This window comes from Aliiruegeria lutimaris (genome assembly GCF_900099935.1).
GTDB classification, from domain to species: domain Bacteria; phylum Pseudomonadota; class Alphaproteobacteria; order Rhodobacterales; family Rhodobacteraceae; genus Tropicimonas; species Tropicimonas lutimaris.
Map to the genome: position 1 here is coordinate 1 of NZ_FNEK01000032.1, position 53,275 is coordinate 53,275.

Annotated in this window: 53 protein-coding genes, 1 tRNA gene and 1 pseudogene; 31 read left to right on the plus strand and 24 right to left on the minus strand. The window is 62.9% G+C overall.

The features are described 5' to 3' along the window. Positions 1 to 329: transposase (locus BLR85_RS15345; RefSeq protein WP_139188418.1), on the plus strand; the 329-nt coding region annotated here is incomplete at its 5' end. A gap of 107 nt (positions 330 to 436) precedes the next feature. On the opposite strand, the gene BLR85_RS15350 is transcribed toward BLR85_RS15345, so the two are convergent. The 4 genes from BLR85_RS15350 to pdxH all read right to left on the minus strand — a co-directional run bounded on the left by BLR85_RS15350 (position 437) and on the right by pdxH (position 2,517). Continuing rightward, a tRNA-Pro gene (locus tag BLR85_RS15350) sits at positions 437 to 513 on the minus strand. Between the two features lie 167 nt (positions 514 to 680). Next, positions 681 to 1,187, minus strand: coding sequence for a DUF192 domain-containing protein (locus tag BLR85_RS15355; RefSeq protein WP_244520748.1), 507 nt, complete (start codon positions 1,185 to 1,187; stop codon positions 681 to 683). Further along, on the minus strand, positions 1,157 to 1,672 hold the full coding sequence (locus tag BLR85_RS15360; RefSeq protein WP_093157786.1) for a cold-shock protein: 516 nt from the start codon (positions 1,670 to 1,672) through the stop codon (positions 1,157 to 1,159). Before BLR85_RS15360 ends, BLR85_RS15355 begins: the two co-directional genes overlap by 31 nt. A gap of 242 nt (positions 1,673 to 1,914) precedes the next feature. Then, a complete protein-coding gene (pdxH, locus tag BLR85_RS15365) occupies positions 1,915 to 2,517 on the minus strand; it encodes a pyridoxamine 5'-phosphate oxidase (protein ID WP_093157789.1) in 603 nt (200 codons plus the stop codon). A 147-nt stretch (positions 2,518 to 2,664) separates the two neighbouring features. Between pdxH and fabI the strand changes: the two genes are divergently transcribed. The 7 genes from fabI to BLR85_RS15400 all read left to right on the plus strand — a co-directional run bounded on the left by fabI (position 2,665) and on the right by BLR85_RS15400 (position 12,287). Then, a complete protein-coding gene (fabI, locus tag BLR85_RS15370) occupies positions 2,665 to 3,483 on the plus strand; it encodes an enoyl-ACP reductase FabI (protein WP_093157792.1) in 819 nt (272 codons plus the stop codon). Between the two features lie 7 nt (positions 3,484 to 3,490). After that, positions 3,491 to 4,009: a xanthine phosphoribosyltransferase gene (gene gpt, locus BLR85_RS15375; RefSeq protein ID WP_093157795.1), complete on the plus strand. Its 519-nt coding sequence runs from the start codon at positions 3,491 to 3,493 to the stop codon at positions 4,007 to 4,009. Positions 4,010 to 4,771: 762 nt separating this feature from the next. Continuing rightward, the gene (locus BLR85_RS15380; protein ID WP_170844591.1) at positions 4,772 to 6,097 is read left to right on the plus strand and encodes a surface lipoprotein assembly modifier; all 1,326 of its coding nucleotides are present in this window, start codon (positions 4,772 to 4,774) and stop codon (positions 6,095 to 6,097) included. A 137-nt stretch (positions 6,098 to 6,234) separates the two neighbouring features. Continuing rightward, a complete protein-coding gene (locus BLR85_RS15385) occupies positions 6,235 to 7,425 on the plus strand; it encodes an aminotransferase (RefSeq protein WP_093157801.1) in 1,191 nt (396 codons plus the stop codon). Positions 7,426 to 7,493: 68 nt separating this feature from the next. Next, complete coding sequence (locus tag BLR85_RS15390) at positions 7,494 to 9,347, plus strand: peptidylprolyl isomerase (protein ID WP_093157804.1); 1,854 nt, start codon at positions 7,494 to 7,496, stop codon at positions 9,345 to 9,347. Positions 9,348 to 9,351: 4 nt separating this feature from the next. Further along, positions 9,352 to 10,866: an anthranilate synthase component I gene (gene trpE, locus BLR85_RS15395; protein ID WP_093157807.1), complete on the plus strand. Its 1,515-nt coding sequence runs from the start codon at positions 9,352 to 9,354 to the stop codon at positions 10,864 to 10,866. A gap of 341 nt (positions 10,867 to 11,207) precedes the next feature. Further along, positions 11,208 to 12,287 carry an AI-2E family transporter gene (locus tag BLR85_RS15400; RefSeq protein WP_093157907.1) on the plus strand — a complete coding sequence of 360 codons (1,080 nt, stop codon included), beginning with the start codon at positions 11,208 to 11,210 and terminating at the stop codon, positions 12,285 to 12,287. 9 nt (positions 12,288 to 12,296) lie between these two features. Here BLR85_RS15400 and BLR85_RS15405 read toward each other — a convergent pair whose 3' ends face one another. The 3 genes from BLR85_RS15405 to BLR85_RS15415 form a co-directional block, all read right to left on the minus strand. After that, positions 12,297 to 13,088, minus strand: a complete 792-nt coding sequence (locus BLR85_RS15405) for an endonuclease/exonuclease/phosphatase family protein (RefSeq protein WP_093157810.1) — start codon at positions 13,086 to 13,088, stop codon at positions 12,297 to 12,299. Between the two features lie 42 nt (positions 13,089 to 13,130). Beyond that, positions 13,131 to 14,543, minus strand: coding sequence for a cardiolipin synthase (gene cls / locus BLR85_RS15410; protein WP_093157813.1), 1,413 nt, complete (start codon positions 14,541 to 14,543; stop codon positions 13,131 to 13,133). 106 nt (positions 14,544 to 14,649) lie between these two features. Continuing rightward, complete coding sequence (locus BLR85_RS15415) at positions 14,650 to 16,755, minus strand: divergent polysaccharide deacteylase family protein (RefSeq protein ID WP_093157816.1); 2,106 nt, start codon at positions 16,753 to 16,755, stop codon at positions 14,650 to 14,652. A gap of 139 nt (positions 16,756 to 16,894) precedes the next feature. Here BLR85_RS15415 and BLR85_RS15420 point away from each other — a divergent pair, with 139 nt between their 5' ends. The 7 genes from BLR85_RS15420 to lexA all read left to right on the plus strand — a co-directional run bounded on the left by BLR85_RS15420 (position 16,895) and on the right by lexA (position 22,414). Then, positions 16,895 to 17,476 (plus strand): anthranilate synthase component II, encoded by a 582-nt coding sequence (locus tag BLR85_RS15420; RefSeq protein WP_093157819.1) that lies wholly within the window; start codon positions 16,895 to 16,897, stop codon positions 17,474 to 17,476. Beyond that, positions 17,473 to 18,492 (plus strand): anthranilate phosphoribosyltransferase, encoded by a 1,020-nt coding sequence (gene trpD / locus BLR85_RS15425; protein WP_093157822.1) that lies wholly within the window; start codon positions 17,473 to 17,475, stop codon positions 18,490 to 18,492. The genes BLR85_RS15420 and trpD overlap by 4 nt, the downstream gene beginning before the upstream one ends. Beyond that, positions 18,489 to 19,157, plus strand: coding sequence for a uracil-DNA glycosylase (locus tag BLR85_RS15430; protein ID WP_093157825.1), 669 nt, complete (start codon positions 18,489 to 18,491; stop codon positions 19,155 to 19,157). The genes trpD and BLR85_RS15430 overlap by 4 nt, the downstream gene beginning before the upstream one ends. Then, positions 19,154 to 19,978 (plus strand): indole-3-glycerol phosphate synthase TrpC, encoded by an 825-nt coding sequence (gene trpC / locus BLR85_RS15435; RefSeq protein ID WP_093157828.1) that lies wholly within the window; start codon positions 19,154 to 19,156, stop codon positions 19,976 to 19,978. The genes BLR85_RS15430 and trpC overlap by 4 nt, the downstream gene beginning before the upstream one ends. Continuing rightward, complete coding sequence (gene moaC, locus BLR85_RS15440; protein WP_093157831.1) at positions 19,978 to 20,454, plus strand: cyclic pyranopterin monophosphate synthase MoaC; 477 nt, start codon at positions 19,978 to 19,980, stop codon at positions 20,452 to 20,454. Before trpC ends, moaC begins: the two co-directional genes overlap by 1 nt. Continuing rightward, positions 20,451 to 21,623, plus strand: a complete 1,173-nt coding sequence (locus BLR85_RS15445; protein ID WP_093157834.1) for a molybdopterin molybdotransferase MoeA — start codon at positions 20,451 to 20,453, stop codon at positions 21,621 to 21,623. The genes moaC and BLR85_RS15445 overlap by 4 nt, the downstream gene beginning before the upstream one ends. Positions 21,624 to 21,715: 92 nt before the next feature. Further along, a complete protein-coding gene (lexA, locus tag BLR85_RS15450) occupies positions 21,716 to 22,414 on the plus strand; it encodes a transcriptional repressor LexA (RefSeq protein ID WP_093157837.1) in 699 nt (232 codons plus the stop codon). Positions 22,415 to 22,425: 11 nt separating this feature from the next. Here the strand turns inward: lexA and BLR85_RS15455 are convergent. After that, positions 22,426 to 24,516, minus strand: a pseudogene (locus BLR85_RS15455) (ComEC/Rec2 family competence protein). Positions 24,517 to 24,758: 242 nt separating this feature from the next. Here BLR85_RS15455 and gltX point away from each other — a divergent pair. Both gltX and gltA read left to right on the plus strand, forming a co-directional pair. Beyond that, positions 24,759 to 26,177: a glutamate--tRNA ligase gene (gene gltX, locus BLR85_RS15460; RefSeq protein ID WP_093157840.1), complete on the plus strand. Its 1,419-nt coding sequence runs from the start codon at positions 24,759 to 24,761 to the stop codon at positions 26,175 to 26,177. A 76-nt stretch (positions 26,178 to 26,253) separates the two neighbouring features. Then, entirely contained in the window at positions 26,254 to 27,546 is a 1,293-nt protein-coding gene (gene gltA / locus BLR85_RS15465; RefSeq protein ID WP_425284486.1) for a citrate synthase, read from the plus strand. 72 nt (positions 27,547 to 27,618) lie between these two features. On the opposite strand, the gene BLR85_RS29175 is transcribed toward gltA, so the two are convergent. Genes BLR85_RS29175 through BLR85_RS15485 form a run of 5 tightly spaced genes read right to left on the minus strand, consistent with a single transcriptional unit; the run spans position 27,619 to position 29,611 of the window. Continuing rightward, entirely contained in the window at positions 27,619 to 27,789 is a 171-nt protein-coding gene (locus BLR85_RS29175; protein ID WP_170844592.1) for a hypothetical protein, read from the minus strand. Between the two features lie 28 nt (positions 27,790 to 27,817). Continuing rightward, positions 27,818 to 28,243: a hypothetical protein gene (locus BLR85_RS15470; RefSeq protein ID WP_093157846.1), complete on the minus strand. Its 426-nt coding sequence runs from the start codon at positions 28,241 to 28,243 to the stop codon at positions 27,818 to 27,820. Between the two features lie 15 nt (positions 28,244 to 28,258). Beyond that, entirely contained in the window at positions 28,259 to 28,453 is a 195-nt protein-coding gene (locus tag BLR85_RS15475; RefSeq protein ID WP_093157849.1) for a hypothetical protein, read from the minus strand. Continuing rightward, complete coding sequence (locus BLR85_RS15480) at positions 28,440 to 29,009, minus strand: holin family protein (RefSeq protein WP_170844593.1); 570 nt, start codon at positions 29,007 to 29,009, stop codon at positions 28,440 to 28,442. Before BLR85_RS15480 ends, BLR85_RS15475 begins: the two co-directional genes overlap by 14 nt. Then, on the minus strand, positions 29,000 to 29,611 hold the full coding sequence (locus tag BLR85_RS15485; RefSeq protein ID WP_093157852.1) for a holin-associated N-acetylmuramidase: 612 nt from the start codon (positions 29,609 to 29,611) through the stop codon (positions 29,000 to 29,002). Before BLR85_RS15485 ends, BLR85_RS15480 begins: the two co-directional genes overlap by 10 nt. Before the next feature lie 128 nt (positions 29,612 to 29,739). On the opposite strand from BLR85_RS15485, the gene BLR85_RS15490 reads away from it, so the two are divergent. Further along, complete coding sequence (locus BLR85_RS15490) at positions 29,740 to 30,084, plus strand: CidA/LrgA family protein (RefSeq protein ID WP_093157855.1); 345 nt, start codon at positions 29,740 to 29,742, stop codon at positions 30,082 to 30,084. After that, complete coding sequence (locus BLR85_RS15495) at positions 30,081 to 30,797, plus strand: LrgB family protein (protein WP_093157858.1); 717 nt, start codon at positions 30,081 to 30,083, stop codon at positions 30,795 to 30,797. Before BLR85_RS15490 ends, BLR85_RS15495 begins: the two co-directional genes overlap by 4 nt. A 58-nt stretch (positions 30,798 to 30,855) precedes the next feature. On the opposite strand, the gene ccmE is transcribed toward BLR85_RS15495, so the two are convergent. Genes ccmE through BLR85_RS15515 form a run of 4 tightly spaced genes read right to left on the minus strand, consistent with a single transcriptional unit; the run spans position 30,856 to position 34,156 of the window. Continuing rightward, positions 30,856 to 31,308 (minus strand): cytochrome c maturation protein CcmE, encoded by a 453-nt coding sequence (gene ccmE / locus BLR85_RS15500; protein WP_093157912.1) that lies wholly within the window; start codon positions 31,306 to 31,308, stop codon positions 30,856 to 30,858. A gap of 42 nt (positions 31,309 to 31,350) precedes the next feature. Then, positions 31,351 to 32,379, minus strand: coding sequence for an N-acetyl-gamma-glutamyl-phosphate reductase (argC, locus tag BLR85_RS15505; protein WP_093157860.1), 1,029 nt, complete (start codon positions 32,377 to 32,379; stop codon positions 31,351 to 31,353). Between the two features lie 59 nt (positions 32,380 to 32,438). Beyond that, positions 32,439 to 33,251 carry a glutamate racemase gene (locus tag BLR85_RS15510; RefSeq protein WP_093157862.1) on the minus strand — a complete coding sequence of 271 codons (813 nt, stop codon included), beginning with the start codon at positions 33,249 to 33,251 and terminating at the stop codon, positions 32,439 to 32,441. Further along, positions 33,251 to 34,156 (minus strand): lysophospholipid acyltransferase family protein, encoded by a 906-nt coding sequence (locus BLR85_RS15515; protein WP_093157865.1) that lies wholly within the window; start codon positions 34,154 to 34,156, stop codon positions 33,251 to 33,253. Before BLR85_RS15515 ends, BLR85_RS15510 begins: the two co-directional genes overlap by 1 nt. A gap of 256 nt (positions 34,157 to 34,412) precedes the next feature. Between BLR85_RS15515 and BLR85_RS15520 the strand changes: the two genes are divergently transcribed. Both BLR85_RS15520 and BLR85_RS15525 read left to right on the plus strand, forming a co-directional pair. Beyond that, on the plus strand, positions 34,413 to 35,315 hold the full coding sequence (locus tag BLR85_RS15520; RefSeq protein ID WP_093157867.1) for a LysR family transcriptional regulator: 903 nt from the start codon (positions 34,413 to 34,415) through the stop codon (positions 35,313 to 35,315). Between the two features lie 328 nt (positions 35,316 to 35,643). Beyond that, the gene (locus BLR85_RS15525) at positions 35,644 to 36,438 is read left to right on the plus strand and encodes a lytic murein transglycosylase (protein ID WP_093157870.1); all 795 of its coding nucleotides are present in this window, start codon (positions 35,644 to 35,646) and stop codon (positions 36,436 to 36,438) included. Between the two features lie 22 nt (positions 36,439 to 36,460). Here BLR85_RS15525 and BLR85_RS15530 read toward each other — a convergent pair whose 3' ends face one another. Then, positions 36,461 to 37,285, minus strand: coding sequence for an SAM-dependent methyltransferase (locus BLR85_RS15530; RefSeq protein WP_093157873.1), 825 nt, complete (start codon positions 37,283 to 37,285; stop codon positions 36,461 to 36,463). A gap of 239 nt (positions 37,286 to 37,524) precedes the next feature. On the opposite strand from BLR85_RS15530, the gene purL reads away from it, so the two are divergent. The 7 genes from purL (at position 37,525) to BLR85_RS15565 (ending at position 44,973) form a co-directional block, all read left to right on the plus strand. Beyond that, entirely contained in the window at positions 37,525 to 39,684 is a 2,160-nt protein-coding gene (gene purL, locus BLR85_RS15535; RefSeq protein WP_093157915.1) for a phosphoribosylformylglycinamidine synthase subunit PurL, read from the plus strand. A gap of 181 nt (positions 39,685 to 39,865) precedes the next feature. After that, entirely contained in the window at positions 39,866 to 40,699 is an 834-nt protein-coding gene (locus tag BLR85_RS15540; protein ID WP_093157876.1) for a thymidylate synthase, read from the plus strand. Between the two features lie 2 nt (positions 40,700 to 40,701). Beyond that, entirely contained in the window at positions 40,702 to 41,196 is a 495-nt protein-coding gene (locus BLR85_RS15545; RefSeq protein WP_093157879.1) for a dihydrofolate reductase, read from the plus strand. Between the two features lie 115 nt (positions 41,197 to 41,311). Next, positions 41,312 to 42,295: a hypothetical protein gene (locus BLR85_RS15550; protein ID WP_093157882.1), complete on the plus strand. Its 984-nt coding sequence runs from the start codon at positions 41,312 to 41,314 to the stop codon at positions 42,293 to 42,295. Between the two features lie 67 nt (positions 42,296 to 42,362). Further along, entirely contained in the window at positions 42,363 to 43,712 is a 1,350-nt protein-coding gene (locus BLR85_RS15555; RefSeq protein WP_139188419.1) for a surface lipoprotein assembly modifier, read from the plus strand. 84 nt (positions 43,713 to 43,796) lie between these two features. Then, positions 43,797 to 44,225: a VOC family protein gene (locus BLR85_RS15560; protein ID WP_093157888.1), complete on the plus strand. Its 429-nt coding sequence runs from the start codon at positions 43,797 to 43,799 to the stop codon at positions 44,223 to 44,225. A 43-nt stretch (positions 44,226 to 44,268) separates the two neighbouring features. Next, positions 44,269 to 44,973 carry a DUF1194 domain-containing protein gene (locus BLR85_RS15565; RefSeq protein WP_342028792.1) on the plus strand — a complete coding sequence of 235 codons (705 nt, stop codon included), beginning with the start codon at positions 44,269 to 44,271 and terminating at the stop codon, positions 44,971 to 44,973. A 194-nt stretch (positions 44,974 to 45,167) separates the two neighbouring features. Here BLR85_RS15565 and BLR85_RS15570 read toward each other — a convergent pair whose 3' ends face one another. From BLR85_RS15570 to BLR85_RS15580, 3 genes are all read right to left on the minus strand, one after another. After that, positions 45,168 to 45,665: a MarR family winged helix-turn-helix transcriptional regulator gene (locus BLR85_RS15570; RefSeq protein ID WP_093157891.1), complete on the minus strand. Its 498-nt coding sequence runs from the start codon at positions 45,663 to 45,665 to the stop codon at positions 45,168 to 45,170. A 96-nt stretch (positions 45,666 to 45,761) separates the two neighbouring features. Continuing rightward, the gene (locus BLR85_RS15575) at positions 45,762 to 46,037 is read right to left on the minus strand and encodes a succinate dehydrogenase assembly factor 2 (protein ID WP_093157893.1); all 276 of its coding nucleotides are present in this window, start codon (positions 46,035 to 46,037) and stop codon (positions 45,762 to 45,764) included. Further along, on the minus strand, positions 46,034 to 46,435 hold the full coding sequence (locus BLR85_RS15580; protein WP_093157896.1) for a helix-turn-helix domain-containing protein: 402 nt from the start codon (positions 46,433 to 46,435) through the stop codon (positions 46,034 to 46,036). Before BLR85_RS15580 ends, BLR85_RS15575 begins: the two co-directional genes overlap by 4 nt. Positions 46,436 to 46,534: 99 nt before the next feature. Here BLR85_RS15580 and BLR85_RS15585 point away from each other — a divergent pair, with 99 nt between their 5' ends. Both BLR85_RS15585 and BLR85_RS15590 read left to right on the plus strand, forming a co-directional pair. Continuing rightward, positions 46,535 to 47,737 carry a pyridoxal phosphate-dependent aminotransferase gene (locus BLR85_RS15585; RefSeq protein ID WP_093157899.1) on the plus strand — a complete coding sequence of 401 codons (1,203 nt, stop codon included), beginning with the start codon at positions 46,535 to 46,537 and terminating at the stop codon, positions 47,735 to 47,737. Positions 47,738 to 48,199: 462 nt separating this feature from the next. Continuing rightward, positions 48,200 to 48,610, plus strand: a complete 411-nt coding sequence (locus tag BLR85_RS15590) for a hypothetical protein (protein ID WP_093157901.1) — start codon at positions 48,200 to 48,202, stop codon at positions 48,608 to 48,610. Between the two features lie 13 nt (positions 48,611 to 48,623). Here BLR85_RS15590 and BLR85_RS15595 read toward each other — a convergent pair whose 3' ends face one another. Beyond that, complete coding sequence (locus tag BLR85_RS15595; protein ID WP_244520749.1) at positions 48,624 to 49,976, minus strand: MATE family efflux transporter; 1,353 nt, start codon at positions 49,974 to 49,976, stop codon at positions 48,624 to 48,626. Positions 49,977 to 50,164: 188 nt separating this feature from the next. On the opposite strand from BLR85_RS15595, the gene parE reads away from it, so the two are divergent. After that, positions 50,165 to 52,126: a DNA topoisomerase IV subunit B gene (gene parE, locus BLR85_RS15600; RefSeq protein ID WP_093157920.1), complete on the plus strand. Its 1,962-nt coding sequence runs from the start codon at positions 50,165 to 50,167 to the stop codon at positions 52,124 to 52,126. A 67-nt stretch (positions 52,127 to 52,193) separates the two neighbouring features. On the opposite strand, the gene BLR85_RS28535 is transcribed toward parE, so the two are convergent. Together BLR85_RS28535 and BLR85_RS15605 are read right to left on the minus strand one after the other, a co-directional pair. Next, positions 52,194 to 52,820, minus strand: coding sequence for a hypothetical protein (locus tag BLR85_RS28535; RefSeq protein WP_139188420.1), 627 nt, complete (start codon positions 52,818 to 52,820; stop codon positions 52,194 to 52,196). Between the two features lie 158 nt (positions 52,821 to 52,978). Further along, a partial coding sequence (locus BLR85_RS15605; RefSeq protein WP_139188421.1) for an integrase core domain-containing protein occupies positions 52,979 to 53,275 on the minus strand: 297 nt, incomplete at its 5' end.

Genomic DNA, 53,275 nt, shown 5'->3' on the forward strand with positions numbered 1-53,275 from the left:
CCGAAATGTTCGCCCTCTACATCGAAACCCAACTGGGGCCGACGCTGCGCGAAGGCGACGTTGTCATACTCGACAACCTGTCGAGCCACAAAGCCCCGGCCGCAGCGGCGTCCCTACGCGCGATTGGTGCATGGTTCCTGTTCCTGCCACCCTACAGCCCAGATCTGAATCCCATCGAGATGGCCTTCTCGAAACTCAAGACACTGATCAGGAAGGCCGCCGCGCGAACCTATGACCAACTCTGGGCCGCCGTCGGACAGGTCTGCAACCTCTTCTCGGACGAAGAATGCTACAACTACTTCAAAGCCGCAGGCTATGAGGCCGATTAAACGCGACACGCTCTAGGTGCCAAAATTGCCAAGCTCCATGGGGAAGAATGAAGAACGGTTTTGCAAACCAAGCTGCAAACCGCGCCATCTGAAATCTGGTAAGTGTTTGGTCGGGACGGCAAGATTCGAACTTGCGACCTACGGTACCCAAAACCGTCGCGCTACCAGGCTGCGCTACGCCCCGATCCGGATGCACCCTGAAAAACCGGCGCATCACATTCCGACCGGCCCAAGGGATGGTGTGATCGGATCGGCGCTGTATGACCGCAGATCGGGCAAATCACAAGCACTCGCTTTCAAGTAAGTGACAAGAATTTTTCAGCCGGCCTCGCCAGACGGATCATCGCCGGTTCAGCGGACGCAGGACCAGGCGGCCTCCGGTCCCAGGGCAGGATGGCGAAGCTCGTCCCCGGCAGAAATTCCCAAAGCCTCCGCGAGACCGCCATTGACCTCCAGCACAACAAGCACGCCGTCACCGCCGTCAATCGGAGTAAGATCTCCGGGAATTGCGCTTGAATGAACCCGGGTCACGACGCCACGCTGGTCGGCAAAGATCATGTCGAGCGGAATACGGGTGTTCTTCATCCAGAAACTGACCGGCCCGGCCTTCTCATACACGAACAACATCCCGGCAGAACGGGGCAGATGATCCCGGAACATGAGCCCCTGAGCGCGCTCCCCGGGGTCGTCGGCAAGCTCCACTGAAAAGCGCGCACTGCCCCACGGCCCACGCAGATCCAAACGATCTAGCGAACACTCTGCCAAGGCCTGCTGAGAGCAGATTGCCAGGAGCAACGGGATGATCAACAGTTTCTGCCAGTTACGCATCACTCTCGTTCCCGGATTGCCCTTTCCCATGCCGATACCTGTATCGCCATCAGTCCCCGGCGTCCATCGACGACCTTCAGCCCAACGGCTTCGCCCGGCTGAAGATCGGCCAGCCCTGACCGGCGCAGAATTTCCACATGAACGAAGATATCCTCCGAGCGGCCGAACACGTTGGCAAAGCCGAAACCCTTGCCCTTGTCGAACCACTTGACGCGTGCCGGCTCAAGCGGCAGCGCCTCCAGGTCTTCGGCCGACATCGTGGCGAGGTCCTCGAGCGGGGCCCCCTCCTCCTCCACTGGCGGCACGATGGAAAGCACCTCCACCGCCTGCATGCCACGGGTCGTATTCTGAACCAGTATCTCGATTTCAGCGCCATCCGCGACGGAAGACTGGCCGAAATTCCTCAGCACATTTGCGTGCAGAAGAATATCGGGACCACCTTCGTCAGCCACCACGAATCCAAACCCTTTCATCGGGTCGAACCATTTCACACGACCGCGCATTGCGTCGGCCATAGTCGTCTTTTCGTTCTCGGTCACCAGCGGGTCACCATTGCACCACTCCCGTATTTCGGGTGAGCCTCGTTACATACCAGTGCACCAATGAAATCGCTTGTCGAACAATTCAAAATATCGCCATCAGGCAATAAATACGAGACAGCATCCTTAGGTCAACGTCCAGAGAACATCAAGCTTCGCGGATGAAAAGGCTGGTTTCGACGGAGATTTCTTCGACTGTCAGCATCTCGGAAACAATCTTAGGGTGAAAGCCGCTCCACCTGCCATCCACCCTGCCCGTCGTCACTCCAACGGAAACGATCATGCAGCCGGAAGGCTCCGTCCGCCCAGAACTCAATCTCTACAGGGCGCAGACGGTACCCTCCCCAGAACGGGGGGCGCGGCGGATTTGTGCCATAGCGCGCGGTCACGCGGGCGACCTCCGCCATCAGGGCAGAACGCGATGCGAGCGGCTGGCTCTGATGCGATGCCCAGGCCCCCAACCGCGACTTCAGCGACCGCGAGACAAAATAGGCATCCGCCTTCGGGCCCTCCTCGCGGGTGATATGCCCGCGCACCCGCACCTGCCGGCGCAAGCTCTTCCAATGCATGACAAAAGCGGCCTTTCCGGCCTGTTCCAGTTCCGCCGCCTTGGTGGAGGTGTAATTGGTGTAGAAGACAAACGCGTCTTCTTCGATCTCCTTGAGCAGAACCATGCGGGCATTCGGCATGCCATCACTGTCCACGGTAGCGAGCGCGATGGCGTTGGGGTCATTCGGCTCGCTCGCCTCGGCCTCCGCCAGCCACTTGCGTGCCAGCTCGAAGGGATCGTCGCCCGCGAAAAGTCCGCTACGGTCGCTCATCAACATCTCCAGATATCGGTCCAAATGTGATGTGCGATGGCTACACCGCCGGACGCGCCAATGCCAGCGGCAAAGCAGGCACACTTGCGTCCGGCCCGTTGCATGGCCTAAACGGGCCGAAAGGATTTCCGAGCGGTGGAGGGACAGATGACAACAGGGTTGATGGCCGGCAAGCGCGGCCTAATCATGGGGCTGGCTAATGACAAGTCCATCGCCTGGGGCATTGCGAAGGCCTGCGCCGATGCCGGTGCCGAGCTCGCGCTGACCTACCAGGGCGATGCCTTCCGCAAGCGGGTCGTGCCGCTGGCCGAGCAACTGGGCGTGACCCAGCTGGCCGATTGCGACGTGAGCGACGATGCCTCCGTCGACGCGGTTTTCGCCCAGCTCGAGCAAGCCTGGGGCTCGCTCGACTTCATCGTCCACGCCATCGGCTTTTCCGACAAGAACGAGCTGCGCGGCCGCTATGTCGACACCAGCCGTGGAAATTTCACCATGACCATGGATATCTCGGTCTATTCCTTCACCTCGGTGATGCAGCGGGCAGAGAAGCTGATGAAGAACGGTGGCTCGGCGCTGACCTTGACCTATCTCGGTGCCGAACGGGTGATGCCGCATTACAATGTGATGGGTGTGGCCAAAGCGGCGCTGGAGGCCTCCGTGCGCTACCTCGCCGAAGATCTCGGCAAGGACGGCATTCGCGTCAACGCGATCTCGGCTGGCCCGATCAAGACCCTTGCCGCCTCGGGCATCGGCGATTTCCGCTATATCCTGAAATGGAACGAGATGAACTCGCCGCTGCGCCGCAACGTGACCATTCACGATGTCGGCAAATCAGCGCTCTACCTGCTGTCGGATCTCGGCAGCGGTGTGACGGGCGAGCTGCACCATGTGGATGCGGGCTATCACATGGTCGGCATGAAGGCCGTGGATGCGCCCGATATCGACGTCGTAACCGGAAAGAAGTGAGCACCTCATGAGCGAGCGCCCCCGTCCCGACCGCCTTCCCCACGAGAAGGGTTTCCACATCAGCTGGGATCAGATCCACCGCGACAGCCGCGCGCTGGCATGGCGGCTGGACGGACAGGGGCCCGATGACGGCGCCTGGAGAGCGATTGTCGCAATCACGCGCGGTGGCATGGCCCCGGCGATGATCATCGCCCGCGAGCTGGATATCCGGCTGGTCGACACGATCTCGGTGAAATCCTACAACCACCAGACGCAGATGGACGCGGTGGTCCTGAATGCTCCGAACGAGGAGCTTATGGGCGACGGCACGGGTATCCTTGTGATCGACGACCTCGTGGACTCGGGCAAGACGCTTGAGCTGGTGCGCAAGCTCTACCCCAAGGCGCATTTTGCCACCGTCTATGCCAAGCCGAAGGGCCGGCCCATGGTGCATACCTTCATCACCGAGGTGAGCCAGGACACATGGATCTTCTTCCCATGGGACATGGCGCTGCAATATGTGGAGCCCTATCGCGGCACAGATTGACGGCTCGGGTCGCCGCACCTTAGCGGTGCCCGTCGCGCGGGAAGCGGTCCACCGGACCGTTCCCTAGACGCGCACATTGGCGATATTCCTTTCCGACGCCAGAAACCTGCCACGGCTGCGGCTTTTTTCCCGCCGAGGCAAGGGATTTCTGTTGAAATCATCCTCCGACCCTTTAATTGTGCAAATTGAATATTTCTTTTCTGGTGCCGTTTGCGCTGCCCTCACGGTACAACGGAAATGTATTTGTGATTGTGGACCGCCGGATCGGGCTCGACTTGTCCCGATTTCATCGGCCGGCCCCGGTTGCCCGCCGCCCACGGGACGCATTCCCACGGGCGCGAGATCGAAATGTTGAGTGAAACCGCATCAATATGCCATCCGGGAGGCAATCGGATTGATGCGCGAGGGACGAAGATACGCAAACTTCGATCACGTGGTCTCCACGGACTGCGGAAGCTGCGCCTTGCAGTCACTTTTGCCTTTGGACTGCCTTCCCGGATGTGACGCAGGCACTTCGCGACCCGGACAGCCTGTTGAAATACTTTCAGATTTTTTCAGCAGGCTCCCCCCTGCATACAAGACTGCCCCTTCGCGTCCGCAATGTCGCGGAGAGCTCAGGCCGTCGCCTGCCCTACAGCCCAAGCGTTTCCGTCTCCGACCGTTTTCATTCGGCCCGCTCTGCCCGTTCGGCGCAAGAGCAACAAAGGGGATTCATCAATCGCAGGACGTCACCTGCTGGCTTTCATGAAGGTGGAGAAGATCATGCTCACACAAAGCATCTTTTCGACGATTGCCGGTCTCCGGTCATTGCGCATTTCTCGAAATCCTGCCGCGCGGGGCGGCGCGCTCGCGGCGGCGGCGCTGCTCCTGCTGACAGGCCTTCCGGCAGGCGCAACCCCCGATATGGTTGGAGATTGCACCCTGTGCCATCTCAGCGGCTCCAACCTGCCGCAAGAGCATGTGAGCGTTGACGGAATGAATCGCCCCAAATGCCTTTCCTGCCACCTGCCGACGGACGCGGCTCTTTCCACGCCGACGCAACGGCCCCAAGCGGGCAGCACAGCGCAGGGGCCGCTGGCACTCGAAGACTCCGTCGCGGACGATGCGCAGGACCAGACGGCCTTCATCCTGCCGGCCAGGCATCCTGCTGGCCTACCCTATCCGCCCGATCCCTTCACCCTGACCGCCAGCTTCGGCGTGCTGTCGAGTTCGAATATCGGCATGCATCGCTCGGGCTGGATTTTTGACGGCGCGCCCATCCAGTCGACCGGACTCTGCGGCCCGCCCTTCTGGCGGTTCGAGCGCGACGAAGAGCATGACAGCCAGATCTCCGGCAACCGGATCCATCTCGGGCTTGACGGCAAGTACACGCGCCCAACATCGGCGACCGACAGCTTGATCCTCGGCTTCGGGATCACCCGCGACCAGTTTCCGCAAGAGGATCTCGGACGGAGCAACGCCCGCCTCAGCGCCGGCTGGCAGAGACGAACCGATACAGGGACGATGAAGACGACGGCAATTCTGCACCGGGCGCATTATGACGGTGACGGGTCGGATGATTTCACCGATCACACTGCCCTCGGGTTCAGTTTCAACTACCACCGCTTCCTGCCCTCCAAACAGACACTCTCGACCTGCCTGCGCTTCCGCAAGCGGCAATATGATGATGAGGATGCGCCCCGCCAGGCGGATTGGAGCGCCTCACTCGCCTATTCCCGACTGCTGCCGAATGTCGGCCGCAACGGCCTCGGGCTGGCCTTGAGCGACCGCAACAATCCCCAAAAGGACTCCAGCCGCTATATTGGCCCGTCGGTGTTCGGTGTTTTTGACAAGACGCTCGGCGAAGGACTTTCCGGCCGGCTCTCGGCCGAAGCCGGTGTGCGGCGCTACGATGCCGAGCACGAGCATTCCGGCATCACGCGTGATGACAGGGTTTGGGATATCGGGCTGGAGCTGGTAGCGACACGTCCGGAATTCGCCCCTGCACAGGTTCGGTTCGGGTGTCATTACACGCGGACGAATTCCAATATCGATGCCGAGGACCGCAACGACAGCTATTGCGCGGCACTGATCGAGGCGCGGTTCTGATCCGCACCGGGCGGCCCCGGCAACGCGTGCGCTTTACAGGGACCGTCGCCGTGGCCTTCGTGGCAAGCCGATGAAAGGGCCTTTCGGTCATGCCACCGGCTTGCTAACTCTTGGCGCATCTTGCTCCGGAGCCGCCCATGCCCCTGCCCCTGAACCCGGCCATGATGGCCACGGATATCTCGCCCGTTCCGGAAGCCGCGCGTTGGGTGGCGGGCGTGACGTTTCCCGCCGACCAGCCGCTGATCAATGTCAGCCAGGCCGCACCTGTCGCCGCGCCTCCGGCGCCCCTGCGCGAGGCCATGGCGCAGGCGCTCCTTGAGGAGACGGCAAGCCATCTCTACGGCCCGGACCTCGGGCTTCCTGCGCTGAGGGAAGCACTGGCCGAACAGGCTTCCGCGCAATATGGCGGCCAGGTTTCTCCCGCGCAGGTCGCCATCACCTCCGGCTGCAACCAGGCCTTCGCCGCCGCCATTGCCACGCTGGCAGGCCCGGGCGACGAGGTTCTGCTGCCAACACCTTGGTATTTCAACCACAAGATGTGGCTGGACATGAGTTCCATCCGCGCCGTGCCTTTGCCCACGGATGACGCGCTGTTGCCCCGGCTGGACGTGGCCGGGAAACTGATCACGCCGCGCACGCGCGCCATCGCGCTCGTCTGCCCGAACAACCCGGCGGGCGTGGAATACTCCGCAACGCTGATCGCGGGCTTCCGGGACCTTGCGCGGAAGCATGGGCTTGCGCTGGTGATCGACGAGACATACCGCGACTTCCACTCCAGCGAGGGCGCGCCGCATGATCTGCTCACCGATCCCGACTGGGAGGATACGGTGATCCGCCTTTACAGTTTCTCAAAGGCGTACCGGCTGACTGGCCATCGCGTCGGCGCGATGATGTCGAGCCCCGCACGGCTGGCCGAGGTGGAGAAATTCATCGACTCGGTCACGATCTGCCCGAGCCAGGTCGGCCAGCGCGGCGCGCTGTGGGGCATCCGCAATCTCGGCGACTGGCTTGCCGGCGAGCGGCAGGAAATCCTCGTACGGCGCCGGGCCATCGAGGAAGGTTTTCCCCGGCTGGCGGCCAAGGGTTGGCGGCTCAAGGGCTGCGGGGCCTATTTCGCCTATGTCGAGCATCCTTTCGCGCTCCCCTCCGACGCGTTGGCCCGCGAAATGGTAGAGGCCGCCGGCGTACTCTGCCTGCCCGGCACCATGTTCGAGCCGCGCGGCGAGCCATCCGGCGCCCGTCACCTGCGCATTGCCTATGCCAATATTGACCGCGCGGGCATCGCAACGCTGTTTGATCGGCTGGAAAGCCTTGGGTTGCCGCGCTGAGTCCGCTTGCCTCCCTGCGCCGCAACGCCTAGACAAACGCGACCACTTCCGCAGGAGGCCACCGGGCGATGAAGCAAAAGAAAAAGTCGGCAAGCGACTACATGATGATGGTTCTGATGGGGATGCTTATTCTCGGCCTTGGCGGCTTTGGCATCACCAATTTCTCCGGCGGCGGAACGACCATCGCCTCCGTTGGTGATCGGGACATAACCGCGGAGGATTACTACCGCGCCATGGTCCAGGCCATCCGCACGCAGGAAGCCTCCGGCGCCACCGACCTGACGCTCGGCGCGATGGAAGCGCAGGGCATTCCGGCACAAGTGCGCGGGCAACTGATCGGAACCGAAGCGATCAATAACGAGGCGGACGGGCTTGGCCTGTCGGTCGGCGACGCCGAAGTGGTCCGCATGATCACCGAATCCCCCGCTTTCCAGGGCGTTGATGGCAAGTTCGACCGGGAGTCCTACGAGTTCATGCTCGACCAGAACGGCTGGAACGTGTCCGATTTCGAACAGGATGTGCGCGAGGAAAGCACCCGCAACATCCTGCAATCCTCCGTTGTTGTCGGCGTCGCGCCCCCCGCGCAGCTGACCGATATCCTGACCGAGTGGTTCGGCCAGCGGCGCAGCTTCCGCTGGGCGGAATTCGGGCGCGACAGCCTCACGACCGAGATCGGGGAGCCGACGGAGGAGGATCTGGTCGCCTTCCACGAGGAAAATGCGCCACTCTTCACCCTGCCCGAGACGAAGGCCATCACCTTTGCGTGGCTGACGCCCGACATGCTGCTCGACCAGGTCGAGATCGACGAGGAAGCGCTGCGCGCGCTCTATGCCGAGCGAGCCGATGAATACGTGATCCCGGAGCGGCGGCTGGTCGAACGGCTGGTTTTCGGCACGCCCGAGGAAGCAAGCGCGGCGAAGGCTGCCATCGAATCCGGCGAGAAGGATTTCGCCGCCGTGGTCGAGGAACGCGGCCTGACGCTGGAAGATGTCGACATTGGCGATGTGGCCGAAGACGACCTGGGACAGGCAGGTGCGGCCGTGTTCGGGCGCGACGAGCCGGGCCTTGTCGGCCCCTATCCGACGGATTTCGGCCCCGCCCTCTTCCGGATGAACGGCATCCTGCAGGCGCGCGAGACGAGTTTCGAGCAGGCCCTGCCCGAGCTGCGCGCCGAGCTTGGACGCGAACGTGCCCGCCGGTTGATCGAGGACATGATCACCGACATGGATGACCGCCTTGCGGGCGGCGCCACGGTCGAGGATCTGGCTACAGAGACCGCAATGGAGCTTGGCTCTATCGATTATTTCCCGGGCAGTCAGGACGGGATCGCCGCCTATGAGGGATTCCGCGAAGCCGCCACCGCGCTGACCGAGAAGGATTTCCCCGAGATCCTGTCGCTCGATGACGGCTCGATCTATGCGATGCGCCTCGACGCGGTGAAACCGCCGAGCCTGCAACCGCTGGAAGACGTGCGCGACGCCGTCATTGCCGGCTGGACTGCCGAAGCCGAGCGCGCGGCGCTGGTGGCCGAAGCCGAGGCAGCAAAGGCCGAGATGGAAGCCGGCAAGACTCTGGTCGATGTCGCGGGGCTCGGCGTGCAGAGCGCCGAGAACGTCACCCGCAGCGGCTTCATCGACGGGCTGGACCCCGCGGTGAGCGAGGCCGTCTTCGGCATGGAGTCGGAAGAGGTTGCCGTTGTGAAGACTGTCAATGGCGCCGTCCTGATCGTGCTCGACGGCATCGCCGAGGCAGATCTCGAAGATCCGCAGGTGGCGCTGTTCAACCGCGCCATGCAGCAGCAGGCCGCGCAGGGGCTCTCGTCGGATCTGTTCAACTACTATGCCCAGTACCTTACAGCCACGGCGGGCATTTCCATCAACGATGCCGGCGTGAACGCCGTGCATTCGCAAGTGTTCCGTTGACGCGATGACCCAGCTTTCCCCCTCCTATGACGACTTTGCCAAGGGCTTCGAAGCCGGGCGGAACCAGGTCGTCTACACACGCCTTGCCGCCGACCTGGATACGCCGGTGAGCCTGATGCTCAAGCTCGCGGGTGCGCGGACGGACAGTTTCATGCTCGAATCCGTCACCGGCGGCGAGGTGCGCGGGCGCTATTCCATCGTCGGGTTGAAGCCGGACCTGATATGGAAATGCGAGGGGAAACAGGCGCGGATCAACCGGCAGGCCCGCTTCGACGCGGAAACTTTCGAGGTCGAGCAGGCCGATCCGCTGAGCTCGCTGCGCGCCCTGATCGCAGAAAGCCGGATCGAACTGCCCGATGACCTGCCCTCCGCGGCGGCTGGCCTCTACGGTTATCTCGGCTACGACATGATCCGCCTTGTCGAGCATCTGCCCAACGTGAATCCCGATCCGGTCGGCCTGCCGGACGCGGTGATGATGCGCCCCTCCGTGGTGGCGGTTCTGGATGGCGTGAAGGGCGAGGTGATCCTCGTCTCCCCCGCGTTCACAGGCTCGGGGCTGACAGCCAAGGCCGCCTACGCACAGGCGGCCGAACGGGTGATGGATGCGCTGCGCGATCTCGATTTCGGTTTGCGGGGCGAGACGCGCAACCTTGCCGACGCACTTGACGTGGGCGAACCAGTGTCGAACTTCACCAAGCCAGATTACATGAAAGCCGTTGAAAAGGCTAAGGAGTACATCAAGGCCGGCGACATCTTCCAGGTCGTCCCCTCGCAGCGCTGGACGGTGCATTTCCCGCTGCCGCCCTTCGCGCTCTACCGGAGCCTGCGACGGACGAACCCCTCGCCCTTCATGTTTTTCTTCAACTTCGGCGGCTTTCAGGTGATCGGCGCCAGCCCCGAGATCCTCGTACGTCTGCGCGAGGGCGAGGTGACCATCCGGCCCATCGCCGGCACCCGCCATCGCGGCGTCAACGAGGAAGAGGACCGCGCGCTGGAAGCCGACCTGCTCGGCGACGAGAAGGAAATGGCCGAGCACCTGATGCTGCTAGACCTCGGCCGCAACGATGTCGGGCGCGTGGCAAAGATCGGCACGGTGAAACCCACCGAGGAATTCGTCATCGAGCGCTATTCCCATGTCATGCATATCGTCTCCAACGTGGTGGGCGAGTTGAAAGACGGCGAGGATGCACTCTCGGCCCTTCTCGCCGGCCTGCCCGCCGGAACGGTCTCCGGCGCGCCCAAGGTGCGGGCGATGGAGATCATCGACGAACTGGAGCCGGAGAAACGCGGCGTTTATGGCGGCGGCGTGGGCTATTTCTCCTCCGATGGCGACATGGACATGTGCATCGCTCTGCGCACTTCGGTGCTCAAGGACGAGCAGCTTTATATCCAGGCCGGCGGCGGGGTTGTCTATGACAGCAACCCGGAAGCGGAATGGCAAGAGACTGTGAACAAATCCCGCGCCATACGCGCGGCGGCACAGGATGCCGGGCGTTTCGCGCGCGGCGGAAACAGTTGAGCCTGAACGGCAACCACCGTCCTTTCGCAGACCTGCCGATGTCGTCCGCCTCCCTCGCTAACGTTTTTCACAAGAGGCGGCTAGGTGCAGGTGTGGGCGCTCCGCACGCTGGAACGATCCTTCGGATCGTGCCTCCGGCGGGGATATTTATCGGAAAGATGAAAAAGCGCGGCGCTTGAGCTTTCCTCTTTCCAGAGAATATCCTGGGGGGAGCGCTCGCAAGAGCGCGGGGGGCGGCGCGCCCCCTTCGGCCGTTGCAATCGGCTTGAACCCGACAGTTTGCTTGCCTGAAGAGGCCTCCCGTGCCCAACTTCCAGAAGCGCAAAACAACGGGTTTCTTCATGTATAGCTCCACCGACGCCAAGGTCATTGACCTCACAATTCGAATTGGGTTTCTCGGGCTCTTCATTTACGGCTCGCTGATGCTTGTCGCCCCACTCGTCGGGCTGATGCTCTGGGCGGTTATTTTGACCGTTGCCATCCACCCGCTTCATGCCGTGTTGTCGCGATTGCTCGGCGGGCGCCAGAAGCTCTCCGCGAGCGTCCTGACATTGATTGGACTGGCGATCACGCTCGGCCCGGTGGCGCTGCTCGGCATGGGTATCATGGAGGCCGGGCAGACCATCAACGACGGGATCGCAAAAGGAACGCTGCATATTCCACCGCCGTCAGACACCGTGATCGACTGGCCGCTGGTCGGGCCGAAGCTGCATGCGGCCTGGAGTTCCGCGCATTCCGATATCCTCGAGATGATCGGCCGGTTCGAACCTCAATTGCTCAAGGCCGGCGGGTTGTTGCTCGGGCAGCTCGCCGGTGTCGGGATGGGGCTCGTAACGCTGACGCTGGCGGTCCTCATCATGGGCGTTCTGTTGATCGCGGGCCCGGGCCTCGTCGTGGGAGCGCGCAAATTCGCCAACCGTGTCTTTGCCGATAGTGGCCCGCTGCTGATCGACATGGCGGGGGCGACGGTGCGCAATGTCTCACGCGGGGTGATCGGCGTGGCGGTGATCCAGGCGCTGATGGGAGGGATCGTCATGGCGGCTTTCGGCATCGGCGCTGCCGGCCCGCTATCGCTGGTGGCGCTGCTGCTGGGCGTTATCCAGGTCGGGCCGGGGCCGGTGCTGCTGCCGGTCATCATCTGGGCATGGACGGCGATGGATAGCGGAACGGCGCTGCTCTTCACGCTGTTGATGCTCCCAGTGATGGTGATCGACAACCTGCTCAAGCCGATCTTCATGTCTCGCGGGCTGGATACGCCAATGCTGGTGATCCTGATCGGTGTGCTGGGCGGCTTGATGGCCTATGGGTTGATCGGGATTTTCATCGGGCCAGTTATTTTGTCGGTCTTCTACAAGCTGTTCACGTACTGGATCGATCAAGAGACCGAGCCGGTTCCAGAACAACATACAGAAGAAGCCTGAATCCCGGCCTCACCCGCCGCGGAACGTGTTCCACCATTGCTGGGTGCCGAGCGACAGGGAGATCGAACTTTCAAAAGTGGGCAGCGCGGGCACCCCCGGTTCGGCCGGGGCAAGCTCGATATCGGCCCAGACCGGCAAGTGGTCGGAGGCGCGGCTGGCAAGTGCCCCCTCCTCCACCCCGGCATCGCGCAGTGCCACCTTGCGACCGAGCGCGAAGCGGTCGAGGCTGGCGATCGGGCGCGCGGCATGGAAGGAATTGCCGGGGCTGATCACCTGGTAATCCGCGTCGAGCGGTTCCAGCCCCCGCTCCACCGACCACTCGTTGAAATCTCCGAGAACGACGGTTCGCGACGGGGCGTCGTCCAGATGGCCGCGAATGGTTTCGAGCTGCAGCCGGCGGAAATTCCGAACCAGCCCCAGATGCGCCCCGACAACGGCAACCGGGCCCTCGGCCGTAGCGATATCCACCCGGACCGCGCCGCGCGGCTCAAGGCCCGGCAGTTCGATATGCCCGGTCGCCAGAATGTCGTGATCGCGATGTACCAGCACCGCGTTGCCATGCCAACCGAGGCTGACCTCGTTGCGCGAGAGCGGCGCGATGCGGAAATCGGTCTCGGCTTCGATCATGCGCCGGCAAAGAACGGAGGGCCGCTCGCCCAGCCGCTTGTCGACTTCCTGAAGCGCCACGAGGTCGGCCTGCAACATGTTGATCACGTCGATGATCCGACCGGGATCGCGGCGGAAATCCACCCCAACCGCTTTCTGGATATTGTAACTGGCCAGCCTCAGGCCCTTTGCCATCACGTTCCCCGATTGTCGCTTCACAGGCCTGTACGTCGCGTTTCACAGGATCGGCGCGAGCAGACGGGCAAAAGGCGCACCGATGCGCCGCCCCCATGGCTGTTCCTCCAGACCCTTGTCCAATAGATAGGCACGCGCGAAATCCGCTTCCAGCATCAGGGCCACTTCCTCGGCCACGCGGCTGTCAAAGAACACCGCCGTTGCCTCGAAATTGAGCCGACAGGAGCGATTGTCCATGTTCGTGGTGCCGACGGAGGCAATATCGTCATCCACCAGGATCACCTTCTGATGCATGAAGCCCGCATCATAGCGCCAGACGCGGACACCGGCGGCGCGGATCTCGTCGAAATAGGCAAAGGCGGCAAGCCAGGGGATCTTGTGGTCGATCACGTCCGGGACGAGGATACGCACATCGACCCCGCGCAAGGCGGCCAGCTTGAGCGCGGTCAGGATATCCACATCGGGCACGAAATAGGGCGAGGCGATCCAGACCCGCCGCGTCGCCCGCGTGATACAGGCGCAGAAATAGAGCGAGCCGGTCTCCAGCCGATCCCCCGGGCCGGTGGCGACGATAAGCGCATCCATCTCCTCGGCAGATTTCTCCGACGCCCATTTCAGTTTCGGGATGAGCAAGGACTGCGTGGCCCAGTGCCAGTCCTCGGCAAAGACGAGTTGAAGTTGCAGAACGACAGGGCCGGTCAGGCGGCAATGGGTGTCGCGCCAGGCACCGAATTTCTCGTTGCGCCCCATATACTCGTCCCCGACATTCAGCCCGCCGGTGAAACCCACCTGCCCGTCGATGACGACGGTCTTTCGGTGATTGCGGAAATTGACCTGGAAACGGTGGCGCGGGCCGCGGATGGCGTGGGCGTTGACGACCTCCACGCCCGCCTCCTGTAGGTCATCAAGATAGCTCTGCGGAAGTTTCGCGCTGCCAACGGAATCGAAGAGCAGCCGCACGCTCACCCCGCGACTGGTGGCGGCCTTCAGGCGTTCGGCAAAGGCGCGTCCAAGATTATCATCATTGATGATGTAGAACTGGACGAGAATGTATTCCTCGGCCTTTTCCAGCGCCTCGAAGATCGCGTCGAAGGTTTCCCGTCCGTCAATCAGCAGATCGAATCCGTTCCCCCCCACGACCGGCATTTCGGCGATACGTTCGAAGCTGGCGAAGCCGAAGAGGCCGCCATCGCCGCTGGCCGGATACTGCTTCCCGAAGGTGCCGACGCCGGTGATCACCTCCTGGGAATCGCGCCGCGCGATGACATATCCGCGGAACTTCGTATGCCCCAGCACGAGGAAGGCCGGCACGGAGATCCACGGCATCGAGATCAGGAAGGCGACCCAGGCAATGGAACCTTGTGGCGTGCGCGCGCGGGCGACCGCCCGATAGGCGAAATAAATCGCGAATGCCTCCAGCACGACATAGCTGGCGGCATAGATCGAAACCCACATTGCAGCACCTCCCCTCCGGCAGGATGCATCCGATGCAGGTGCCGCGGCAAGGTTTCATCCTTCGGAACCAGCGGTTTCAAGTGCGGATCAGGCCCGAAACCGTGCCCTATTGCTGGCGCAACACCGCCGAAACCGGGGCAAGCGCCACCTGGCCGGCCTTGCCGCCAAGCGCCCAGGAGAACAGCGCCGTCACGGTTTCGGGCCGACTGTGGCCCACCATGATGACCGCGCCGTCCTGCGCCGCCTTGAAGGCCGCGCGGTCAAGATACCTGCGGATCGTGGGACTGCTTTCGCCACCGGCATCCAGTACCCGGTAGACCAGCCCGACAGGGAAGTCCCCCTTGCGCGCTGCCGCTTCCAGCGGGCCGAGCCCGCGCGACCAGCCGATCAGCCCGTGCCCTTCCTGCGCCGCGATCATCAGCGCCTGTTCGACCAGTTCCCGATCACCGCCGATGCCCCCCTCTTCCGGGTCCATCAAGGCCACAGCCTGCGGCAGTTGCGCCAGATGCGCCTCCAGCGAAGTTTCGAGGTCGCGGGGGGTCGCGCCTCCAGGCACGCCGCTGGCCAGCGCCACGACTTCGAAGCCGGCCCGGGCGAACTCCTCGGCCGCCGCCCGTGCGTCGGGCCGGGTCGGGTCGATGGCGAATGTCACCGGGAAGGAGAAGGTGCTCAGCACGGAGCGGTCGAGCCCGGCGTCGCCCTCGTCGATCAGGATCACGGAAAAGAGCGGCTTGCCCTCCGGGTTCTCGAAGGGGCGGGCATTGCGGGCAAGCGCACCAAGCGTCAAGGCCCGCTCCGCCGTTGGATCCTGGCTTTCCGTTGTCTCGGCAAGGGCCAGTTCCTCCTCGCCCTCGTCCTCGGAGACGCCGATCTGGGGCAGCCGCGAAGAGACACCGACGCGTTCGGTGAGCGGACGGACATGCGTGGCGATCCCCGTCGCTTCGGTCGCGGGCGCTTGCGATCCGGTCACGGTTTGCGGTGCGACCGGGTCGGCCTGTTCAGCCGTGGCAGTGGTCGCGGAACCATCGCCAAAGGTGCCGCCGGCAAGCGGGCTGTCGCTGGCCACGACTGGGGCGGCGGTCTCCGCGTCTTCCGTTGCGGTTGCGGCCGCACCCTGCGTCGCGGCAGGTGCGGCCGCAACCGGTTCTGGCGTCTGTTGCACGGCGGAGACGAAGGCGCCTCCCGTCGCGGGCGCAAGTGTGCTGACCTCCGGGGCCTGCGCGGCTGCGGCGACGGTTTCTTCCGCTTCGGTGGCGGGCTGCCGGGCGTCCGGTTCCACCGCCCCGGCGAGGGTCTCGGCAGCGCCCGGCTCGGCGGCCATGGTTTCGGCGTCGCTGGCGGCCTGTACGCTCTGCGGCGCTTCGGGAGCGAGGGACGAGACTTCCGGCGCCGAGCCGGCTGTTTCCGCCGTCTCGGCTGCCTGCGTTTCCGGTGCACCGACCGCTTTTACAGACTCGGCTTCGGTCTCTACCTCGGCAATGGTTTCGCCAGATCCCTCGCTGGGAAGCACCGCGGGGGCTTCGACCGCTTCGGCCCGGCGCGGCGGCGGGAAACCAGTAACGAGATTACCTTCCGGCGCGGCCTCTCCACTGTCCAGCTGCGGCAGGGAAGGCCCCATGGCGGCCTCGGGGGCGTCCCCCTGGGCAGGCGCGGTCGTATCCGCCGCCTCGGGTTCGGCAAGCGGCGCATTCGGTGCGGACACTTCCATGCCGGGCAGTGCCGGGCGCGGCGCGGCGTCCTGCGGCAGGCTCGCGACCACGTCTTCGCCACCGCGCGACGGGGCGGCGGGCGCCGAGACCGGGGCCGGCGCTGCGGCCCCTTCGGGCAGCTCGGCATCCGTCTCGGCGGGCGCCTTGCGGAATTCGGAGCCGGCAGGCAGTTCAACAGCCGTCACGGGACGCTTTTGCTCGCCGCTCGCGACCGCCTCCGCGGCGGGCGGTTCGGCCGCGGGCTCCGGCGTGGTTTCAGCTTCGGGGCTTTGCATCAGGGGAGCCACGCCGGGCGCGGCCTCTTCCGCTGGCGCGTCCGTCTCGGCGACGGCCTCCGCTCCTTCCGGCGTGGCTTCGCCATCTGCCGGAGTTTCAGCCGTTTCCACTTCGTTTTTCGACATTTGTCGGGATGCGTCGATTGGCGAAAGCTGTGACATGGCGCCGAGCACGACGACCGATATGATGCTGCCCCAGATCAGGCCCGACAGGATTCCGCGTCCCATCTCTTACCCCTGTTGTTATCGTTGTGCTCCGCCAAGGGCCCCCTTTCGGGCGGGATGACCTTGACCCCGGCGAATGCCTCTGAACATGTATAGCCCGACCCGTTCTCCGGTTCACCCCCTATTGCTCGGACCTGACGCTATGCTGCTACTGATCGATAATTATGACAGCTTTACCTATAATCTCGTCCATTATCTGGGCGAGCTTGGCGCCGATGTGCAGGTCTGGCGAAACGATGCTCTGGACGTGCAGCAGGCCATGGGTCTGGGCGCCGAGGCTATCATCCTCAGCCCCGGCCCCTGCGATCCGGCGCAGGCCGGCATCTGCCTGCCGCTGACCAAGACCGCCGCCGAGGCGGGTGTGCCGCTCCTGGGCGTTTGCCTCGGGCACCAGACCATCGGTGAGGCCTTCGGTGGCAGGGTAATCCGCTGCCACGAGATCGTGCATGGCAAGATGGGCCATATCCACCATGACGGGCGCGGCGTGTTCGAGGGGATCGACGGTCCTTTCCAGGCAACTCGTTATCACTCGCTGGTAGTGGAGCGCGAGAGCCTGCCCGATTGCCTTGAAGTGTCTGCCTGGCTCGAGGACGGCACCATCATGGGGCTGCGGCACAAGAGCCTGCCGATCGAGGGTGTGCAGTTCCATCCAGAGAGCATCCGGTCCGAACATGGTCACAAGATGCTTGGCAATTTCCTCAACCGCATGAAGGTGCCGGCATGAGCGACAAACTCAAACCCCTGATCGGCCTCGCCGCCGACCGCCCGCTGACCGCGACAGAGGCCGAGGCCGCCTTTGACGCGCTGTTCGAAGGCGAGGCGACGCCGAGCCAGGTTGGCGGCTTCCTGATGGCGCTGCGCACGCGTGGCGAGACGGTCGAGGAGATCGCCGCCGCCGCCCGCGTGATGCGCGCCAAGTGTAATGCTGTTACCGCCCCCGAAGGCGCGATGGATATCGTCGGTACCGGCGGCGACGGAAAGGGCACTCTGAATATCTCCACCGCGACCGCCTTTGTCGTGGCCGGCGCGGGCGTTCCGGTGGCCAAGCATGGCAACCGGAACCTCAGCTCCAAATCCGGCGCGGCCGACGCGCTCAGCCAGATGGGCATCAACGTGATGGTTGGCGTCGACGTGGTGAACAAGGCGCTGGCCGAGGTCGGCATCGCCTTCATGATGGCGCCGATGCATCACCCGGCGATGCGCCACGTCATGCCGACACGCACCGAGCTTGGCACGCGGACGATCTTCAACGTGCTCGGGCCGCTCACCAACCCCGCCGGCGTCAAGCGACAGCTGACCGGCGCTTTCTCGAAAGACCTGATCCGGCCCATGGCCGAGACGCTGGCCTCGCTCGGCTCTGAAGCCGCCTGGCTGGTGCATGGCTCCGACGGCACCGACGAGTTGTCCATCGCCGGCCCTTCCTGGGTGGCCGAACTGAAGGATGGCGTGGTGACCGACCGCGAAGTCTCGCCCGAAGATGCCGGCCTGCCCGTGCACCCGTTCGAGGCCATCCTGGGCGGCACGCCCGAGGAAAACGGCAAGGCCTTTGCCGCGCTTCTGGCGGGCGCGCCGGGCGCTTACCGCGACGCGGTCCTGCTCAACACCGCTGCCGCGCTGGTGGTGGCGGGTGTCGCAAGAGACCTTGAGGAGGGCGTCGAGATGGGACGCGCCTCCATCGACAGCGGAGCGGCCAAGGGCAAGATCACCGCGCTGGCCGCGCTTACCTCCGCTGCCGGATGACCCTCGGGACGACGCATATCGGGGCCTGGGCCGAGCTGCCTTTCTTCCGGGAGGACCTGCCGGCCATTGCCGACGCGCTGGAAGCGGAGCAGCGACAGGTGCTGCCCGCGCCCGAACGGATCTTTGCCGCGCTCGAGATGACCCAACCGGAGCAGACCCGCGTGGTTATCCTCGGGCAGGATCCCTACCCGACGCCCGGCCACGCGCATGGGTTGGCCTTTTCTGCCGAAGCGGATGTGCGCCCCCTGCCCCGGTCGCTCGGCAATATCTACAAGGAGATGCGGGCCGACCTTGGCGACGCGCCGGACAATGCGGATCTCCGTTTCTGGGCCCGGCAAGGCGTGCTGTTGCTCAACGCGGTGCTGACCGTGCCGGCGGGCGAGGCCAACGGGCACAAGGCGCTCGGCTGGCAGACGCTCACCGCGCAGGTGCTGGAGCGGCTCTCGGACACCCCGCGCGTCTTCCTGCTCTGGGGCCGCCCGGCCCAGAAGGCCGCGGCGAAATCCCTGCGGGGCGAACATCATCTCCGGATCGAGACCGCCCATCCCTCGCCCCTGTCTGCAAGCCGTGGTTTTTTCGGCTCCCGTCCCTTTTCACGCGCGAATAACTGGCTGCAGGACCGCGGCCATACCCCTATCAATTGGATGACCCCGGAGGCCGCATGAGCACGCCGACAATTCTTGAGAAGATCAAGGCCTACAAACTGGAACATATCGCTGCCTGCAAGGAGGCCCGCCCGCTCGAAGAGATCGAGGCCGCCGCCAAGTCCGCGCCGCGCGTGCGTCCCTTTGCGAATGCCCTCGCCAAGTCGATCCAGACCGGCTATGGCCTGATTGCCGAGATCAAGAAAGCAAGCCCCTCCAAGGGGTTGATCCGCGAGGATTTCAACCCGCCCGCGCTGGCCGAAGCCTATGAGAAAGGCGGGGCGACCTGCCTTTCGGTGCTGACCGACGGGCCGTCCTTCCAGGGAGACGACGCCTTCCTGATGGCGGCGCGCGAGGCGGTGTCGCTGCCGGTGCTGCGCAAGGATTTCATGTACGACACCTACCAGGTCGCCGAGGCCCGCGCGCTCGGGGCCGACTGCATCCTGATCATCCTGGCTTCGGTCTCGGACGATCAGGCCGCCGAGCTGGAAGCCGCCGCCGCCGAGTGGGGCATGGACGCGCTGATCGAGGTGCATAACCGCGCAGAACTGGACCGCGCGGTGGCGCTGAAATCCCGCCTGATCGGCATCAACAACCGCGACCTGAACACTTTCGAGACCACGCTCGACACCACGCGCAGCCTGATCAAGCATATCCCGGAAGATCGGCTGATTGTCTCTGAGAGCGGCCTGACCGGACCGAAGGAGCTGGCCGAGCTGGCCATGTATGGCGCGCGCTGCTTCCTGATCGGCGAGAGCCTGATGCGCAAGGATGACGTGGAGCAGGCCACGCGGGAGCTTCTCGCCAACCCGCTGACCGCCGCCCACGGTGGGGGTATGTAATGGCGCTCACGCATTTCGACGCGTCTGGACAGGCGCATATGGTCGATGTCTCGGACAAGGCCGTGACATCGCGGGTCGCCGTGGCCGAGGGCTGGGTAAAGATGCTTCCCGAGACTCTGGCCCATGTCGAGGCCGGCACCTCCAAGAAAGGCGACGTGCTGGGCATTGCCCGCCTCGCCGGGATCATGGGGGCCAAGAAGACCTCCGAGTTGATCCCTCTCTGCCACCCGCTGCCGATCACCAAGGTGTCGGTGGAACTTGTTCCGGATGCGGACCTGCCCGGAGTGCGAATTTCGGCAACCGTGAAGACGACCGGCCAGACCGGCGTCGAGATGGAAGCGCTGACGGCGGTCTCGACCGCCGCGCTGACCGTCTATGACATGCTGAAGGCCGTGGAGAAGAGCATGGAGATCGGCGGTGTCCGGGTGACGCTCAAGGATGGCGGCAAGTCCGGCCGCTACGAGGCCGCGCCATGATCCCGGTTCGCGAAGCGCTGGAAAAGGTTCTCGCTCTTGCCGAGGTGGTGGAGACCGAGACCGTACCGCTGCAGGCGGCCGCGGGCCGTGTCCTGGCCGAGCCGATCGTCGCGAGGCGCCTGCAACCTCCCTTCGCGGCCTCCGCAATGGATGGCTACGCGATCCGCAGGGACGATCTGGCACAGGATGCCGGTTTCGACGTGATCGGCGCTGCCCCGGCGGGATGTGCCTTTGAAGGGTCGGTCGGCCCCGGACAGGCGGTCCGGATCTTTACCGGCGGCGTCGTCCCCGAAGGCGCGGATTTCATCGTCATTCAGGAGAATGTCCGCCGAGACGGCGACCGGATCATCATCACCGATCCCGACGCCCATAGCGACAATATCCGCCCCGCCGGGGGCGATTTCCGCCCCGGAGACCGGATCGAAGCCCCCAGACGGCTTGTGCCGGGCGATGTGGCGCTTGCGGCGGCGATGAACGTGCCCGAACTGGTGGTGCGCCGCCGCCCCGTGGTGGCGCTTCTGGCAACGGGAGACGAGTTGGTCATGCCCGGCGAGGTGCCGAAACCCGATCAGATCGTTGCCTCCAATTCCTTCGGATTGAAGGCGATGTTCGAGGCCGAGGGGGCCGAGGTGCGGATGTTGCCGATCGCGCGCGACACGGAAGCGAGCCTGCGCGCGGCCTTTGCGCTGGCCGAGGGCGCGGACCTTCTGGTCACCATCGGTGGTGCCTCGGTGGGCGATCTTGACATCGTTGGCAAGGTCGCGGGCGATCTTGGCATGGAACGTGCCTTCTACAAGGTCGCCATGCGGCCCGGAAAGCCGCTCATGGCCGGTCGCTTGAACGGAGCAGCCATGATTGGCCTGCCCGGAAACCCCGTTTCCGCAATGGTTTGCGGCCATCTTTTCATTCTGCCGATGCTGTGCTCCATGCTGGGCCTCGGACGGGCGCAGGCGCCACGGCAAAAGGCGGTACTGGGAAGTGACGTCGCGGCGAACGGCCCGCGCGAACATTACATGCGCGCCAAGGTGAAGGATGGAATCGTTACTGCTTTCGAACGGCAGGACTCCGCGCTTCTGACCATTCTGGCGGACGCGAATGCGCTGCTGGTTCGCCCCGCCGAGGATGGGCCGCGACAGGCCGGCGAGGAGGTCGAAATCGTCCCGCTTTGAGCGGGACGGTTGACACAAAACGTGAACACTGGCAGAACATCCCGTAAACGCGCGTCATTTCGCGCCTGTTGGGAACCGAGCGAGGGCCTGCCATGCTGACGAAGAAACAACTCGATCTTCTGGAGTTCATCCACAAGCGCGTGCAGCGTGACGGCGTGCCGCCCTCCTTCGACGAGATGAAGGATGCGCTGGACCTGCGCTCGAAATCCGGCATTCACCGCCTGATCACCGCGCTGGAGGAACGAGGGTTCATCCGCCGCCTCGCCCACCGGGCGCGTGCCATCGAGATCGTGAAATTGCCGGACTCGATGCTGGCCAAGGGTTTCACCCCGACCGTGATCAACGGAGATTTACCCGATAGCGGACGAGTGCCGAACGGGGCGATACCTGTCGAGGTGCACGCGACGGAGCTTCCGGTGATGGGCCGGATCGCGGCCGGTGTTCCGATCGAGGCCATCAGCCAGATCAGCCATACCGTCGCCGTGCCGGGGCAGATGATCGGTTCTGGCAAGCATTACGCGCTCGAGGTGCGCGGGGATTCGATGATCGATGCCGGGATCAACGACGGCGATATCGTCGTGATCCGCGAGCAGAACACGGCCGATGACGGCGATATCGTGGTGGCGCTGGTGGTGGAGTCGAGCGAGGCGACGCTGAAGCGTTTCCGCCGCAAGGGCAAGATGATCGCGCTTGAAGCCGCCAACCCGGCCTATGAGCCGCGCATTCTGCGCGATGACCAGGTGAAGGTTCAGGGGCGACTGGTCGGGTTGATCCGCAGCTATTTGAACTGATCTTCAAAGGGTCAGCGGGTCCAGAGCCGCTGACCGGACGTTTCGGCGACCGTCTCGACGCGCAGCCCGTCCGGGTCCGTCCAGATCGCCACCGCGCCGCTTTCGCGCAGAGCTGGCGCGTCGAAGACAAGGCAGGGGCCAGAGGGACGGCCGGCCAGTGGCGTGTTGGCGACGATCACTTCGGCCTCGCAGCGCCCGCTGAAAGCCTCTGCCGCTTTCACCCCTGACAGGGCGAGGATGCGGGTTCCCGCGACCTCGGTCCGCCGCATTCCACGCGGGCCGGTGACGCCCTCCCGTGCGGCCGCCTGCTCCTGATCCGCGCCATCTCCATCGTTTTCGAGCCAGTTTCCAGCCGCGAACCCGTCGCCACGCGGCTTGGACAGAACCCGGCCGCCCTCGCCCATGACACCGACAAGCCCGCCCGTCTCGGCGATCAGGATCGGTGGCCGCTCTGCCTGAAGCCAAAGGAAAGCGGCCGCGAGGATCGGCAACAGGCCCAGCCAGCGCCCTGCCCCGCGCCAGATGATGAGCATAAGGAAACCGAAACTGAGGCCGGGCAGCACCCAGGGACCGGGTGCGACAACATAGGTTACCGCGCCCTCGATGGCGGAAATCCTATCGGCCACCAGCAGGATCCATTCCAGCCCGAAACGCATGACCTGAAGCGGCAACCATGCCAGGCCAAGCGGTCCCAACAGCGCAGCCGCGACCGCCGCCGGCATGATGAGCGCCCCCATCAACGGCACCGACAGCAGGTTCGCGATTAGCCCATAATCGGCGATCCGGTTGAAATGCGCCGCCCCGAACGGCGCGGTCGCGGCCCCCGCCACGGCAGAAGAGAGCACCACGGCCATTATAGGGGCAAGCCAGCGTGGCAGCCTCGGCAGCCGGTCACGATGATCGCGCAACAGGCCGAAAGCGGCGACAAGCGCGGTGGTGGCGGCAAAGGACATCTAGAATCCGGCGCCAAACAGCGCTTCGGGCGCGACAACGAGGATCAGGCTCGCCGCGATGGCCACGGAGCGCAGAGAGATCGCCCGCCGCTCCAGAAGCACCGCCACCAACATCACCGAAACCATGATAAAGGCCCGCTCGGTCGACACCGCGCTGCCGGAGAGCGTCAGGTAGGCCGCGCCAGCCAGAAGCGCGCCAAAGGCGGCGATCTTCTTGGTCGGGAAACGCAGGGCGAACCAGGGAAATAGCGCCATACCGCCCCGCAGGCCGGCAAAGACGACGCCGGTGAGCAGCCCCATATGAAGCCCGGATATGGCGAGCAAATGCGCCATGTTCGTTGCCCGCAGCGCCTCCACGCTTTCGCGCGGCATCGCGGATCGGTCGCCGGTGAGGATCACTGCGGCAAAGGCGCCAGCCGCCCCGGGAATGCGCGCCCGCACCCATTCGCTGATGGCGATCCGCAGGCGGAACACGGCGAGGCCCGCCCGTCCTTGCTCGGCCGGCGCAAGCGCCAGAACGGGGTTCCGCGTGTAGCCGACCGCGCCGAGTTGCTCGAACCATGCGAGGCGGCGGAAATCGAAGCCACCGGGCTCGACCGGTCCGTTGGGCGGAGACAGGTGCCCGGTCAGGATGACGGTCAGTCCGGGCTCGGGCGTCACGTGCGGGCCGTCGCCATGCAGGGACACCCGCACCCGCGCCGGCACGCGCTCCGGGCGGACATCTTCCAGAACGACCTGATCGAGCGTGAGGCGCAGCTTGTCGGAGGCAGAGCGATCGATATCAACGATCCGCCCCTGAACGGGGCCGTAATACCGGAAACCCAGCACGGGTTCGGCCACCGAATGCGCCCGTGCACCAGCCAGCAATGCCCCGATCAGGATCAATGTCGCGCCCCAGAACACCGGCGCGACATGCTCGCCGCCAAGCAGTCCGAGACCAGCCATTACCAGCCCTATTGCCGCGCAGATCCAGTAGAAACCGGTCGCAGGCTCGTTCGGGAGCGAGAACCAGGCGCCGATCCCGATGGAGAGGCAGATCGGCACCCAAAGCAGCAGGTGCCCCCGCTGCGCCAGAAGCGCCCCGGAGATCCATAGCCGCGTGGCTGCTGGGCGGTCAGACAGCGCCCCGGGGAAGGGTTCCGCATACATCGCCCCACCCTTGGGCGATCACGGTTACCAAAGGATTAACAGCTCTCCGCGGCGCCCGGCCGTCCTGTCCGGCACCCGCGGCGAGGAGCAGGAAATCTGTGACGACCGGCGCTCTTTCCTTCGACATACCAAGCGATTATAGCTTGCTCGACCAAAAGACATGGGCGCGAGGAACGAAGCCGGATTCATCCTGCAACTTCAGAAACTTGAACGCTCGAAAGATCGAAAGGCAGACAGGATTCATGGCTGAAGCCAAACAGGTAGTCACCCGCATCGCTCCCTCGCCAACGGGCTTCATGCATATCGGTACGGCGCGCACGGCGCTGTTCAACTGGCTCTACGCGCGCGGACGCGGCGGGAAATTCCTTCTGCGGATCGAAGATACCGACCGTGAACGCTCCACGCCGGAAGCCACGGATGCGATTCTTGCGGGAATGCGCTGGCTCGGGCTGGACTGGGATGGCGATGCCGTGAGCCAGTTCGAGCGCGTCGAGCGTCACGCGGAAGTGGCCCATACGTTGTTGGAAAATGGTGGTGCCTACAAGTGCTTCTCGACGCAGGAAGAAATCGCGGCCTTCCGGGACGCAGCCCGCGCCGAAGGCAAATCCACCCTGTTTCGCTCGCCCTGGCGGGATGCCGATTCGGCGACCTTCCCCGATGCGCCCTATGTCGTGCGCATCAAGGCCCCGCGCGAAGGCGAAACCGTGATCGACGATCAGGTGCAGGGCAAGGTGACCTTCAAGAACGCCGAACTGGACGACATGATCATGCTGCGATCGGATGGCACGCCGACCTACATGCTCGCCGTGGTTGTCGATGACGTGGATATGGGCGTGACCCATGTCATCCGCGGCGATGACCACCTCGCCAATGCTGCGCGCCAGTCGCTGATCTATGCCGCCATGGGCTGGGAATTGCCCGTCTATGCGCATATCCCGCTGATCCTCGGGCCAGACGGCAAGAAGCTCTCCAAGCGGCACGGAGCGACCGGTGTCGAGGAATACCAGAAGATGGGCTACCCGGCCGCCGGCATGCGCAACTACCTCGCGCGGCTGGGCTGGAGCCACGGCGATGACGAGTTCTTCACCGATGCGCAGGCGCTCGAATGGTTCGACCTCGACGGAATCAACAAGTCCGCCGCGCGGTTCGACTTCAAGAAACTCGAGAATCTGTGCGGGCAGCATATTGCAGCTGCAGAAGATTCCGATCTGGTGACCGAAATTCTCGCCTACCTGGACGCTACCGGCGCTGAAAAACTTGCTGACGAAAAGAAAGATGGCCTGTCGCGCGGAATGTACTGCCTCAAGGAGCGCGCGAAGACTTTCGGAGAACTCATTGAAAAGGCTTACTTCATCCTGGGGGATCGTCCGTTTGAGCCCGATGAGAAGGCCGCGAAGAGTCTGGATCCGGTATCCCGTGGTATACTGGGAGAATTGACGCCGCACCTGCAAAATGCTAGCTGGTCGCGCAATGGGTTGGAGGAGGCAGTTTCCGGGTTCGCGGAGGACAAGGAACTCAAGCTGGGCAAGATCGCCCAACCCTTGCGTGCCGCCCTCGCCGGGCGCACGGTGACACCGAGCGTCTTCGACATGATGCTCGTTATCGGTCGGGAGGAAACCCTTGACCGGATAGAGGATGCCGCGGGCCGAGCGGGGGAGTAATCCACCGGCCCGCATTTGGTTAAGCCGTGCCCAACAAGGAATAACCTTGGCCGGGCGAAGTCAGAGAGGGATGTCAATGACTGATAGAAAAGCGACGCTCACGTTCGACGACAAGACGCTCGAACTGCCGATTTATTCCCCCACACTGGGCCCAGACGTTTTGGACATCCGCAAACTCTACGCCGAAGGCGATGTGTTCACCCACGACCCGGGTTTCACCTCGACCTCGGCCTGCGAGTCCACCATCACATTCATCGACGGCGAAAAGGGTGAATTGCTGCACCGCGGCTACCCGATCGACCAGCTGGCCGCCGACAGCCATTACCTCGAGGTCTGCTACCTGCTTCTCTACGGGGAGCTGCCGACCCGGGCACAGATGGAAGATTTCGAGAGTCGCGTGATCCGTCACACGATGCTGCACGACCAGATGGTCTATTTCTATCGCGGTTTCCGCCGCGACGCGCACCCGATGGCGATCATCGTCGGCGTTATGGGCGCGATGTCGGCCTTCTACCACGACTCCACCGACATCACCGATCCGTGGCAGCGCGAAGTGGCCTCGATCCGCCTGATCGCCAAGATGCCGACCATCGTGGCCTGGGCCTACAAGTACTCGATCGGCCAGCCCTTCGTGTATCCGAACAACAAGCTGGATTACGCGTCCAACTTCCTCAACATGTGCTTCTCGGTCCCGGCGGAAGAGTACAAGGTGAACCCGATCCTGGCCCGCGCCATGGACCGTATCTTCACGCTGCATGCCGACCACGAGCAGAACGCGTCGACCTCGACCGTTCGCCTCGCCTCCTCGTCGGGCGCCAACCCGTTCGCCTGTATCGCTGCCGGCGCGGCCTGTCTCTGGGGTCCGGCCCATGGCGGTGCCAACCAGGCCTGCCTTGAAATGCTGCGCGAGATCGGCTCCGTCGACCGGATCCCCGAGTTCATCGCCCGCGCCAAGGACAAGAACGATCCGTTCCGCCTGATGGGCTTCGGCCACCGCGTCTACAAGAACTTCGACCCGCGTGCGAAGGTCATGAAGCAATCCGCGGACGAAGTGCTCGACCTTCTCGGCATCGAGGACAACCCGACGCTTCAGGTCGCCAAGGAACTGGAAGCCCAGGCCATCGCCGACCCGTATTTCTCCGAGAAGAAGCTGTTCCCGAACGTGGACTTCTACTCCGGGATCATCCTCGAAGCGATGGGCTTCCCGACCTCGATGTTCACGCCGATCTTCGCGCTCTCGCGGACGGTCGGCTGGATCTCGCAGTGGCACGAGCAGCTGTCCGATCCGGCACACAAGATCGGTCGCCCGCGCCAGCTCTACACCGGAGCCCCGCACCGCGACTACGTTCCGGTCGATCAGCGCGGCTAAGCCCAAGCACAGATAAAACACGAAAGGCCGGGGAATTCCCCGGCCTTTTTCCTTTTACTGTAGGGCGATGCGTCAGTGCGGCTGCTCGAAGATTTCCTTGAGCGCGGTATCGAGACGATCTGCCGCCTCCCGGTTCTGCTCCAACGAGTGAATGAAACGGCGCCCCAGAAGCAGTTTTCGGAGAAGCTTGAAGCTTGCTGCGCCAAGCCGCCGAAGCGCGCCGGCCGTGCGGCCGAAAAACATGCTTTTGCCTCCATCAGACACGACCGTCTCACCCCACCAGAGCAAGAAGCAGGCTTGAAAACAGTAGAGCCCCTGCCACCGGAAAAAGGAATGCACCGCGGCGATAGCCAAAGGAGGTTTCCAACACCTCGAAATGCAACACCGCTCCGGTCATCAGCAGCCCCATCAACAGCAGCAGCAGTTCGTTCTCGTTCATCCAGGCCGATCGCCCAAGCTGGGCCGATAGCCACCACCAGCCCATGACCATTGCCGAACCGGCCCAGGAGAAAGCCATTCCCAGCGACAACGGCGACATCCGCATCCCCCAGAGCCAGAGGAAAATGGTGGAAATCATCAGCGCCATGATCGTCATCGCTCCAAAAAGGATTTCGGCCGTGCCCACATAGCCCTGAAGCAGGAAGGCCAAATGCGTCCCCGCGAGGACAAGAACATAAATCGAAAGAGCTTGTTTCAAAATCCCGGTCTCCTCTCAGCTCACGCGGTCGCGCGGCAGGCGCTCACGTATCAAGGTGGTGATTTCCACGATGATCTCGGTATTTCGGTTCAGGATGCTCCGGGTTGCATCATCCTTCTGATGGTCCCGGAACAGCAGGTAGAAAACCAGAAGCACCCACGGCCCATGTTCCGTGGCCAAGGAGATCCAGAAATCGTCAGGAATGGGCATTCTTCCACTCCGCAAGCGCGGCATTTTCTAGGAAATTGCCCCCGATCACATTTGTCTCGGCTGGTTGGACCACTTCCGCGCCCAAGCCGGACTGCAACGCCCGAAGCACCGAGATGCCCTGCGTCACCTGCCCCGCGCGGGCGAGCGTCGTCGCGATGGAGCGTTGAAAATCCTGCCCCTTCGCCTGGTGGCGCGCGCCGAAATAGAAGCCGACGATCGCCCCCAGCAGCCACCAGAGAGGCTCCGGAACCAACGCGATCCCCTGCATGCGCGAAGCAAACCAGATCGGATCGACCATTGCCGACACGAAAAGGCCAAGCGTGCCCAGTGCCATCGCCGGGCGCGGAATCCGGTTCAGGCCGTCGATCACCTTGTCAAAGTTGGATTTCTGCTCGAAAGCGAATTCCGCCGCAAATTGGGTCAGCGCGGCCTGAACCTGTTCCGTATCCCGCTTAGCGCCGTTTTCCGCGTTTTCGCGAAACACATCCACCGTCTCCGCCACGACATTCCGCCCGCTCCCGAACAGGGTCGAGACTAGCTCGCCGATCACCCCCATTGCGCCACCCGTGTCTTGTGTTCGTTCTCGCTCAGGTGGAACCGGGGGGAGATGAACTCCTCCGACCGCCGGATCCAGCCACCCTTTCCGCCGTCGCGACGGCGGGCATATTTCCGGCTCGACGGCCGACGATCGGCCAGGGCGTAGTAGTAGTTCCGGCGGGCGATTCCGTATGCATCGGCCAGATGCTCCGGCGCCTTGCGCGCGGCGCTGTCGGCTGCGGCGAGGGTCTGCGGCCCGATGGCACCGTCCACCGCAACCTCCTCGCCAATCTGGCAAAGCAGTCGCTGCAGGATCTTCACCGCGTTGGAGCCTGCGTTGACATACATGTCGAACACACTGGCGTGCAGGCATTCGGGCAGTTCGGCAATGCGCGGGCGACGGAAATAATGCTCGATAAAGATGTTTTTTGCCGTTTTTCGATCCAACTTTCGGACATCCGCAACGGTGACCCGCCCATCCCCGTCGAGATCCAGTCCCAGTCGGCGCATGGTGCCGATCGTCACGCCATATTTCGTGGCGCCCCCCGGATCATCGGGATCGTTCACGAAGCCACCCTCGCGGGCGACGATTTCATGTGCAATTGCCTCAATGTTTTTCATGGAGCCTGTTCCCCGGCACAATTGGATAGGACGAAAGCTGCGCCAAAGTGTTTAAGAAGAGTAAACCACTGCGTGCGCCCGCCCTTGATACGGGGGGGGGGGCGGCACGCAAGCGATCAGGAGACAAAATGCCGGGATATCTGACACTTATTTTTGCCTGCCAATTGCTCGGGGAAATGGCCGTGGGCGCCTTGGCCTTGCCAATTCCCGGACCGGTCCTCGGCATGGTCCTTCTGTTTGGCTGGCTGATGCGCCGCGGCGCCGTGCCCGAAGGGCTGGGGAGCGTGGCGGGGGGATTGCAACGCGCCATGTCGCTGCTCTTTGTTCCGGCCGGCACAGGCGTAATGCTGCATTTCCAGTTGTTGGGCGACGCTCTTCTACCGCTCGGCCTCGGCCTCGTGGTCAGCACATTGCTCACCATCCTTGTCACCGGGGCGATGATGCACTGGCTGGCCAAGGGGGACGCCAAATGACGAACCTTCAGGAAACCTGGGTCTATCTCAGCGCCTCACCGCTCTTTCACCTGACCCTGACACTGGTTGCTTTCCAGGCCGCTTCCTGGCTCTTCGAACGGGGCGGGCGCAATCCGCTGCTGAACCCGGTGCTTGGCGCGGTGCTCCTCGTCGTGGCGGTCCTGGTGGCAACCGGCACCGATTACGGCACCTATTTCGAAGGCGCGCAATTCGTCCATTTCCTGCTCGGCCCGGCCACAGTCTCCCTCGCCATCCCGCTCTTCCGGCAGTGGCACCGCGTGCGCGCATCCGCGCTCGCCATCAGCGTCAGCCTGCTCTGCGGCTCGCTCACGGCCATTGTCTCGGCCGTCCTCGTCGCCCGCGCCCTGGGGGGAAGCTCCGAGATCCTCGCCTCCATCGCCCCCAAATCCGTCACCGCCCCCGTCGCCATGGCCATCGCAGAGGAGCTTGGTGGCCTTCCGTCCCTCACCGCGGTGCTTGTCATCGTCACCGGCATCCTCGGCGCCATGTTCGGGCCTCTGCTGCTCGATCTCGCCCGGATTCGCGGCTGGCCTGCGCGCGGCCTTGCCATTGGCACCGCCAGCCACGGCATCGGCACCGCCCGCGCGCTTCAGGTCAACGAGACCGCGGGCGCCTTTGCCGGCCTCGCCATGGGGCTGAACGCGCTGGCGACCGCCCTGCTGCTGCCAATCCTCTGGCGCCTCCTATTCTGAAAAAGGCCGCGTATCCAATCGAATACGCGGCCTTCCTAACTCAATTTTATCGGACAGTTCAGCTACCGCCTTCTTTCACTTCCTGGTAGACGCCCTGTTCCTTCAGCGCATCCACCACCTCTTTCGGCATGTAGGTCTCGTCATGACGAGCGAGGATCTCGCTTGCCACGAAAACACCGTCCACGAGGTTGCCCGTGCCAATCATCCCCTGACCTTCGTCAAACAGGTCCGGCAGAACGCCGGTGTAGGAAACCGGCACCGAGGCTCCGCCATCAGTCACGCTGAAGGTGATGGTCTCGCCTTCGCCGCGCACCAGCGTACCCTCCTCGACAAGCCCGCCGATCCGGAAGGTCTCGCGCGCTTCGGGCGGCGCCTCCACGACATCGGACGGCGCGCGGAAATAGTTGATCCCGTCCCGCATCGCGTAACCGATCAGGGCGGTGCTTCCCGCCAGCGCCAGAAACGCCACCAGGATGATCTGGATCCGTCTCTTCTTCTTCAGGCCTTGCATGCCAGCCATGGTCGCGTTTCCTCCCGAGAATAACGCCTGATCTTACGGATAGACCGGCGAGAGCATCAAGCCCTCGGTTTCCTCATGTCCCAACATAAGATTGGCGTTCTGCACCGCTTGTCCAGACGAACCCTTGGTCAGGTTGTCCAGAACCGTATAAATCGTCGCCCGGCCCGCCTTGCGCTCCTGCACCACGCCGATATGTACGAAATTGGTCGCGCGCACATGTTTGGTCGCCGGCACCTGCCCAAAGGGCAACACGCAGATAAAGGGCTCGTCGGCATAGGCCGCCTGCAACGCGGCATGAATCTCGACCGCGTCTCCGCGCACATAGCTCGCGGCCAGGATGCCACGGCTCGCGGGCACCAGCGTCGGCGTGAACTGCACTTCGACCGGCCGACCCGCTGCCTTGGAGAACTCCTGATCGAACTCACCCAGGTGGCGGTGCTTGCCGCCCATGCCATAGGCATACCAGTTTTCGCCCAACTCGGCCTGCAGCAGGTTCTCCTTGAGAGATCGGCCCGCGCCGCTGACGCCTACCTTCATGTCGATGATGATTTCATCGAGGTCGATCACACCGGCCTTGATAGCCGGGATCAGCGAGAATTGCCCGGCTGCGGCGTTGCAGCCCGTCCCGGCCACAAGCCGTGCGCCCCGGATTTCCTCGCGGTAGAACTCGGTGAGGCCATAGACGGCCTCTTTCTGAAGCTCCGGCGCCGAATGCGGCTTGCCATACCATTTCTCGTAGACATCGAGATTGCGCAGACGGAAATCCGCGCTCAGGTCCACGACCTTCACGCTCGCAGGCAGGGTCGAGATCACCGCCTGGCTGGTGGCATGCGGCAGCGCGCAGAAGCAGATATCGATCTCGGAGAAATCCAGTTCCTCGATCCGCTTGAGCACCGGCAGATCCATATGGCGCAGATGCGGATAGACCTCCGACATTTCCATCCCCGCCTTTCGGTCGGCGGACAGGGCTGCGATTTCCAACCCTGGATGGGTTGCAATCAGGCGGACGAGTTCGGCGCCGGTATAGCCGGACGCCCCAAGAATAGCGGTTTTATGGGTCATGTCGGGACCTGGGAGTTGAGTAAGGCTGCAGGTTTAGCGAGATTTCAGGTGCCCCGCAATCAGGCGGAGACGAACTCGATCTTTCGTCGCAGGAATTGGGTGGCACGGTTCGAGACCACGCGCGGATTTCCGGTCGTCAGGAAAACGGAGTTCTGCCCCTCCCCAAGCATCTTGGGATGCCGGCCAAGATAGTCGGCAAGGCTCTCGGCCACGAGATTGGCCTGCGAGTAGACCTTCACCTCCGGCCCGAGCGCATCGGCAAAGATATCTTCCATCAGCGGATAATGGGTGCAGCCGAGAATCGCGGCCTCCGGATGCGGCATCTTTCGTTTGAGCGCGTCCACATGGCTGCGTACCAGAGCTTCGGCAAGGATCAGGTCACCATCTTCGATCGCGTCCACAACGCCTCCGCAGGCCTGCGCCTCCACGTCGACGCCGATCGCCCGGAAGGCAAGTTCGCGCTGGAAGGCCCGGCTGGACACCGTCGCCGGCGTCGCGAACAGGGCCACGTGCTGAACGGCCACTTCGCGCGGCGGGGAGTTGTCGCCCCATTGCCGCTCCGTCATCGCCTCGATCAGGGGCACGAACACGCCGAGCACGCGCTTGTTCGTCGGCACCCAGCTTTCCTGCATCCGCCGAAGCGCCGCTGCCGAAGCCGTGTTGCAGGCCAGGATGACAAGGTCGCACCCCTCCTCCCACATCCGCGCCACCGCCGACGTGGTCAGCTGGTAGACGTCTTCGGCGTCCCGCACCCCGTAGGGCGCGTGCGCATTGTCCCCGAAATAAACGAAGGGAACCTCGGGCAGACGCTTGCTCACCGCATCCAGAACCGTCAATCCGCCCAGGCCGCTGTCGAAAATCCCAACTGCCATCAGTATACCCGAGGTCCTTTCTCGCCTTTTTCGTCGCGATATTTCTCGTCGAACTCGAAACCGTAATCGAGCGATCTCAAGGGTCGTGGGGAAAGCGCGTAGGTTTCGGCACGCAGGAAATCCATCATCGCCCGCGAATCTCCGACATTTTCTTGCAGCCGTTCTTGGTCGATCGGGTTGCCGATCACAACCCGCACCGGCTCATCCACCCGTTTCTTGAACTCCTTTATCAGGAGCGCAAGCCGCAGGGTCGAATGCAGATGACTGGCCAACTGGAACAGGCGGCTGTTATGGCCCTCGAAGAAGATCGGCACCACCGTGGCGTTCGATTTCGCGACCATCTTGGCCGTGAAGCTGCGCCAGCCGGGATCCATGGGGCGGGTGTAGACTTTCGCCGATGTCGATACCGTTCCGCCCGGAAAAACCCCGATTGCGCCGCAGCTGTCGAGATAGCTCAACGCCGTCTTCCGGGTGGCGAGGTTCTCGCGCATGGCTTCCTTGGTCTCGTCGAAAGAAATCGGCAGGATCACCTTGTTCAGGTCTTCTGCCTTTCGAAACACGTTATTGGCCAGAATCCGGAAATCGCCGCGAACGATGGACAGGATATGCCCCATCATCAGCCCGTCCAGAATGCCATAGGGGTGGTTCGCAATGACGATCAGCGGCCCCTCGGTGGGGATATTCGACAGGCTCCCGCCGATCACATCGAGGCTCAGCCCATAGCGCGCGACCATCACGCCCCAGAAATCCTTGCCCTCTGCGACTTCGTGTTCGTAGCCCTCGGCGCGCTTGATCAACGAAATCCGCCCCGTTGCGTTCTCCAGAACTCGTACCAAGGCCCGTCCGCCACGCGACCGGACGGAACTGGAATAAGTAATGTCGCGCGCGACGTGCCGGCCTGGCATTCGTGTCGTCTCCTCGTTTCGTGGCGAAATACCTCGGAATACCGAGCCTTGTCACCATATATGCTGCAGATGCGACGATTGGGAGACCTGGGCAGAGGCTTTCCGGACGGCGCGAATGCGTGCCGAATCGCGACAGGGGGAGACGCATTCTGTCGCGATATGGATTTTTCTTGCAACGGGGATATGATCTCGACGCAGAGCATGCAAAAAGGCGCGGCAAGAATACGAGTGCAAACAACATACCGGGTAACCAAAAATGGACTGGGACAAGCTTAGAATCTTCCACGCCGTGGCGTCCGCCGGCAGCCTCACCCATGCCGGAGATTCGCTGCATCTTTCCCAGTCGGCGGTCTCCCGCCAGATCCGCGCTCTCGAAGAAAGCCTCAATACCACGCTCTTCCACCGCCATGCCCGCGGCTTGATCCTGACGGAGCAAGGGGAACTGCTGTACGACGCGACCAGCGGCATGAGCAAGCGCCTAGAGGCCGCATCCGCCCGCATCCGCGATTCCGAAGAAGAGGTCTTCGGCGAATTGCGCGTGACCACGGCCCATGGTTTCGGCTCGCTCTGGCTGGCGCCGCGGCTGGAACATCTCTACGGAAAATACCCCGATCTCAACATCGACCTGATGTTGGAAGAGCGGGTCCTTGACCTGCCGATGCGGGAAGCCGATGTCGCCATCCGGATGAAAGAGCCTTCGCAGGCCGATCTCATCCGCAAGCGCCTGATGACCGTACGCATGAGGCTTTACGCCTCGCAGACCTATGTGGACAACCACGGCGTGCCCGAGACGCCCGACGAGATGGCGAACCACCGCCTGATTTGCCAGGGCGCCTCCTCGACCCAGGTCGCAGCCGGCGCGGCGATGGTGCAGTGGCTTCTGGGCCACGGAATCACGTCGCGCTTGAACGTGAACAACTATTTCGGCGTGCTGCAATGCGTGCAGAACCATCTCGGCGTCGGCGTCCTGCCGAACTACATCGTCGAGAGCGCTCCGAATCTGGTGCGCGTTCTGCCCGAGGTCGAAAGCGCCGAAGTGCCCGTTTTCCTTGCCTATCCTGAAGAGCTGCGCCAATCCAAGCGGATCGCTGCCTTCCGCGATTTCATCGTCGAGGAAATCCAGGCGTCCCGCCGCCGGAGCGAGGGCGACGAGGACTAGAGCTCGGGTAACGTTGCGCATGCAACACATACATGGCAGCTATTCGCACCCACAGCATTTTTGAGCTTGTCCAAGTCGGCCCGGCTTCCTAAATCTGGGGTATCGACGGACATTGATTGTTCGTCTTTACCTCCCTGTTGGACTTGGACCGAGACTTGTTCTCGGCCTTTTTTTTGCGCATTTCACACGTTCCGAAAGCACCTCAGGCGGCGGGCGTTCCGAGGCGGAAGAAATGGATTTTCAACTTGGATGACTGCGAAAGCAGCATTTGGAAACCACGATTCTTGAGCTAAGGTGTTCGTAATTTAATCGGAGGATTCCTATTATTATGCGTAACCTTGTTTATTCCGCCGTCGCCATGATCGGCCTTGCGGTCCCGGGTCTTGCTGCACAATGCGGCAACTCATCGGGAGGTTTCGAAGCCTGGAAGCAGGCCTTCGCCAAGGAAGCGGCCAGCGAGGGGGTCGGAAAGCGAGGGCTCTCGGCTCTGTCGCAAACGCGTTACTCACAGGGCACCATCAACGCTGACCGGAATCAGAAGAGCTTCAAATACAGCTACGAGAAATTCTGCCAAGTACGCGGGTGCAACGTGATCGCCTCGCAGGGCCGCAAGCGCAAGGCACAGAGTGCCAGCTTCTATTCCTCTCTTGAAAACGCCTATGGCGTGCCCGCCGGTGTACTGATCGCGATCCACGGCATGGAAACCGGATTTGGCCGTTTCATGGGAGATTCCAACGTGTTGAGCGCCACGGCCACCCTTGCCTATGATTGCCGCCGGCCAGATTTCTTTCGTCCGCACCTGATCGGCGCGCTCATGATGATCGACAGGGGAATGATGTCGCCCAACGCGATCGGGGCCAAGCATGGCGAGTTGGGGCACACGCAATTCCTGCCGGGCAATGCCTATCGGTATGGCCGCGACGGCAATGGAGATGGCCGCATCGACCTCAACGACCAAGCCGACGCCCTCGCCTCCACCGCGAACTACCTGCGCCAGAAGGGCTGGAAACCCGGCCAGAGCTACCAGCCGGGCAGCTACAATTACAACATTCTGAAGGAATGGAACGCCGCCTCGGTCTACCAGAAATCCCTCGCGGTCATGGGCGCCCAGATCGACGGCTGACCCGGACGCCGGCGGTCCTCCGTCAAATCACGGTGGCGACAAGCACATAGGGCCTGTCGTCCCCCGCCCATGGCCGGCCCGTCACCGCCTCACGCGGCGGCCCGGCCCGAAAACCGCATACTTCAAGCTCCGCGCTCAGCCGTTCTGGCGCGAGATATTGAAGCCAGGCAAAAACCTCCCTTTCGCGCTTCGGCTCCACGATCCGATAACGGTCGAGCGCCGCAAGCGCGCCCGGGTAGACAAAGCTGACCCGCAGCCCGACATATTCCCCTTCGGCCCAGAATCCGTCGTCCAAACGGACGCCGATTTCAAAGCCTTCCTGCCGCGCCTTGAAAGCCGCCAGCGGAAAGGCATCGAGCACGAACTTCCCGCCCGCTGGCATCCTGTCGCGCAGCCTGTGAAACAACCGGGCGCGCGCCGCCTCCGGCATGGCGCAAACATCGCCATAGATCAGCGTGGCGACCTCCGCTTCCGGCAGCGGGTCGGTCAGGTAATTGCCAAGCCGAAAAACCCCCTCCGGACAGGCCGTCTCTCGAGCATGTTGCAGGGAGTCTTCGGAGAGATCGAAGCCGGTCACCACTGCGCCAGCGGCATGGAAGCGCTTCGCATAGAGCCCGGGACCGCAGCCGAGATCGAGCAGGCGACGGCCCTTCAGGCCGATCTCCGCATCCACCCAGCTACAAAGGGAATCGATATCCGCGTGCCTGCGCGACGCGATGTCGTGATCGGCGTCCAGATGCAGTGCCAGCATCTTCCGCGCCACATGCGGATCGGCCCAGAGCGCCGCGGTATCAAACCCGGCAAAAAGCGCGGGCCGGGTGGCGAAATCCTTCAGTATGTCGAACATTTCATGAGGTCCTTCGGGAAGGCATGGCCGTTCCCGCAACAAAATCCATATTTGGCAAGGCAGCGCCTAACCTGTCGAACCGGGCAGCCCCGGGATATGTGGCCTTGATTTTGCAAGTGGACGTAGCCTGCCACTCACAGCTCCCTTCAGCAATGCGACCGCTTGGCCCGCCGCGCGCCGCCCCCCTTCCCCTTTTGCGAAACAGGGCCTAAAAGCGCAGCCGACAAAGGGGAATGTTCATGACCGATCCAGCCATCACGCCGGAAATCATCGAGGCCCACGGCCTGAAACCGGAAGAATATGCCGAGATCCTGCGGATCCTGAACCGCGATCCGAATTTCACCGAGCTGGGCATTTTCTCGGCCATGTGGAACGAGCACTGCTCCTACAAGTCTTCGAAGAAATGGCTGCGCACCCTGCCGACCACCGGCCCGCAGGTCATCTGCGGCCCCGGCGAGAATGCCGGCGTGGTCGATATCGGCGACGGGCAGGCGGTGATCTTCAAGATGGAGAGCCACAACCACCCCTCCTACATCGAGCCCTACCAAGGGGCTGCGACCGGTGTCGGGGGCATCCTGCGCGATGTCTTCACCATGGGCGCCCGCCCGATCGCGGCGATGAACTCGCTCTCCTTCGGCGTCCCGGAACACCCAAAGACCAAATCGGTCGTTTCCGGCGTCGTGGCCGGCGTCGGTGGCTATGGCAACTGCTTTGGCGTACCGACCATCGGCGGCGAGGTCCGCTTCCACCCCGCCTATAACGGCAACTGCCTGGTCAACGCCTTTGCAGCCGGTCTGGCCGACACCGACTCGATCTTCTACTCCGCCGCGTCCGGCGTCGGCATGCCGGTTGTCTATCTCGGCGCCAAGACCGGCCGTGATGGCGTCGGCGGCGCGACCATGGCTTCCGCCGAATTCGACGAAACCATCGAGGAGAAGCGTCCCACCGTTCAGGTCGGTGACCCCTTCACCGAAAAGCGCCTGATGGAAGCCACGCTGGAGTTGATGCAGACCGGCGCCGTGATCTCGATTCAGGACATGGGCGCTGCGGGCCTCACCTGTTCCGCTGTCGAGATGGGCGACAAGGGCAAGCTGGGCATCAAGCTCGATCTCGACTGCGTGCCGCAGCGCGAAGAGAACATGACGCCCTACGAGATGATGCTCTCGGAGAGCCAGGAGCGGATGCTCATGGTGCTTCGCCCGGAAAAGGAGGCCGAGGCCAAGGCCGTGTTCGAGAAATGGGAGCTCGATTTCGCCATTGTCGGTGAGACCATCCCCGAGGACCGCTTTCTCATCCAGCATCACGGTGAGATCGTCGCGGACCTTCCCCTAGCCACACTCGCCGGTTCCTCGCCCGAATATGACCGCCCGTGGATCGAAACGGACCCCGCCCCGGCGATGGCCCCGGTTCCGGAGATCGACCCCATCGACGGGCTCAAGGGGCTGATCGGCTCGCCCAACTATGCCTGCAAGTCCTGGGTCTATGAGCAATATGACCAATCGGTCATGGGTGACACGGTGCGCACGCCGGGAGCGGGCGCTGGTATTGTCCGGATCCACGGCACCAACAAGGCGGTAGCCTTCACCTCCGACGTAACGCCCCGCTACGTGCGCGCCAACCCGGCCGAAGGCGGCAAGCAGGCCGTGGCCGAGGCCTATCGCAACCTCACCGCCGTCGGCGCCAAGCCGCTGGCAACCACGGACAACCTGAACTTCGGCAACCCGGAAAAGCCCGAGATCATGGGCCAGTTGGTCGGCGCCATCAAGGGCATCGGCGCGGCCTGCGCGGCGCTCGACATGCCGATCGTGTCGGGCAACGTTTCACTCTATAACGAGACCGATGGCGAGCCGATCCTGCCGACGCCGACCATCGGCGCCATAGGCCTGATCGACGATCTCTCGCACATGATCGGCCGCGAGGCCCGCGAGGGCCACGTGCTGCTGTTGCTTGGGGAAACCGCCGGCCATCTGGGCCAATCCGCACTACTCTACGAGGTCTTCAACCGCGAGGACGGCGACGCTCCGACGGTCGATCTCGACGCCGAGCTTCGCAACGGCAATTTCATCCGAGACAACCGCGACCTGATCGACGGCTGCACGGACCTTGCCGATGGCGGCCTTGCCCTCGCGGCCTTCGAAATGGCCGAAGGCGCTGGCGTTGGCGTCATTCTCGACCCCGCCGACACGCCCACCCTCTTCGGCGAGGATCAGGGCCGCTACCTGATCACGTGCTCCTACGACAAGGCCGAGGCGCTGATGGTCGAAGCCGGCAAGGCAGGGGTGCCGCTGCAAACGGTCGGCCGCTTCGCGGGCGACACGGTCCGCTTCGGCAATTCCGAGGCCCCGCTTAACGAGCTCTCCGCGCTCTATCACAGCGCCTTCGCCGCGGCGGTCGGCTGATGCGTCGCCCGGCGACTGGAGCGGATTCCTCCTTAATCCGCTCGGTCGCTGGCAATCCCGCCTATGCCCGTTTCATCGCGGATCATGTTTTGAAACCGCCCACCGGCAGGCTATAGCGATAGAAACCGGATGGGCAGCCGGATTCGGTCTGCCACGCCCGGAGCAAAGACAGGGAGGCCCCATGCAGCAGTATCACGACGCCCTGCGTACCATCCTCGAATACGGGCACGAGTCGACCGACCGGACCGGCACCGGAACCATCTCCCATTTCGGGCTGCAGTGCCGCTACCCACTGGCCGAGGGCTTCCCGCTCGTCACGACGAAAAAGCTGCACCTGCGCTCGATCATCCACGAATTGCTGTGGTTCCTCTCGGGCGACACCAATATCCGCTATCTCAAGGAAAACGGCGTTTCGATCTGGGATGAATGGGCAGACGAGAATGGCGATCTCGGCCCCGTCTACGGCCACCAATGGCGCCATTTCCCCAAGCTGGAACCGACAGGTTCCGAGGCCGGCGGCCGCCCACTCTTTCACGCCGGCGAGGTGGACCAGATTGTCGACCTCGTCGACGCCATCCGCAGGACGCCGGACTCGCGCCGCCTGATCGTCTCGGCCTGGAACCCAGCCGACGTGCCCGACATGGCGCTGCCCCCCTGCCACACGCTCTGGCAGGTCCGCATCCTGAACGGCAAGCTGCACCTTCAACTCTACCAGCGCTCGGCGGACATGTTCCTCGGCGTGCCGTTCAACATCGCCTCCTACGCGCTGCTGCTGGTCATGCTGGCCCATGTCACAGGCTACGAGCCCGGCGATTTCGTCCATTCCATCGGCGACGCGCATATCTATTCCAACCACATGGAACAGGTGCAGACCCAACTGGCCCGCACGCCCAAGCCCCTGCCCCAACTTCGCCTCGCCCGCGACGTGCCCTCGCTCTTCGATTTCCGCTACGAGGATTTCGAGATAATCGGCTACGATCCCGACCCGGGCATCAAGGCCCCCGTGGCGGTCTGAGCATGCTGAGCCTGATCGTGGCCCGCGCCCGCAACGGCGCCATCGGCAAGGGCAACACCATTCCCTGGCACGCCCCCGAAGACCTCGCGGCGTTTCAGCGCGAAACCATGGGCGGTGCGCTGATCATGGGGCGGCGCACCTGGGAGAGCCTTCCGGTGAAGCCGCTCAAGGGGCGGCTGAACTGCGTCGTTTCCTCCAAACCGGACGCCGCAGAGCTTGTCTTTGCCACCCCCGAGGCCGCGCTCGCATTCGCGTTGCAATCGGGCTACCGGCGCATCTACGGAATCGGCGGCGAGGCGATCTATCGACATCTCCTGCCGCAAGCCGACCGGCTGCTCGTGACAGAGGTCGACCTGGAGATCACAGGCGCCGACGCATATTTCCCGCCATTCGACCCCGAGGACTGGCGCCAACTGCCGCAATCGCTCCTGCGGACGGAAAGCCCGCGCTGCGTTTTGCACGAATATCTCCGCCAAGCCGGTTTCCCCGCGGAATAAGCATATGAGTCACAACAACAGGCCTTGAGAATCCCCGTCTGCATTGTCGGTTGACAGAGAGTCCACGAACTCTGCACATTTGGTGCAAATAATAAATTCGAGGCAGAGCAGTTCAATGATCCAGAAGCTGGCGCTACTCATGGCGCTGCTTGGCATGCTATCAGCATGCGGAGGCGGCGATGGCACCAACCCGGTCAACAATCCCGGTACGGATGATGGCGATGATGGGACAGAACTCCCCGACGGCACCGATGGCGCCACGGCGGCGGACCCGATCATCCGCTACGAAGAGCAGAGTGAAAATGGAAACGGCTACGCGAGCGACATCAGCTACGATCCCGCGACCGACACTTTCTCTGTAAACAATCTCGGCTTCGACGGAGCCAACGTCTACACCCGAGACAATCAAGTTGCCTGGCTCGGCCCCTTCGCGGTCTATGAAGCGACCGAGACCTTCTATGATTCCATGACCGGCGCACCGATCAGCCAGATCGCGGACTACAAGGCGATTTATGGTGTTTCCAGCAGCGGGCAGACCAATTTCGCCATTGTCCGGACCGGTGGTTATATCGACTACGGCTTCGGCGGTTTCGTTTATGCCCGCAATGGTTCCGTCACCCTGCCGACCACCGGTCAGGCCGCGTATTCGGGTGACTATGCCGGTCTTCGGGATTTCAGCGGCCGCGATGGCATCGAGTATGTTACCGGCGACATGGAAATGTCGATCGACTTCGAGGATTTCGATAGTGGCGATGCTGTAAGCGGCTATGTTTACAACCGCCGCGTCTATGACACCGCCGGCAACGACGTCACCAACGACATTCTCGTTGCGATGGGCAACGGTGCAACATCTCTTCCGACACTCGTCTTCGACATTGGACCGGGCGTGACCCAAGACAACGGCGAAATCGCAGGCACACTCCGTTCCAATACCTTTGACGCGAATGGCGTGGCCACGAAATACGAAGAGGGCAACTACTACGCCGTGCTCTCCGGTGCCAATGCCGAGGAAGTGGTTGGCGTTATCGTGGTGGACTCCAACGATCCTCGTTATGGCGTAGACGTGCGTGAGACCGGTGGTTTCATCCTCTACCGATAAGGCCCGCAATGGGCCAATCCGTCGGAGCCGCGCATGGCTCTGGCTAGCGCTTGGCGTTTCCCTCTCCTTGGGAAACGCCACTACGGCGCTTGCGGAGAACTTTACGCTCGACCCGGATGCCATGCGAGGCGCGGCAGCGCTCTCGATAGAGGTCGGCAACCCCCAACAGGCGCTTCATCTGGCCGAGGCCCTGCTGAAACGCGACCCCGAGGATGTCGAGGCACTGGTGCTGAAATCCCGCGCCCTGCGCGATCTCGGGAAATACCGCGAGGCTCTGGACGCGGCGCGCGAGGCACACCAGCTTGCCGAGAGCGATGTCGAGGTCTATTCCACGTCGCTTGCCCGCGCGCAGGCGCTGTCCTCGCTCGGCGCCCGGACGCGCGCCCAGCTCTGGCTGCGCATGGCCGGCCAGCACGCGCCCAATGAAGAGGCCCGCGCCCGCGCCATCCAGGACTTTCGCTATGTGCGCTCCCGCAACCGTTGGAACACCAATCTGAGCTTTTCCGTCGCACCAACCTCCAACGTCAATGGCGGCAGCGTGCATGACACGATCAGCTATGGCGGGCTGCAAGGAATCGTTCTGGACGGCACGGCCCGGGCGTTGTCCGGGCTCTCCTATTCGGGTGGCCTGACCACGCGTTACCGCTTTTCCGAAAGCCGCAATCACCAGACCGAGCTTGGCCTGCACCTGTTTCACCAGAGCTACCTGCTGTCCGACGAATCGCAGGAACAGGCGCCCGATGCCGAGGGCGACGATTTCGCCTACAGCTCCGTCGCTGTGGGGCTGCGGCACAGGTGGCGCCCCGATAGCTGGAGCACACCGCTGGAGTTTTCGCTGCTGGCGGGGCGCGGTTGGTATGGGCTGGAGGATTATTCCCGTTACACCCGCTCCGCGTTCGCCCATACCTTCCCGCTCGGCAAAAGCACCGCCCTGCGGCTCGAGGCCGGCGGCGAGCAGTTCCGCCGGGTGACCGACGATGCCGAGCAGCGCTCGCTTCATGCAAGCGCCACCATGCTGCATGAATTCGACAATGGTGGCGGTATGCGGCTGAATTTCGGCGTCCGAAACAGCGATTCCGACACCGGATCGCTCGACTATCGGCGCGTTATTGGCGGCGTTGGCTACACGTTGCCCAAGCCCATCGGCTCGGCGCGCGTCACGCTGGAGGCAGATCTCGAGCGTCGCCTCTACGAGAATTTCCCGACGGTCGACACCACCGATATCTACATCATCCTGACCGAGAAGGAACGCGAAGACCTTCGCGCCTCCGTCGGCGTGCAGCTGTTCTTCGACAAGGTCGAGTATTACGGCTTCTCGCCCACCGTCACGCTGCGCCATTCCGAAACGCGTTCCACCGATGACCGCTACGATACGGTGGAGACGGGCTTGAACTTCGGCTTCCGCTCGAACTTCTGATTGCGCCGCCCGCTCGAAATCGCATTCACCTTCGGTCTCCTCGGCGGTACTGTGCCCGCAGAGTGAAATCGGGAGAAGTTCGAGATGAAGGTTACCTATCTGCACACGATGGTTCGGGTGAAGGACCTGGAGAAATCCATGGCCTTTTACAAGCTCCTGGGCCTCGAGGAGACACGCCGCATCGACAACGAAAACGGTCGATTCTCGCTGGTCTTCCTGGCGCCGCCGGGTCAGCCTGAATGCCCGGTCGAGCTTACCTATAATTGGGATGGCGATGACGCGCTGCCCTCCGACAGCCGGCATTTTGGCCATCTCGCCTACGCGGTCGAGGATATCTACGCGATGTGCCAGCATCTTCAGGATAATGGCGTGGTCATCAATCGCCCGCCACGCGACGGACGCATGGCCTTCGTGCGCTCGCCCGACAATATCTCCATCGAACTGCTGCAAGCCGGTGAAGCCAAGGCCCCGGCCGAGCCTTGGGCGAGCATGGAGAATACCGGTCACTGGTAAGGCAATCCGCCGGTTTGCCGGGTTCCTCGGCCTGGCAGCCGCACTGTCTGCGTCGCATGTCGCGGCGCAGACCCCATGTCGGCTTGCCCTGCAATTGGCGCTGGACGTGTCCGGCTCCGTCGATTCCCGCGAGTACCGGCTTCAACTCGACGGCGTGGCCACTGCCCTGCTCGACCCGGAGGTACAGGCCGCGCTTCTCGCCCTGCCCGATTTTCCGGTGGTCCTGAGCGTTTTCGAATGGAGTGGAAAGGGATCGCAACGCGTCCTCGTCGATTGGAAACCGATCCGGAACGAAGCAGATGTGACAGCGCTTGCAACCCTGCTTCGCAACACCAACCGTGCGGTAATGTCCGTCAGTACCGGATTGGGCACCGCGATGCTCTTTGCGGGCGCGCGGTCCGAAACGGCACCCGCGTGCTCGCGGCTGGTTCTGGATGTTTCGGGAGATGGCAAGAACAATGACGGGCCGCGCCCGCAGGATGTCGGCGCAGCACTCCCGCCCGGCCTCAATATCAACGCGCTCGTCATCGGCCCGCACAGGCCTGCCGCTGTCGGGGCCCAGGCAGGTGAGACCAGCGATCTGGTGGGGTATTTCCGGGCCTATGTCCTGCGAGGACCGGAGGCCTTCGTCGAAATTGCCGTCGGTTACGAAGACTATGCCGAGGCGATGAAACGCAAATTGTTGAAGGAGTTGCAGGTTCTCACCCTGAGCGACGCCCACTCCGCATTCCCGGATCAGTCTCGCTGATCTGGCACTCCGTCCTTTCCGCCACTGCTTTTAACCGCATTCCGCAAAGGCGCCCCAGCGCAGTCTCTTGCAGATAGGGCAAAGGCTTCCGACACCCAGCGAACCGTCTCGCCGGACTTAGCGATGCCGGCACACGGCTCGTCCTTGCCGGTTGCCGCCGTGTTCATGGCGTTGGCGTTGGCGGTGGCGTTGGATCAATAGATGTAACGAATCTGGTCGGTCCAGTATCGCTCCATCCGGCGAAGGGCGGTCGTGATGTCTTCCAGCCCTTCCATTGTGATGATCTCCCGTTCGATCAGACCCTCGGCATGGCGCTCGAAGAGTTCGGTCACGATCCGCCGGATCTCCCGCCCCTTTTCTGTGAGACGGACGCGAACCGCGCGCCGGTCGATCTCGCACCGCTGGTGGTGCATATAGCCCATTTCCACCAGTTTCTTGAGATTATAGGAGACGTTTGACCCCTGGTAGTAGCCGCGGGTCTTCAACTCGCCGGCCGTCACCTCGTTATCGCCGATATTGAACAGAAGAAGCGCCTGAACCGCGTTGATATCGAGGATTCCGACCCTTTCGAACTCGTCCTTGATCACGTCCAGCAATAGCCGGTGCAGGCGTTCCACCAGGGCCAGAGTGTCCAGGTATCCGGACATGAACCCGTGGCCCCGTCCGGGCAAGACGCTGCTATGAATGCTCATTCTGGCCTCCACTTGGCTCTCTCGTTGAGCGAGTCATAGGCGGTAAAGTCCGAACAAGCCGTTAAATCCGTTCAAAAACCCGAAGAATTCGCGCAATCAATGCGCGGTGCCCTGAGACTTTGCATGTTCGGAGATACGCTGGAACAGTTCGGTGTACTGCTCCGGCACCGGATCCAGAGCGGTGATCCAGCGAAGCAGATCCTGATCCATCTCGGCCAGAAGCGCCTCGTAAAGGTCAAGCTCGGCATCGTCCATGTCGTTCAGCTTGTCGTCCGAGTAGCGTCCCAGAACCAAGTCCATTTCCTTGATTCCACGCCGCCAGGAGCGCATATGCAGCCGCTTAAGGCGGTTTTCGCGGGTTTCGGTGGTCATTCTTCTGTAGCCTCCAGCAAGGCCGTCCTGAGCCTCTTCTCGACGCGCGCCAGCCGGTCGGCAGCATCATCGACCTCGGCACGGATCTGGCGCAGTTCCAGCAACAGCGAGCGCACTTCGGGAACAAGCGTCGCCTCTTCCTCGGCGGGGCCTTCGAGCCCCTCGCCTTCGCCGTTCAGCAACCACATCAGCGACACACCCAGCACGCCGGACAGCATCTGAAGCTTGTTTGCGCGCGGCTCGCTGAGATCTTCTTCCCAGCCACGGACGGTTTTCAACTTCACCCCGAGTCGTCGGGCCAGCCCGGCCTGATCCAGCCCAAGCGCTTCGCGGGCGCCGGCCACACGGTCGCCGAAGGTCGCGGTTTCCGCGCCATACCAGTCGGTTTTGTCTTCCATCGGGGTCTCCATGTCGTCGGTTAATCCTTGAATGGTGCCAAGTGCAAGCCTAAGAAGCCCGCGGACCGTTCCCTGAGACAACAAGACCGGAGGCCGTTTATGTCTTTTCTGTCCGCGACCCTCGACCGGGTGAAACCGTCGCCCACCATTGCCGTGTCGACCAAAGCCCGCGAACTCAAGGCCGCCGGCAAGGACGTGATCGGCCTTGGCGCAGGCGAACCTGACTTCGACACGCCCGACAACATCAAGGCCGCCGCAAAGGCCGCGATCGACGCCGGCGACACCAAGTATACCGCGCCCGACGGAACGCCCGCGCTGAAGGAGGCGATCTGCGCCAAGTTCAAGCGCGACAACGGTCTGGACTACACCCCGGCCCAGATCTCCGTCGGCAATGGCGGCAAGCAGATCCTGATCAACGCGCTGATGGCGACGCTGAACCCGGGCGACGAGGTGATCATTCCTGCGCCCTACTGGGTATCCTACCCCGACATGGTGCTTCTGTGTGGTGGCGAGCCGGTAATCGTGGAGGCCAAGGCCGAGACGAATTACAAGCTGACGCCGGAAGCGCTGGAAGCAGCGATCACCGACAGGACAAAGTGGTTCATCTTCAACTCGCCCTCCAACCCGACCGGTGCCGCCTATAGCTGGGACGAGCTGAAGGCGCTGACGGATGTGCTGGTCAAGTACCCGCATGTCTGGGTGATGACCGACGACATGTACGAACACCTCGTCTATGACGACTTCAAGTTCTGCACCCCCGCCGAGGTCGAGCCCGCGCTCTATGACCGCACGCTGACCTGCAACGGTGTCTCCAAGGCCTATGCCATGACCGGCTGGCGCATCGGCTATGCCGGCGGGCCGGAGAAGCTGATCAAGGCGATGGGCAAGATCCAGTCGCAATCGACCTCGAACCCCTGCTCGATCAGCCAGGCCGCCGCGGTCGAGGCGCTGAACGGGACGCAGGATTTTATCCCGACAAACAACGAGGTCTTCAAGCGGCGCCGTGACATGGTGGTGGAACTTCTCAACGCGGCCGAGGGCATCAGCTGTCCGAAGCCGGAAGGTGCGTTCTATGTCTACCCGTCGATCGAAGGCTGCATTGGCAAGACAACGCCGGCCGGTGTGAAGATCGAGAATGACGAGATCTTTGCCACCGCGCTTCTGGAGGAAAAGGGCGTCGCGGTCGTGTTCGGCGCGGCCTTCGGGCTTGAGCCCTGCTTCCGCGTCTCCTACGCGACCTCCGACGAAAACCTGAAAGAAGCCTGCAAGCGGATCCAGGAGTTCTGCGCGTCGCTGAGCTGAGCTTCACCAAGTGGACGAGAACACGGGCCGTGCTTCGCAGGAGGCGCGGCCTTTTTTGTAGCCCGAAATGTTAAATCTCCAGTCTCGGCGAAGCACCGGCCATTCAGATGCGCGCGCGAACGATCCGACGGATCGTGCCTCCGGCGGGGATATTTTTGGCCAGAAGAAATTGAGAAGCTTTGCATGTCTTCTTCTGACTGGAAATATCCTGGGGGGAGCGCTCGCATGAGCGCGGGGGGCAAAGCCCCCGTCAGCCTTCGCGAGCAACTCTCAAGGGATTGGCAAGGTCACGCCCCCCCGAGTCGATGTCTACAACGCTTCACCGCCGATCATCCGCTCCAAACAGCCCGTATTGAGTTGCCCTTTCAACCTGGTTCCGCCCTGCACTCTTCGCTTCGCGGCTTTGACAGCCCGCTCTGCCATCAATAGGTTTGCCAAGACGTCCCCAAACCGGTGTGCCAGATGACCGATCTCCCAGAGTTCTATTTCCGCGTTCGGGAGAACGGCGCGGCCGTGTTTCGCGTCGATACCGATAACCGGCAACGGCGCATCGAGATGGACCAGATCGCCGTTCTGAACATTCGAAACGGCGAAATCCGTGCCCAGGGCACGCGCGAGCTTTCCGATCAAGAGCGTGCCGCCATCGAGAGTTGGATGGAGGAACGCCGTGCGTTGCTAGAGCAACGGGACATGGACGACATTCATCGCGCGGTGGATTATCTCAACATCACCACGCAATGGGTCCAGTCCAAGGCATCGCCTGAACAGCTGGAGGAGATCACCGATCCACTCCTGATGGCGATGCATGACCTCAGGACAGTGTTGGTGCGCAAGAAGGCCGAGCAGATCGCGAAGGCACGCTCGGAAGAGTAGCGCCGCGTCATGGCTAACCTCGGGCAGCAAGGGCCGGCAAGGAGCGGGCCCAAAAACGGTACATGAGCAATATCCCGGCGACGATCAGCCCGATGACGAGGCCCGTCCAGATGCCCATTGCGCCGAACTCCGTGTGGAAGCCGAAAAAATATCCGACACCCAGCCCGATGGGCCAGTAGGACGCAGCGGATATGATCATCGGCACGCGTGCATCCTGAATCCCGCGCAGCAGGCCATGCGCCATGACCTGCGCGCCATCGGCGAGTTGAAACAGCGCCGCCATCAGCATCAGCCCGGTTCCCAGGACGAGGATTTCCGGCTTTCGGGGATCGTCGGGATCAATGAACAGGCTGAGGAGTTGTTCCGGCCAGGCGAGAAAGGCCGCGACCGTCGCGCAGGCGAAAATCATCGACAGACCGACAGCGACCAGACCGCCGCGCCGCAGATGATCGAAATCCCGGCGCCCCAAGGCCTTTCCGGCCCGGATAGTGACCGCGTTGGACAGCCCCAGATGCACGAGGAAGGTGGCCGAGGCGCACTGCATGGCAATCCCGTGCGCGGCCAGCGGGATAGTGCCCAGCCACCCGACCATCAGGGCCGAAAACACGAAGAGGCCAACCTCGGACAGGTTCGTCAGGCCGATCGGCCAGCCGAGACGGAAGACCTGCGCGAAGGCGGACCAATCCGGCCGCCAGAAGCGCTGGAACAGCGCATGTTGCGGAAAACTGCGGATGGCATAGATCACAAGACCCACGAACGAGATGACATGCACCGTCAGCGAGGCGATGGCCGCGCCGCGTATGCCCAGTTCCGGAAACCCGAAGGAGCCGAAAATCAGCAGGTAATTCACACCCGCATTGACCACCGCTGCCGCGAGCGTCACCCAAAGCACGACATGCGCCCGCTCCAGCGCCGCAAGGTAGGATTTGAGCACCATCACGCCGAGCGCCGGCAAGACGCCCCACCCCGCGATTTCGAGATATTTCCCGGCATCGGCCGCGAGCTTTGGTTCCTGACCAATGGCCAGCAGAATCGGTTCGGCCAATAGCAGCGGCGGAAGCGCCAAGAGAACGTAGAGCAGCGAAATCCAGATACCCATCCGGGTCACCCGCCGGATCTGTCTGTCCCCGTCGTCGTTCTCGCTGGCCGCCGCCACCATCGGCATCACCGCAAAGGCGAAGCCCGAACCCATGATGAAGATCGTGAAGAACAGCGAGCCGGCCAGCACAACTGCCGCCAGCGCCTCGACATCATACCAGCCCAGCATGATCGTGTCGGTCGCCTGGATCGCGAATTGCGCCAAGTGGCCGCCGATCAGCGGAACGCCGAGAGTGAGCAACGCACGCGCGTGCCCGAATGAGGTCATGACTGTGGACATTCCAGCCCCTTAGACCCGGTGGATCAAAACGGCAAGCGCCGGATCTGCACCCGACAATTTCCCGCTCATTGGCCGGACATGGCCTGATGCGGCTCCCACCCCTCTTCCCCAGACTGGCCATTCCTGTCAAAATGGCCCACAACATCTGGCAGCATACAAACAAGAAGAGCAGCAACATGCCCGACGATCTCCTCTCCGGCGGTCAGCCGAACCAAGCCTATGATGCCTCCTCCATCGAGGTGCTGGAAGGGCTGGAACCGGTGCGCAAACGCCCCGGCATGTATATCGGCGGCACCGACGAGCGGGCGCTGCACCACCTGGTCGCCGAGGTGCTCGACAACTCGATGGACGAAGCCGTTGCCGGCCACGCCAACCGCATCGAGGTGGAGCTGCATTCCGACTACGCCATCACCATCCGCGACAATGGCCGCGGCATCCCCGTCGATCCGCACCCGAAATTCCCCGGCAAATCTGCGCTGGAGGTGATCTTGTGCACGCTGCACGCGGGCGGAAAATTCTCCGGCAAGGCCTACCAGACCTCCGGCGGTCTGCACGGGGTGGGTGCCTCGGTGGTCAACGCACTCTCCGATTCCATGGTGGTGCAGGTCGCCCGCGACCGGCAACTCTACGAACAGCGTTTCTCGCGTGGCAAGCCGCTGGGCCCCATCGAAATCGTCGGGAAGGCGCCCAACCGGCGCGGCACCACCACCACCTTCCATGCCGACGAGGAGATCTTCGGCAGCCACCGTTTCAAGCCCGCACGGCTCTTCAAATCGATCCGCTCGAAAGCCTACCTCTTCTCCGGCGTCGAGATTCGCTGGAAATCCGAGATCGACGACGGCGAGACCCCGCAGGAGGCCACGTTCCACTTTCCCGGCGGGCTGGCCGATTACCTGCGCGAGACGATGAACGGCTCCACCACCTATTCCGAGCAACCCTTTGCCGGGAAGGTGGACTTCACCTCGAAATTCGGCGAGCCGGGCTCGGTGGAATGGGCGATCAACTGGACGCCCACGCGGGACGGCTTCCTGCAATCCTACTGTAACACCGTGCCCACGCCCGAGGGCGGCACCCATGTCGCCGGCTTCTGGGCGGCCATCCTCAAGGGCATCCGCGCCTACGGGGAACTCAGCAACAACAAGAAGGCAGCACAGATCACGCGGGAGGATCTCATCTCCGGCGGCTGCGCGCTGGTCTCCTGCTTCATCTCCGAGCCCGCCTTCGTGGGCCAGACCAAGGACCGCCTCTCCACCGAATCCGCCGCGCGGATGACGGAGAACGCGGTGCGGGACCATTTCGACCACTGGCTGACCAGCGACCCGAAATCCGCCGGCGCCATTCTCGATTTCCTCGTGCTGCGGGCCGAGGAACGCGCCAAACGCCGGCAGGAAAAGGAAACCGCGCGAAAATCGGCCACCAAGAAACTGCGCCTGCCGGGCAAGCTGGTCGATTGCTCGGCCACCAGCCGCGCGGGCACGGAACTGTTCATCGTCGAGGGCGACTCGGCGGGCGGTTCGGCCAAGATGGCGCGCAACCGCAAGACGCAGGCGCTGCTGCCGCTGCGCGGCAAGATCCTCAACGTGCTCGGCGCGGCCTCCTCCAAGCTGGGCAGCAATGCCGAGATCTCGGACCTGTCACAAGCGCTCGGCACCGGCCTCGGCACCCGCTTCGTGCTGGACGACCTGCGCTATGACAAGGTCATCATCATGACCGACGCCGACGTGGACGGCGCCCATATCGCCGCGCTGCTGATGACCTTCTTCTTCAGCCAGATGCGCCCGATGATCGACGCGGGCCACCTCTACCTCGCCTGCCCGCCGCTCTATCGCCTGACGCAGGGCGCCAAACGGGTCTACTGCCTCGACGAGGCGGAGCGCGATGCGTGGATGGAAAAGGGACTCGGCGGCAAGGGAAAGATCGACGTAAGCCGCTTCAAGGGCCTGGGCGAAATGGACGCCAAGGACCTCAAGGAAACCACGATGGACCCGGCCTCCCGCAAGCTCATCCGGGTGAGCATCGACGAGGACGAACCGGGCGAGACCGGGGACCTCGTGGAACGTCTGATGGGCAAGAAGCCGGAACTGCGCTTCCAGTATATCCAGGAGAATGCGCGGTTCGTGGAGGAGTTGGATGTTTAGGGGCCTAGCTTGTGTGTAAGTTAGCCTTCTGTGTCCCCTCCTTCGAAGCAATAGAGGTAAGCACCCCCTACACCGGCACCACCAATGCGCCCAAAGTCACAGGTGAAGTCGCAACAGCTATTCCTGTCGCACCAACAGTACCTAGGGTTCCTGCAATATACCCCCCCGAGCCGGTTAGAATCAGCCCGCCAGAACTGTGGAGCACCGCTGTCGTTCCCAACGAAGACGATCCGATTGCAGCGGCACCAAGCGCGCCACCTGCGAGGCCAGTGCCGGTAAGAATAACATCTTTGGCGTCATCGAACCTTTCGCAGAAAGTCTTAGGATTCTTGCACTGAAGAAACCAGCCACGTGCACCAGTTTCAAAACCGGTGTAGCCAAGATCATCATCCCAAACCAAGCATAGATCGCTCCTGCGACGAAGAGTTGGATCGGGCAACATCTCAGACAAAGCCCTCGCATTCACCTCCGTGGATCGACCATCGTATTCGGATGTCGCGAAGTCCGCCTCTGATATTCCCGTCGATACTTCCTTGATCAACTCGCTGAGTGTTACTCCAACTGGGCAATCGATTTCACTGCTGGCTAGGCGATTGGCCCTGTCCTCGAGACTCTTCTTCAATTCAGAGGTAGATCCTGTCTTGTCGAGGATCCATTTCAAAGAGTTGGTACCAAAATCGTCGAGACGATCCACCCCACTCTTCAAGTTACGAAGTGCTTCGTCCGGAGTGGAATACTCAGACGCAAGAACTAGGTAGGGGTCGTATTCGAGTGATCATACTTCTCCCATGAGAGGTGGCTCGGTTTGTCTGAACAGTTTGGAGCCGTTTTCTAAGTGTATGTTCCGCTCAGTTATGCCGCGACCGGGATTGGCCGGGGCAGGTTGAGATATGCCTGATCGGGCGTTTGCCCGTCCAGCGATGAATGCGGTCTTCGGGTGTTGTAGAAGGTCAGGTATCGGGTGAGGCCCAAGCGGGCCTGAGAAACGCTGTCATAGGCGTGCAGGTAGACCTCCTCGTATTTGATCGTCCGCCATAGCCGTTCGACGAAGACATTGTCGCGCCAGGCACCTTTTCCATCCATACTGATCTGGATCTCGGCATCTTTCAGCGCCTTGATGAAGTCGATGGATGTGAACTGGCTGCCCTG

What these genes read in the sequence shown, in the direction of transcription:
- pdxH (WP_093157789.1), bottom strand. Translation starts at nt 2,517, where the DNA reads ATGAGCGACCGTAGCGGACTTTTCGCGGGCGACGATCCCTTCGAGCTG.
- parE (WP_093157920.1), top strand. Translation starts at nt 50,165, where the DNA reads ATGCCCGACGATCTCCTCTCCGGCGGTCAGCCGAACCAAGCCTATGAT.
- BLR85_RS15480 (WP_170844593.1), bottom strand. Translation starts at nt 29,009, where the DNA reads ATGGGGGTGATCGGCGAGCTAGTCTCGACCCTGTTCGGGAGCGGGCGG.
- BLR85_RS15485 (WP_093157852.1), bottom strand. Translation starts at nt 29,611, where the DNA reads ATGAAAAACATTGAGGCAATTGCACATGAAATCGTCGCCCGCGAGGGT.
- BLR85_RS15420 (WP_093157819.1), top strand. Translation starts at nt 16,895, where the DNA reads ATGCTGCTACTGATCGATAATTATGACAGCTTTACCTATAATCTCGTC.
- BLR85_RS15495 (WP_093157858.1), top strand. Translation starts at nt 30,081, where the DNA reads ATGACGAACCTTCAGGAAACCTGGGTCTATCTCAGCGCCTCACCGCTC.
- BLR85_RS15560 (WP_093157888.1), top strand. Translation starts at nt 43,797, where the DNA reads ATGAAGGTTACCTATCTGCACACGATGGTTCGGGTGAAGGACCTGGAG.
- BLR85_RS15540 (WP_093157876.1), top strand. Translation starts at nt 39,866, where the DNA reads ATGCAGCAGTATCACGACGCCCTGCGTACCATCCTCGAATACGGGCAC.
- BLR85_RS15400 (WP_093157907.1), top strand. Translation starts at nt 11,208, where the DNA reads ATGTATAGCTCCACCGACGCCAAGGTCATTGACCTCACAATTCGAATT.
- purL (WP_093157915.1), top strand. Translation starts at nt 37,525, where the DNA reads ATGACCGATCCAGCCATCACGCCGGAAATCATCGAGGCCCACGGCCTG.
- ccmE (WP_093157912.1), bottom strand. Translation starts at nt 31,308, where the DNA reads ATGCAAGGCCTGAAGAAGAAGAGACGGATCCAGATCATCCTGGTGGCG.
- BLR85_RS15490 (WP_093157855.1), top strand. Translation starts at nt 29,740, where the DNA reads ATGCCGGGATATCTGACACTTATTTTTGCCTGCCAATTGCTCGGGGAA.
- argC (WP_093157860.1), bottom strand. Translation starts at nt 32,379, where the DNA reads ATGACCCATAAAACCGCTATTCTTGGGGCGTCCGGCTATACCGGCGCC.
- BLR85_RS15475 (WP_093157849.1), bottom strand. Translation starts at nt 28,453, where the DNA reads ATGCCCATTCCTGACGATTTCTGGATCTCCTTGGCCACGGAACATGGG.
- BLR85_RS15390 (WP_093157804.1), top strand. Translation starts at nt 7,494, where the DNA reads ATGAAGCAAAAGAAAAAGTCGGCAAGCGACTACATGATGATGGTTCTG.
- cls (WP_093157813.1), bottom strand. Translation starts at nt 14,543, where the DNA reads ATGTGGGTTTCGATCTATGCCGCCAGCTATGTCGTGCTGGAGGCATTC.
- trpC (WP_093157828.1), top strand. Translation starts at nt 19,154, where the DNA reads ATGAGCACGCCGACAATTCTTGAGAAGATCAAGGCCTACAAACTGGAA.
- BLR85_RS15575 (WP_093157893.1), bottom strand. Translation starts at nt 46,037, where the DNA reads ATGACCACCGAAACCCGCGAAAACCGCCTTAAGCGGCTGCATATGCGC.
- BLR85_RS15515 (WP_093157865.1), bottom strand. Translation starts at nt 34,156, where the DNA reads ATGCCAGGCCGGCACGTCGCGCGCGACATTACTTATTCCAGTTCCGTC.
- BLR85_RS15585 (WP_093157899.1), top strand. Translation starts at nt 46,535, where the DNA reads ATGTCTTTTCTGTCCGCGACCCTCGACCGGGTGAAACCGTCGCCCACC.
- BLR85_RS15430 (WP_093157825.1), top strand. Translation starts at nt 18,489, where the DNA reads ATGACCCTCGGGACGACGCATATCGGGGCCTGGGCCGAGCTGCCTTTC.
- BLR85_RS15405 (WP_093157810.1), bottom strand. Translation starts at nt 13,088, where the DNA reads ATGGCAAAGGGCCTGAGGCTGGCCAGTTACAATATCCAGAAAGCGGTT.
- BLR85_RS29175 (WP_170844592.1), bottom strand. Translation starts at nt 27,789, where the DNA reads ATGTTTTTCGGCCGCACGGCCGGCGCGCTTCGGCGGCTTGGCGCAGCA.
- trpD (WP_093157822.1), top strand. Translation starts at nt 17,473, where the DNA reads ATGAGCGACAAACTCAAACCCCTGATCGGCCTCGCCGCCGACCGCCCG.
- BLR85_RS15570 (WP_093157891.1), bottom strand. Translation starts at nt 45,665, where the DNA reads ATGAGCATTCATAGCAGCGTCTTGCCCGGACGGGGCCACGGGTTCATG.
- BLR85_RS15385 (WP_093157801.1), top strand. Translation starts at nt 6,235, where the DNA reads ATGCCCCTGCCCCTGAACCCGGCCATGATGGCCACGGATATCTCGCCC.
- BLR85_RS15520 (WP_093157867.1), top strand. Translation starts at nt 34,413, where the DNA reads ATGGACTGGGACAAGCTTAGAATCTTCCACGCCGTGGCGTCCGCCGGC.
- BLR85_RS15530 (WP_093157873.1), bottom strand. Translation starts at nt 37,285, where the DNA reads ATGTTCGACATACTGAAGGATTTCGCCACCCGGCCCGCGCTTTTTGCC.
- lexA (WP_093157837.1), top strand. Translation starts at nt 21,716, where the DNA reads ATGCTGACGAAGAAACAACTCGATCTTCTGGAGTTCATCCACAAGCGC.
- BLR85_RS15510 (WP_093157862.1), bottom strand. Translation starts at nt 33,251, where the DNA reads ATGGCAGTTGGGATTTTCGACAGCGGCCTGGGCGGATTGACGGTTCTG.
- BLR85_RS15545 (WP_093157879.1), top strand. Translation starts at nt 40,702, where the DNA reads ATGCTGAGCCTGATCGTGGCCCGCGCCCGCAACGGCGCCATCGGCAAG.
- trpE (WP_093157807.1), top strand. Translation starts at nt 9,352, where the DNA reads ATGACCCAGCTTTCCCCCTCCTATGACGACTTTGCCAAGGGCTTCGAA.
- moaC (WP_093157831.1), top strand. Translation starts at nt 19,978, where the DNA reads ATGGCGCTCACGCATTTCGACGCGTCTGGACAGGCGCATATGGTCGAT.
- fabI (WP_093157792.1), top strand. Translation starts at nt 2,665, where the DNA reads ATGACAACAGGGTTGATGGCCGGCAAGCGCGGCCTAATCATGGGGCTG.
- BLR85_RS15580 (WP_093157896.1), bottom strand. Translation starts at nt 46,435, where the DNA reads ATGGAAGACAAAACCGACTGGTATGGCGCGGAAACCGCGACCTTCGGC.
- BLR85_RS15595 (WP_244520749.1), bottom strand. Translation starts at nt 49,976, where the DNA reads ATGACCTCATTCGGGCACGCGCGTGCGTTGCTCACTCTCGGCGTTCCG.
- BLR85_RS15550 (WP_093157882.1), top strand. Translation starts at nt 41,312, where the DNA reads ATGATCCAGAAGCTGGCGCTACTCATGGCGCTGCTTGGCATGCTATCA.
- BLR85_RS15360 (WP_093157786.1), bottom strand. Translation starts at nt 1,672, where the DNA reads ATGGCCGACGCAATGCGCGGTCGTGTGAAATGGTTCGACCCGATGAAA.
- BLR85_RS15525 (WP_093157870.1), top strand. Translation starts at nt 35,644, where the DNA reads ATGCGTAACCTTGTTTATTCCGCCGTCGCCATGATCGGCCTTGCGGTC.
- gpt (WP_093157795.1), top strand. Translation starts at nt 3,491, where the DNA reads ATGAGCGAGCGCCCCCGTCCCGACCGCCTTCCCCACGAGAAGGGTTTC.
- BLR85_RS15445 (WP_093157834.1), top strand. Translation starts at nt 20,451, where the DNA reads ATGATCCCGGTTCGCGAAGCGCTGGAAAAGGTTCTCGCTCTTGCCGAG.
- BLR85_RS15380 (WP_170844591.1), top strand. Translation starts at nt 4,772, where the DNA reads ATGCTCACACAAAGCATCTTTTCGACGATTGCCGGTCTCCGGTCATTG.
- BLR85_RS15415 (WP_093157816.1), bottom strand. Translation starts at nt 16,755, where the DNA reads ATGGGACGCGGAATCCTGTCGGGCCTGATCTGGGGCAGCATCATATCG.
- BLR85_RS15355 (WP_244520748.1), bottom strand. Translation starts at nt 1,187, where the DNA reads ATGGGAAAGGGCAATCCGGGAACGAGAGTGATGCGTAACTGGCAGAAA.
- BLR85_RS15590 (WP_093157901.1), top strand. Translation starts at nt 48,200, where the DNA reads ATGACCGATCTCCCAGAGTTCTATTTCCGCGTTCGGGAGAACGGCGCG.
- gltA (WP_425284486.1), top strand. Translation starts at nt 26,254, where the DNA reads ATGACTGATAGAAAAGCGACGCTCACGTTCGACGACAAGACGCTCGAA.
- gltX (WP_093157840.1), top strand. Translation starts at nt 24,759, where the DNA reads ATGGCTGAAGCCAAACAGGTAGTCACCCGCATCGCTCCCTCGCCAACG.